The following is a 52672-nucleotide window of genomic DNA, read 5'->3' as shown; positions in this document are numbered from 1 at the left end:
AATAGACTCAGATATGTCGTTGCCTCTGGTTTCAGTTGTACTGCCATTATATAATGTTGAGCCATACGTGCAGGAGACAATACGTAGTTTGCTTAATCAATCTTTGCAAAATTTTGAAATTATAGTTATTGATGATTCTTCTATTGATAACACCGTAGAGAAAATCAAAGAACTGAAAGATGCGCGTATAAAACTGATTGTCAGTAACCACAACACAGGTCGTGCTGGCGCTGATAATAGAGCAGTGCTTGAAGCGCAAGGCAAGTATATAGCCAAGATGGATGGCGACGATATATGTCATCCCGACCGGTTAGCCCGCCAAGTTGCGATTTTGGAAAGTCAACCGGAAATCAATGTGGTAGGTAGCTGGATGCAAAATTTTGGAGCCAGCAACTACCTCAACCGATATTTGGAGCACCCCGCCGAAGCCAAGGTAACAACCTTATTTACCTTGCCGACGGGTAATCCTTCGGTGATGCTTAGGCGAGAGCTATTTAGTGAATCAGGAATGCACTATGATGCGACCCTGCGCCAAACGGAGGATTACGATTTTTTTGCCCGGTATATAAACGAGTTGCGTATCCACACCATTCAGGAGGCGCTGATTCAGTACCGGGTGCCACCCGACACGCGCAAAAAAGATATCTTAAGTGAACGAGCCACGGTAGCTGACGTAGTGCGTGAACAATTACTGGCCCGTTGGAATCTGCCTTTTACCAACCGGGAAATGCAGATTCACAATACGATTGCCATGCTCGACCATAAAGTTGAGATAGAACTGCAAGAGGCGGAAAACTGGCTTCTCAAGTTACTGGCTCATAACACTCGGGAAGCTTGGTTCGAACCCCAGGCATTGCAGCGGGTGTTGGCACAACGATGGTTCGAGGTGTGCTACACCTATCGCCGGCCACGCTTAGGCGGACTCCGGCATTTCTACCGTAGTCCATTAGCTGCCGGTTTTTCATTAGCGACACGACAACAGGCCAAATTTTTGCTGCAGGCTTTGCGAAGCTTCTAACTAGTTCCCAATGCCCTCACGCGTCAAAGAGTTATTGAAAAAAGCGTTTCCGCTGGTGTTGCTACGCAATGTTCAGTTGGAGGTGAATAAGTTGCGGATTAAAACAATTGACAAATGGTTGTTTCCCGAACAGCCGTTTCAGCAGAAGGACTTCACCATTCGGCATGATGCCTACCCATTCAGGTTGCATCCGGTACCCGCTTCTCATCTTGATGAGCGTTTACAACAGCAGATAGCTGATAATTATAACTGGACGCAGGATGAGTACCTGTTGATATACGAAGACCCTTGTATTATTGAACCGCAGTTTGGCTGGGCTTTGTCCCAGCAAAACAAGCTGATTTATCCTTCGCTGGGCTTTAGTCGGGTACCGTATTTACCTAAGCCCGATGCCCGTATAAAAAAGATGCGGAAAGACTCTCTGGAGGAGTATGATGAACTCGTATCCTTTCGGGATACTGGGGAGGAGAACTATTACCATTTCTACAATGATGTGTTGGTTAAGCTTTTTTTCCTGGAAGAAAAGCTTGGCTTAGACCCTTCCATCCCGATTCTGATTTCCGCGAAGCTGTATAACCGGGCGTTCTTTCAGTATTTTCTGCAGCACCCTTACCTGCGTAGCCGGCGCTGGATAGTGCAGGACCAGCAGTATATCCGTAGCAAAAAAACATATTTCTGCAAACCGCTTACTCATACACCACACTACTACCAGCGCATCCTGAAAATGGTACAGCCTGAGGATCGAGTGGGAGCAGGTGGGGAACGCCGCATTTTCATAACCCGTAGTCCTCAACGACTGCGTTATATTGAAAATAATGCGGAGGTCGAAGCTGTATGTCGGGAATTCGGCTTTGAAACAGTAGACTTTGATTTACTGACGTTACCCGAGCAAATTCGGGTAATGGGCCAAGCCCGATACGTAGTGGGAATTCATGGTGCCGGTCTGACTAACATGCTGTTCCGTAGTGGGTATTCGATGGGTTTGCTGGAAATTTATCCCCCTTCTACATATTTCCCTTTTCATTACATTTTGATGGCTGATCAGTTGGGTTATCAGTATGATGGTCTAATTGGTGAGGTTGGTACTAGTAAATATTCTGGAGGTTTCTATGCCAACCCAATGGAGTTACGGCAGCGAATTGAGAGCCTTATTAAGCGTTAGTACGCTTTGTTTCCTTTAGTATAGATAGAGTATGCCCCCTGCTTCGCACAACCTTCTCCTGCTAATTTCCAACCTAGGCCTGGGGGGCGCGCAGCGCGTATTTCACGACCATAGCGTGGAGCTCGCCAAGCATTACACCGTCACGGAAGCCGTGTTCAACCTGGATGGCGGCGACATGTACCCCAGCGGCAATGAGGTGCGGAGCCTGGAAGTGGCGGGGGGCGGCAGTCCGGTGGATAAAATCCGCAACTTTGGCCGGCGTATTGGGCGGCTGCGGGCGCTTAAGCGCCGCCTGCATACCGACGTATGCGTGAGCCACTTGGAAGGGGCTGATTACGTGAATTTGCTGAGCAAGGGTCCGGAAAAGGTGGTCCTCTGCATTCATGGTTCCAAGCTGCACGACGGCAATATTACGGGCTTGGTGGGCTGGCTGCGCAAAAAAGTGCTCATGCCGGGCCTTTATAACCGCGCTGATAAAATTGTAACGGTGAGTCGCGACATCAACCCCGAACTTATTGAAGGCTTCGGAGTGAAGCCGGAGAAGCTTATCACCATCAACAACTTCTTCGAAGTCGCCCAGATCGAGGAAAAGTCGCGGGAGGCGCTGACACCGCAGGAGCAGGCGGTATATGATTCGGCTCCGGTGCTCGTGACATCGGGCCGGCTGACCATTCAGAAAAATCAGGCGCCGCTCTTGGATTCTTTTGCCGCCCTTATCAAACGCTGCTCAGCCAAACTCGTGTTCGTAGGTGATGGGGAACTGCGCGACGACCTCATCCGTCATGCCATCCAGTTGGGCCTGCGAGTGTACGAGGCTTGGAGCGGGGCAATACTGACCACAGAGTACGACGTATATTTCCTGGGCCTCCAGCAGAACCCGTTCAAGTATATCCGGCCGGCTTCGCTGTTCGTGTTTCCCTCGGCTTGGGAGGGCTTCCCGATGGCCCTAGGTGAAGCCATGATTTGCGGCGTACCGGCCGTAACCACCGATTGCCCCACCGGCCCCCGCGAAATTTTGGCCCCCAGCACCGCTACGCCCCAAACCCCCATCCGGGCGGCCGAACGAGCCGAATTCGGGATGCTGATGCCCATGCTCAATCAGCCGGCCAGCTTGGCTGCTGACCAGCGGGTCTGGACGGAAACGCTCTACCAACTGCTCGGCGACACCGCTGAGCGGGAGCGGCTGGGCCAGCTGGCCAGCCAGCGCATGCAGGATTTCACCCGGGAGAAGATTTTCCGCCAGTGGGTATCTGTGCTCGAAGAAGTACTCGCCAAGTAATGCCTTATTCAACCAAGCCTGTCATTCTGATTGCCGATAACTCCACGGCCGTAACCGGGGCCCTGATGGCCATCCGCAACGCTACTGACCGGCTGCGGGGCCGCTATGAGTTCATATACGTGCTGCCAAGCGGGAGTAAGGGGCGCGCAGTGCTGGAAGCGGCCGGTTACCGGGTGCACGAGGCGCCCTTTGTGGAAATCAGCAAGCGGGTGCGCAACCTGCTGCTATATGGTCCCATGCTGCTGCTCAACGGCTGGCGGCTGGCGGCACTGGTGCGGCGGGAGCAGGCCGCGGCGGTGCACATGAATGACTTCTACAACCTGACGGGCGTGGTAGCGCGGCTGCTCACCGGGCGGCCCCTGGTGACGCACGTGCGGTTTCTGCCCCACACCCAGATGCAGCCGCTGGCCCGCACTTGGCGCTGGGTGGCCGAGCATTTGGCCCAGCGCGTGGTGTGTGTATCGCAGGCCGTTTACTTATACTTCGAGCCGTTGCCCCATATCAAGGTGATTTTTGACCCGATTCCGGAAGGCGAGAAATACCCGGCTACCGACTTGGCACCCCGAGCTGATGGTACCGTGCGGGTCCTGTTCCTGGGTAACTACATCCACGGGAAGGGGCAGAACTTTGCGGTGGAGTCATTCAAAACCGCTTACCAACAACAGTCAAATCTGCGGCTGCACTTTGCCGGCGGCGACATGGGCCTGGAAAAAAACCGCGACTACCGTCGGCAGCTCGAAGCTGCCGTAGCAGTAGCCGGCCTACAGGAAGTAGTGACCTTTGGGAGCTTCGTGCAGGATGTGGAAGCCGCCATCAAGCAAGCCGATATCGTGCTGAATTTCTCCGAATCGGAGTCCTTTTCCCTCACCTGCCTCGATGCGCTCTACTTTGGTACGCCCCTGATTGCCACCGACTGTGGCGGTCCCGCCGAACTGTTCGAATCGGGTCGTTCGGGCCTGTTGGTGCCCAACCGCGATGTGCCCGCCATGACCGAGGCGCTACTCCGGCTGGCCGCCAATGCTGACCTGCGCCGGGAATTTGCGGCGGCGGGCCGGAAGTTTGTGCGCCACAAGTTCCGGGCCGCCACCAGCTACGAGCAGCTGGGGCAACTCTACGACGAGTTGCTGGCTTAGCCAATAAGTGTTTGGTTGCCTCAACGGGTTTCGTAAAAAGTCCGGACTGCTTCAATCACCCGGTGCTGCTGTTCGGGTTGCAGGTCGTGGTAGAGGGGTAGCCGAAGCAGGGTCCAGCCGAAGCGGTCGGCGTGGGGCAGCGGGCGGCCATCGTGGCGGGCAGCGTAGTAGGGGCTACAGTGCAGGGGCAGGTAGTGGAAAACGGCCAGAATATGCTGTTGGCGCAGGTAAGCCAGCAGCGCGTCGCGCTCCGTTTCTGAAGTGCAGAGCAGCGCGAACAGGTGCCAGTTGGGCTGACTATCGGGTAGGGTGGGCAGCAGACTAATGGCCCCAGTAGCGGCCAGCGGAGCCAGAGCAGCGGCATACGTTTCCCAGAGGCGCTGCCGTTGCCGTTGAATTATACCTCGTGCTTCCACCTGAGCCCACAAGTAGGCCGCATTGAGTTCCGAGGGCAGGAAGGAGGAGCCTACGTCCACCCACTCGTAGCGGGCGGCTTCACCCCGGGCAAAGGCGGCGCGGTTGGTGCCCTTCTCCCAGATGATTTCGGCCCGCGCTGCCAGTTCCGGGTCATTTACGGCCAGCATGCCCCCCTCGCCGGCGCTCAGATTCTTGGTTTCGTGGAAGGAAAAAGCCGCCAGATGGCCGAGCGTACCCAGGGGGCGGTTCTGCAACCGGGCTTCAATGGCCTGGGCTGCGTCTTCCACCACCCAGACATTATGCTGGCGGGCTAGAGCCAGTAGGGCGGTCATGTCGCACGGCTGGCCGCCGTAGTGTACCGGCACAATAGCGCGGGTGCGCGGGGTGATAAGGGCCTCCAGACGCGTGACATCCAGGTTCGGGTGGTCGGGGCGGCTGTCGGCAAAAACGATGCGGGCCCCGCGCAACACAAAGGCGTTGGCCGTGGAGGTAAATGTGTAGCTGGGTACGATGACTTCGTCGCCGGGCCGGATGTTGAGCAGCAGGGCCGCCATTTCCAGCGCATCGGTCCCGCTGGTGGTCAGCAGCACTTTGGGAATGCCGTACTGCTGCTCGAAAAACTGTTGGCAGCGCTGGGTAAACATCCCGTTGCCCGAAAGCTTACCCGCCGCCACGGCCTGGCGGATATACTCCAGCTCCGGCCCGACAAGGTGGGGACGGTTGAAGGGAATGAAGTCGGGGGGCAGGGGCGAGGGAATCATGCCGGGTCGGGTATTTTGGCTGCTGTCACTATCCGATAGGGGAGCGTAGATGGGCCCGTTGCCGCGTGGGAGTACACGAGAATTTGGGGCGCCTGCTATTATGCTGGCAGGCAGCAACGGCAACGGAAGGCAGCAGCGTAGCAGTGAGCATAAGGCAGCAAGGCGAAGGTCAAATATAGCCACTTCGGTAGGGTAGAAGCGGCTGCCACGGCAAATGCCGCCAGAATAGTTTCGTACTTTTGCCCGGTCTCTGGTGCCGGCCCTTCGGTGCCTGTGCTGACCCGCCCGAAAAGCCGGTTGCCAGGCTGCTGTACTGACTCACTTTCAATGAAGATTCTTTTTCTGACCCCGTATCCAGCCGGGGAAGCTCCATCGCAACGTTTTCGGTTCGAGCAATATTTTCCGGCCCTACGCGAGCGGGGCATTGAATTCACTGAGCGCTCCTTTCTCAACCTCGATACCTGGCGCATTCTTTACAAGCCGGGCCATCAGGTAGCTAAAATCTGGGGCATTGTGCAGGGATTCGGTCGCCGCCTGAAACACTTGTTGGAAGTGCCGGGCTACGATTACGTGTTCATTCACCGCGAAGTCACGCCCATCGGGCCGCCCATTTTTGAGTGGCTCATTGCCAAGTTGCTGGGCAAGAAAATTATTTACGACTTCGACGATGCCATCTGGATGGCGCTGACGTCGAAGCACAACCAGATGGCGGCCATGGTGAAATGGCACAGCAAGGTGGCCTCTATCTGCGGGTGGAGCTACAAGGTTAGCTGCGGCAACGACTTTCTGTGCGAATACGCCCGCCAGTACAGCGCCAACGTGGTGCTCAACCCTACCACCATCGACACTGTGAATCTGCACAACCGCACCAATCCGCAAACCAGCGAGAGAGTGGTGCTGGGCTGGACGGGTACTCACTCCAACATGGTGTATCTGGCCTCGTTGCTGCCGGTGCTGCGCCGCTTGGAGTCTAGGTACAATTTCACGTTCCGGGTGATTTCCAACCAGGACCCCGAGCTGGACCTCAAGAGCTTCGATTACGTGCCCTGGAGTAAGGCTACCGAAATTGCCGATCTGGTAAAGTTCAACGCAGGCGTCATGCCCCTGGAGGAGAAGGTGAGTCCGCTGTCGTTGGGCAAATGCGGCTTCAAGGCGTTGCAGTACATGTCGCTGGGGATTCCGGCCGTGGCCTCGCCGGTGGGGGTGAATACCAAAATCGTGACCAACAACTTGGACGGCTTCCTCTGTGAAACAGAAGAAGACTGGTACCAGGCCCTGGCCCGGCTGATTGAGGACGCGGAGCTGCGGCGGCAACTGGGGGCCAACGCCCAGCGCACCGTGCGGGAGCGGTACTCAGTGCTTTCCAACAGGGAGAATTTCATCTGCCTGTTTTCCTGAACTAATCATCCATTGGCCCGGCTGGTAGTCGAGGCCCGGGCCGGTAGGGCAACTACCCATCGGCACCTGCGTAGGGGAGGGCAGTTACCGGGTGATGAATCCCCGGTAGCAGTCCGTACCTTGTTGCCTCATTAACTCCTGCTTCTATGCTAGAAATCGGCCAGAAAGCCCGGCTTTCCAAAACCATCACCGACGCCGACGTGCGCGCCTTCGCCCAGCTCTCCCTCGATACGAACCCGGTTCATCTGGACGACGAGTACGCCCAGGCCAGCCTGTTCGGGCAGCGCATCAGTCACGGTATGTTGTATGGTTCGCTGATCAGCGCCGTGCTGGGCACCCAGCTGCCCGGACCCGGCGCCATCTACATGGGTCAGACGTTCAAGTTCCTCAAGCCGGTGTTTCTCAACGACACCATCACAGCCGAAGTGGAAGTGCTGACGCTCAACGAGGAGAAGCACATTGCCACCCTGCAAACCACCTGCGTGAATCAGGACGGTAAGCTCGTGCTCACGGGTGAAGCCACCATGAAGTACGCCTGATTTTTTTCGCTTTACCCGCCGGCCGGCTCCTTCCGGGAGGCGGCCGTTTTCTGCCTTATGCGCAAAGTCATCATCAACGCCGACGATTTCGGGCTCTGTACCCCCGTCAACCGGGCCATTGTGGAAAGCTTCCGGGCCGGTAACCTCACCAGCACGACCATGATGGTGGCCATGCCCGGTACGGAGGAAGGCGCGCAGCTGGCAGCGGAAAACCCGGGACTGGCCATCGGGCTGCACTTCTGCCTGACGGAGGGTCGCCCGCTCACCAAATCCGCTTCCCTGGTGGATGCGGAGGGCAACTTTCTGGAACGCGGTGCCCTGATGAAAAAGCTGCTGCTGGGCCGCGTGGAGCAGGCCGAAGTAGCCGCCGAATTCGAGGCCCAGTACAACCGACTGGTGGCTCTGGGTATCCGGCCCACGCACACTGATTCTCACCAGCACACCCACATGAACCCAGTGGTGTTCGGGGCCATGCTGCCCCTGCTGAAACACGAAAAGCTACCCGTCCGGCTGGCCATTCCGGTACGCCCGAGTCTGAAGCTGCTGCTCACGCGCCCGCCCAAATTTGTGAAGCAGGGTATCCTCTACAATGCCAGCCAACGGTTCCGCCGCCAGATCAGCACCCGCACCGACGACCTGCTGGTTTCGGTGCACGACCTGAGTACGCCCCCAACCGACTACACCGCCGATACGCTCCGGGCACTGGTCCACGAGGCGCCGGCTTCGGCGGAGGTAATCGAGCTGATGGTGCATCCCTACATTCCGGGCCCGGAGCTGGACCAGCTCTACCCCACGGACCTGGCCCAGCGTCAGCCGTTTTTCGAGAAATGCTACGCGGAACACCGCATCCTGACCGGTCAGCCCCTGTTCGCCGCTGACCCCACCGTAACCCTGACTACTTATGGCCAACTCTGACGAAATCACGTTGCACCGCGCTACCGCTGCCGACCTGGCAGATGTAGTGGAGCTGAACCGCGTCGAAAACGACGACGACCGCATGACCACGGGCTACCTCGATTGGTGGTATTTCAATAACCCGTTCAATTCCTTCAGCTTTTTCCTCTCGCGCATTGGCGGCCGCGCCTGCGGGATGTGCTCCTCCAACGATGCCCAATTCGAAATTAACGGGCGGCCGTGGAAAGCAGGCTTCATTCAGAAGGTGCTTACCAGCAATGAGGTGCGCGGCAAAGGTCTGTTCGGCAAGCTCTACGTAAAAACCGATACCGACTTCCTGGAACGCGGCGGCGACTGTTTTCTAGCCTTCCCCAACGCCGTAGCTAAGCCCATTTACCTGGCTAAATACAGCTACAGCCACGGCATTTACCCCGATCTGACGCTACTCTTTACTAACCCCCTGCACATAGCCGCCGGGAGCCAGTATGAAGTGGTAGCCAAACTGGACCCCGCGTTTTTCCAGACGCCCACTTTCCAGTTTGAAAACGCCATGAAAAAGGACGAGAAGTTCTTGAACTGGCGCTACCTCACCTTCAAATCAGAACACTACAAGTATGTGACGCTGGCCATCAAGAAAAGCGGCAAGCTAATCGGGTACGCCTTCCTGAAGAAAATCCAGAAGAAAGGACTGCCCGTGTTCGTACTGATGGATGTGGCCTTTCACCAGCAAGCCGATCTGGCTCACCTCATCAAGCAGGCTCGGGTGTACGCCGCCAAGCAAGTGTCAGTTGGCTTGCTCTACATGGGCAACCCGCTCATTGACGAGGCCACCAAGGGCGTGGCCCGCAAAGTGTGGCGCAACCAGTTCGACTTCCTGGTGAAGGGTAAAAACCAAGATGAAACAGACGAGCTGGCGAAAGTGACGTTCAACTTTTTCTTTGGCGACTTGGACTTCGTGTAGAGCAGGCAACTACTGAAAAGAAGCTGATTAAAAAGTCAACAGAAGGTTATTGCTGAGCGAAGTTGAGGCATGACAGTGTAATTGATTCCCCGGGCACTAACAAACCCCATCTGGGGAGAATGAAGTGGGGGCGGCGCTTGCCCCGTCCGCCGCTGGCACGGGACGTTGCGGGCCCTTATCCGCCGGTCAATTGCACCTTGCAACGGCTGGCGGGGCTAGTCACTGCTCCGTCCTCCGAAATTCACTTCGCAACGTAGGTTTGCTAAACAGCTTTAAAAAAAGTACGGCCAGTTCTTACGCTATGTAAGAGTTGGCCATACTGTTTTTAAAGCTGTTACGAATTAGATGCCAGCCAATTGCCGATTTGCCGGCCGGGCAATAAAGCGTCGTCCTTTCTTCTTTTTTACCGGAATCCCATCCTGTAAAATGAATAAAGCTGTTACGTAGAAAGGCCACAATGGAATTCGGTAACGAACCAAATTCCCAAAGTTGCCAGAGGTAATAGCAGTACCAATGGCAAAAAGCACAGAAAAAACCATGCAAAACAGCACAAGGGGTGTGCTGCCAATTCGGCCAAATGTGCGCAATAAACCTGTCCTGCGAAATACCTGAATAGTTAAGTAGGTGATCCAAAGAATCTCTAACCCGGAAAGAAGCATTACCGGGTTATTCACCTCCCATAGAAACGGGCGAAAAAGACCGATGATAACAGCTTTAGGTGCCAATTTAGGGATATCAGCAGGGCCTGTAAAATTATCCATAGAATACCCCGAGTTGCCCATGCCACGTTCCTTATTGGCGTCAGCATGGCTAATACTGTTATGATAGGTAGAGGCAACGGTTGCTCTATCCTCAATTTTATCGAAGTCATAGTTTTTATTACCAGAGGCAACAGATTGGCTCACAGCTAATCCAACTACCGCTCCAAATACGATCATAATAGGCATAACCAATACTCGTAATGCGCCTGACTTAATGCGGGCACTATATTGTGTAGTGACCCATAACATAACTGGTGGAATAAAGCTTATCAAGATATAAATCTTGACTGATTTCAACACAAAACCCGCAATTAGCAATGCTAAAGCGGCATGAATAATTTTAGTACGAGCAACAAATAAGTTGTAGAAGGCAAAAAACATCCATCCTAAAGCACCCAAACAAAGAGCATCTTTAGAAATTCCGGAACCCCAGAAGAAAACGGAAGGAATAAAGAAAACTGCAATTGCTAGTTTCTTATAGAGACGGGGATACAGTCTTAAAAAGGTGTTATATAATGCCCATATACCAGTGAAGCTTATGAAGGCAAACATTAACGCTATAACTGAATAAGTGTGAAAACAAAATAGGCCTAAAAAGCCACATACTTTCACAATGAAATATTCTGTTTCGGCTGCAAACCAGTGCATTTGAGCGGCATACTTGGCGGTAGATCCATCCGGAATGCCATCGGCAGATAGCAGAAGCTTTATTCCTGTACTGGGAGAATCGAAAAATGCTTCGTGAATAATCTTGCTCTCATTAAAATAATTAAATGTGTCCCCACCTCCGTAATAGAATTGATAAATAATGCCTAACGAAATAGCCCCTATAAACTTAACCGATAGGGCTGGGATAAAGTACTTCTTTGTTAGGGGATTCGTGAACCGCTTGCGTACTGCAAAAGCTAGGCCATAGAATAGGGCCAGATAAAATGGGGTTAAGAAAAGGTCCTTTAAATCCATTGGTTGAGCTAATATTTAAGGAGGCCAAAGCGTGTGGATTGCATCAAAGGCAGCGAAGCTGTTTACAAAGTCAAAAGGCGGTCATGCTGAGCTTGTCGAAGCATCTCTACCGCTTCGTTGGATGACTGCGACGAAGCGGTAGAGATGCTTCGACAAGCTCAGCATGACAATTTCGTAACCATGGCCGACTTTGTAAACAGCTTCAGCATAAAAATATAATGCTAGACGCGGCCGAAGCACTTAGCTTATTACAATCTTGTGCTAATACCTCACTTAACACTCAGATATTCCCGGGCCTCCTTATATTGGTCGGATTTACGGTTGGATTTATCCAGTACAACAGCATAATAGCGGCGGGCAGTAACAGTTTCCTTGGCATCGGCGGCGAGGCGGGCCAGGGCTAGATTGGAAAACACGTAAAATCCGTAGTTGGTTTCGTTGTTTTGCTCGGCAAATACGATGCAGCGCTGATAATAGTCGCGGGCCTTGGCCAAGTCCTTATACTTGTGCTGCATGAAATATGCCAGGAAGTAGGTGGCGTAACGGCCGCCATTGGCCTCGTAGCCCGGCAGGCCGCGACCCAGCTTATCGAGTAGGTCGCGGCTGACCCGCTCGCACTCACGGTACTGTCCCTCACGGAAACAGGCGTTGGCGTAATGCCGCTGGAAATAGGCATTTTCGGGGTAGGTGGTAGCCAAATAACGGGCCACGGGCAATGCTTCAGCGGGCTTATCTTCCTCGATAAGCAGGATGCGCATGAGGTACGTGCGGGCCTCAGGACCCACGTAAAACCCGTTTTCGGCTACGTTGCGCAGTTGCTGCAGCCCTAGCTTCTTGTTGCCCTTCGGAAAGAACAGCAGCACGGGCTTGAGCAGTGGATAGTTTTCGGGTATCCAGACGGCGTAGTAGTTAAACAACGCTTGGCCGAACAGGAATTCAGGGCTCAGGCCGTTGGCCTCCTTGCTCTTCTCCAAGTATTCCAACGACCGCTTGGCGCTGACGGTGGCCTTGCGCCAGTCGCGCCGCTCGGCGTGCAGGCGGGCATCGAAACCGTGACCGGCGGCCAGGAAGAAGGCGGCCTCGTAGTTTTGGTTATCCTTCTTATACAGCGCTTCGGCCTTGGTAATGGTGGTATCCATGTAGGCGAAGAACTGCCGGTCGTAGAGCTTGGTCTGAATGTTAGTGGGTACAATTTTCCACCAAGTACTAAGCCCCAGTAGAAAGTAGGGCAGGGGGTGGCTGGGGTAACGGCGGCGTAGGCTCCGGAACTGCCGCTCGGCCTTATCGTATTTGAAGTTATAGAGGTTGTAAACGGCTCCTTCCAACTCGGTCTGAATGTCCTTGTCGAGCAATAGCCAGCCCGAAATATCAACGGCCGCCGGCGCAACATCAACGTTTTCCAGCTTCACCTGCCGGGTCGAGTCAGGCAACAGGTCGGGACGGGTCGGGTCGGGCCGCATGCTTTCCGAACGTGTGGCCTCCGAGGGCATTGGTTCGGGCGGCGTAACAACTGGTTGCTGGGCGCGGGCAGCCCAGGGAAGCAGTAGCAGCAGGAAAAATAATAATTGTAACAATTGATGCATACGCTCGGCAAGTCGCGGCGGTGGGCTGAAGTTGAAACGAGCCTGTTACTGCCCGCCGGGAAAGCTAAAGTATAACTTTTAGCGCTATTTTGGACAAAAAAAATACAATAGATGGACCTTTTACGCACTATGTGCCAGATTCCGGCCCCTGCCGGCCACGAAACACAACTCACTGAATTTGTGCTCCGCTATGTGCAGCAACATCAGGCGCAGTGGCAGTCTGCACCTGTCGTGGTAGCTGGTAAAGAGTTCCAGGATTGTATTATTCTGGTGTTCGGTAATCCGCGTACGGCAGTATTTGCGCACCTCGATAGCATTGGCTTCACCGTGCGCTACGGCCGGCAACTGGTCCGCATCGGCGGGCCGGTAGCCGAAACCGGTTACCGGCTGGTGGGGGAGGACTCGCAGGGGAAGATTGCCTGTAAGCTGGTCGTGAACGAAGACACCGGCGCGCTGAGCTACGACTACCACCGCGACATTGACCGGGGCACGGAGCTGACGTTCCACTGCGACTTCCGCCAGACCGCTGCCACCGTGCAGAGCTGCTACCTCGACAACCGCTTGGGCGTCTGGAATGCGCTGCGGTTGTGCGAAACCCTGGAACATGGCATCGTGGTTTTCTCGTGCTGGGAAGAGCATGGCGGCGGCTCGGTGGCCTACCTGGCCAAGTATATCTATGAAACCTATGGCGTACACCAGGCTCTGATTTCGGATATCACCTGGGTAACCGAAGGCGTCCAGCCCGGTCAGGGCGTGGCCATCAGCCTGCGCGACTCGCTGATTCCGCGCCGCACTTACGTGGACCGTATCCGCCGGATTGCCGAAGCCTCGAGTATTGCGCACCAGTTGGAGGTGGAAGGCAGCGGCGGCTCCGATGCCAAGGAGCTTCAGCACGGTGCTCAGCCCTGGGACTGGTGCTTCGTCGGCGCCCCCGAAGACAACGTGCATTCGCCCGACGAAATAGTGGATAAGCGGGACATTGAGAGCATGCTGGCCCTTTACCAGGTATTGATGCGGGAGCTGTAACTGTTGAGACGTTAGCTGAGAGTGGTTAGCCGTTGGCTTCCGCTCAAGTAGGAGTTATTGCCCTCAAGCGAGAAAGGACGTCATCCCAACTATGTGGCCCGGTGCCCGCATAGTTGGGATGACGTCCTTTTTAGGTGCCAGAAAGCCAACAGCCAACAGCTCTCAGCGAATAGCTTCGTATTGAGTATTAGCGAATAAACTCTACTTTACCCCACCAAAACACATCTTTAACCTCATCCCAATTTCCCACCGCTTATGCCGCTTGTTCTTTACGCTGTGCCCGTACTGGGCCTTTTTGCACTGTTGTATACCTGGGTGCGCTCGGGCTGGGTAAGCCGGCAGGACGCCGGCGACGAGCGGATGCGCACTATTGCCGGCTATATTGCCGACGGGGCCATTGCTTTTCTGAAGGCGGAATACCGGGTAATGGTCATTTTCGGCCTGATTGCTTCGGTTTTCCTGTTTTACCTGGGTAGTACCGGCGAAAAATCGAGCCCGGTGATTGTCATTGCCTTTATTATCGGGGCCTTTCTTTCGGCGCTGGCGGGGTATATCGGGATGAAGATTGCCACCAAGGCCAACGTGCGCACGGCCCAGGCAGCCCGCACCAGCCTGAGCAATGCGTTGAACGTGTCGTTTTCGGGCGGCTCGGTGATGGGCATGGGCGTGGCCGGACTAGCCGTGATGGGCTTGGGCTCGTTGTTCATCGTCTTCTACCAGCTGTTCGTGGTGAACAAGGGCGGCACGGCCAACGGCATCGAAATGGAAACGGCCCTGGAGGTGCTCACCGGCTTCTCGCTGGGAGCCGAAAGCATTGCCCTGTTTGCCCGCGTGGGCGGCGGTATTTACACCAAAGCTGCCGATGTGGGAGCTGACCTGGTAGGCAAAGTGGAAGCCGGCATCCCGGAGGACGACCCCCGCAACCCCGCCACCATTGCCGATAATGTGGGCGACAACGTGGGCGACGTGGCCGGCATGGGCGCCGATTTGTTCGGCTCCTACGTGGCCACTATTCTGGCCACCATGGTGCTGGGCCGCGAGGTAATTGCCCGCGGCGACCAGTTTCAGGGCCTCTCGCCCATTCTGCTGCCGATGGTCATTGCCGGCATGGGCATCGTGGCCTCGCTCATTGGAATTCTGCTGGTGCGGGTGAAGGAGGGCGGCAACGTACAGGGCGCGCTTAATTTCGGTAACTACGTATCGGTGGCCGTGTCGGCGGTGGCCTCGTTCTTCATCATCCGCTGGATGCTGCCCACCGAAGACCTGCTGATTCGGGGCGTTACGTTTAATGCCATGAGCGTATTCTGGGCCGTGATTGTGGGGTTGGTCGTGGGTACACTGATGAGCATCATCACCGAGTACTACACGGCCATGGGTCGGCGGCCGGTGCTGAGCATCGTGCGCCAAAGCTCCACGGGCCACGCCACCACCGTTATCGGCGGGCTGGCCGTGGGCATGGAAAGTACGGTGCTGCCCATTTTAGTGCTGGCGGCCGGCATCATTCTGAGCTACGAGTGCGCCGGCCTCTACGGTGTGGCTATCGCCGCGGCCGGCATGATGGCTACTACCGCCATGCAGCTGGCCATCGACGCCTTTGGCCCTATTGCCGACAACGCCGGCGGCATTGCCGAAATGAGCGACCTGCCCAAAGAAGTGCGCGAGCGGACCGACATTCTGGACGCTGTGGGCAACACCACCGCTGCCACCGGCAAGGGCTTCGCCATTGCCTCGGCCGCCCTCACTTCGCTGGCGCTGTTCGCCGCCTTCATGGGTACGGCCAACATCACGAGCATCGACATCAGCAACGCGCGGGTGCTGGCGGGGCTGTTCGTGGGGGCCATGATTCCGTTTATCTTCTCGGGCCTGGCTATTTCGGCCGTGGGGCGGGCGGCCATGGCCATGGTGCAGGAAGTGCGGCGGCAGTTCCGCGAAATTCCGGGTATTATGGAGGGCACCGGCCGGCCCGAGTACGAGAAGTGCGTCGCTATTTCCACCCAGGCCGCCATCCGGGAGATGATGCTGCCCGGCGCCATTGCCCTCGTGGTGCCGGTGCTGGTGGGCTTCACGTTTGGTCCCGAGGTGCTGGGCGGCACGCTGGCCGGCGTCACGGTCAGCGGTGTGCTGATGGCCATCTTCCAGAGCAACGCCGGCGGGGCCTGGGATAATGCCAAAAAGTCGTTTGAGAAAGGCGTGATGATTGACGGCGTGATGCAGTACAAAGGTTCCGACGCCCACAAGGCCTCCGTAACCGGCGACACGGTGGGCGACCCGTTCAAGGATACCTCCGGCCCCAGCATGAACATCCTCATCAAGTTGATGAGCATCGTTTCGCTCGTTATTGCCCCCCACATTGCCGCTCCCTCGCGCGGCGTGGTGCAGGCGCCCGAAGTGCCGGCCACCCATGTGCGGGTGGTGGCTCCGGTAGCCGTGGCAGTGGCGGTGGTGCGGTAGGCATTTAGTGTAATGAACGGTGTAGGGTGCGGGGCTTGTCCCCGCCCGCTGTTGAACGATGTGGGCACATACCGTTCAACAACGGGCGGGGACAAGCCCCGCACCCTACGCGTTCTACCGCTTCGTCAACCAACCAATCACTGACAACTAACCACTAAAAGCTACCTTTGACCTGCCTATTGACTTCGAGCCCAACCTCAAGCGGATGAATCCCGACCATATTACGCTGCACGACAAAGAGTTTAAACCTTATTTGTCGGCCCGGGAGCTGACGGCGGCCATTGCCGACGTGGCCGGCCGCCTCAACCAGGACTACGCCGGCCGGCAGCTGCTGTTTGTGGTAGTGCTCAATGGCTCGTTCATGTTTGCCGCCGATTTGCTCAAGCACATCAGCCTGACCTGCGAGGTGTGCTTTATCCGGGTCGCCTCGTATGCGGGCACCAGTAGCACCGGCGAAATCAAGGAAGTGCTGGGCCTGACCGAAGAGCTGAAGGGCCGCCATGTAGTGCTGGTAGAGGATATTGTGGATACGGGCCACACGATGCGCATGCTGCTCGACACGCTCGGGGCCCAGGCCCCGGCCTCGCTGGAAGTGGCCACGCTGTTTCTCAAGCCCGAGTGCCTCCAGCACGAGCTTGCGCTGCGCTACGTGGGCCTACCCATCCCCAACGACTTCATTGTAGGCTACGGCCTCGATTTCGACGGCCTGGGCCGCAATTATCCCGACGTGTATCAGGCCGTTAGCAGTGATTAGAGAATAGTGATGAGTGATTAGTGATGGTTCCTCACCGACCACTAATCACTCATCACTCATCGTTAATCACTAATCTGTGCTTATATTTCCCAAACCCGCCCCACTTATTCTTTCCGCGTAACTCCTCGCTACTCATGCTTAATCTGGTACTCTTCGGCCCTCCCGGGGCCGGTAAAGGCACGCAAAGTCAGAAGCTGATTGCCCGCTATAACCTCGTGCACCTCTCCACCGGCGACCTGCTACGGGCCCAGATTACCCGTGGCACCGAACTGGGCCTGAAAGCCAAAAAGCTCATGGATGAAGGCCTGCTGGTGCCCGATGAGGTGGTTATCGGCATGATTGGCTCGGCGCTCAAGGAGAACGGGCAGGCAGCAGGCTTCATTTTCGACGGCTTTCCGCGCACCGTACTCCAGGCTGAAAGCCTCGACCGGCTGCTGGCTGAACACGGTACCCACGTGTCGTGCATGGTGGCACTGGAAGTAAAGGAAGAAGAGCTGGTAAAGCGTCTGCTGGAGCGGGGCAAAACCTCGGGCCGCCCCGACGACCAGGACGAAGCTAAAATTACCCGCCGCGTAACGGTGTACAACACCGAAACGGCCCAGGTGGCCGGCTACTACGCTACCCAGAAAAAATTTCACGCTCTGAACGGCATTGGAGAAATCGAGGAAATTTTCGGCCAGATATGCGCCATCCTCGACCAGCATCAGCCCGCCACGCCCGGAGGCAGCCAGCAGGCTACCAAGGAAGTAAAAGCGTAACTTTGCCGCTGCGGCCCGCTCGGGCTGCGGCAGAACCCTTCTTCTGTCATCCTGAGCGAAGCGAAGGACCTTTTATCACCATTACGTAGGTGGTAAAAGGTCCTTCGCTTCGCTCGGGATGACAGGTTTTTTTAGTGATGACCGGGCTACTATCTCCTGTCTTCCAACTTCTAGCTCCTTCAAAATTGGCTTCTAATAACTTCATCGACTACGTCAAAATCAATTGTCGCTCGGGCCGGGGCGGCGCGGGCTCGCACCACTTCTTCCGGGCGAAGGGCCTGCCCAACGGTGGTCCCGACGGCGGCGACGGCGGCCGCGGTGGCCACATCATTCTCGAAGGCAGCTCCCAACTCTGGACGCTGCTGCACCTGCAGTACAGGAAGCACCTGATTGCCCAGGCCGGCGAAGGCGGCGGCGAAAACCTGCGTTCCGGTAAGCAGGGCGAGGATATTATCATTCAGGTGCCCCTCGGTACAGTGGCCCGCGACGCCGAAACCGGCGAGAAAAAACTCGAAATTACGGAGGCTGGCCAGCGCCTGATTCTGACGCCCGGCGGCCGCGGTGGCCTCGGCAACGACCACTTCAAATCGGCTACCAACCAGGCGCCCAGCTACGCCCAGCCCGGCGAGGAGGGCATTGACGAGTGGGTGATTCTGGAGCTCAAGCTGCTGGCCGATGTGGGCCTGGTGGGCTTCCCGAACGCGGGCAAAAGCACGCTGCTTTCGGTGGTATCGGCCGCCACGCCCAAAATTGCCGATTACGCCTTCACCACCCTCACGCCCAACCTCGGCGTAGTGGCCTACCGCGACTACAAGTCGTTTGTGATGGCCGATATTCCGGGTATTATCGAGGGCGCGGCCGAGGGCAAAGGCCTGGGGCACCGCTTCCTGCGCCACGTCGAGCGCAACTCGATTCTGCTTTTCATGATCAGTTGCGACTCGCCTGATATCAACGCCGAGTACCAGGTGCTGCTCAGCGAATTGGAGCAGTTCAACCCCGAGCTGCTGGACAAGCAGCGGCTGCTGGCCATCAGCAAGTCGGATATGCTGGATGAGGAGTTGGAAGCCGAAATCAAGGCTACGCTGCCCACGGAGCTGCCCACCGTTTTCATTTCCAGCCTCACCAACAAAAATATTCAGCCCCTGAAGGACATGATCTGGACGGCGCTCCACGCCGAGTAGAACATGAGTTGAACGGGTAGGGTGCGGAAATTTGTTTCCGCACCCTACCCGTTTCTGTGCCAAACTGACAGCTAAATGGGCTTTGGCTTGCTGCTTGCACCCGGTCTCCTGCCTTTAGGCCAATCCAGTGAAAAACCCTTTCCGCCGATATTTTACGACTATGGCTGACGACCAGAACCTGCCCCAGGACGACAATATGACCGACCCCGCTGCCACTGCGGCTGGCGAAATGACCGACGAGGCGACGCCCGAAGCCGACGCATCTGCGGCCGGCAACGAGTTGGCCGACCTCAAGGATAAGTACCTGCGCTTGGCGGCCGAGTTTGAGAACTACAAGCGTCGCACTTCCAAGGAGCGCATCGACTTGTTCAAAACGGCCGGCCAGGAACTGATGGTAGCCCTGCTGCCCATACTCGACGACTTCGAGCGGGCCCGCCACCATACCCAGGCTACGGACGACGCCAACGCCGTGCGCGAAGCCGTGGATATTATCCAGAACAAGCTGCAGAAAACCCTGCAGCAGAAAGGGCTGGTCGCAATGGAGGCGAAAGGCACCGCCTTCGACTCTGAGCTACACGAAGCCATTACCCAGATTCCGGCTCCTTCCGAAGACCTGAAGGGAAAGATTGTGGACGAGGTGGAGAAGGGCTATTACTTGGGCGACAAGGTGTTGCGCCACGCTAAAGTGGTGCTGGGCCAGTAGAACCTGAGCTGCCAGCCACTAGCTGTCAGCTTTCGGGCTGTTTGACCGAGGACCGCGCATAAGCGCAACACTAGTGAGTATTCGCTCACGGATAGATACCTACCGCTTTCGATCTAATCATCAGGCGAAAATGAGAAGCAGACCAAAAGCTAACAGCTAGTAGCTGGCAGCTAACAGCTTAACAAATATGGCAACCAAGCGAGACTATTACGAAGTGCTGAGCGTGGCCAAAAACGCGGCGGGCGACGAGATTAAGAAGGCCTACCGTAAAGTGGCCATCAAGTACCACCCCGACAAAAACCCCGACGACCCCACGGCCGAGGATAAATTCAAGGAGGCGGCCGAGGCCTACGAGGTGCTCAGCAACGAGCAGAAGCGCGCCCGCTACGACCAGTACGGCCACCAGGGCATGGGCGGCAACGGCGGCGGCAGCCCCAACATGGAGGATATCTTCAGTCAGTTCGGCGACATTTTCGGCGGCGGTGGCTTCGAGAGCTTCTTCGGGGGGGGCCGGGGCCAGCAGGGCGGGCGGCGTGTGCGTAAGGGCTCCAACCTGCGCATCAAGCTCAAGCTCGACCTGGAGGAAGTGGCCAACGGCGTTGAGAAGAAGATCAAGGTGAAGCGTTACGTGGCCTGCGAGCCGTGCTCGGGTACCGGCGCCAAAAACGGTACCGACCTGAAAACCTGTGGCACCTGTAACGGCCAGGGCCAAGTGAAGCGCGTGGTAAACACCATGCTCGGCCAGATGGTAAGCGCCAGCACCTGCCCCACCTGCGAGGGCGAGGGCAAAGTGGTTACCAGCACCTGCGACGTGTGTAAGGGCGACGGCCGCCAGCTGCACGAGGAGGTTATTCCCATCAACATTCCGGCCGGCGTGGCCGAGGGCATGCAGCTGAGCATGACCGGTAAGGGCAACTACCCCGAGCGCGGCGGCGTACCCGGCGACCTGCTCATTCAGATTGAGGAGGAGGCCCACGAACTGCTGCGCCGCGACGGCAACAATATTATGTTCGAGCAGTACATTTCGTTCGTCGATGCTGCTTTAGGTTCGAGTGTTGAAGTGCCTACCATTGAGGGTAAGGTGAAGATCAAAGTCGAGCCAGGCACCCAGCCGGGCAAAATCCTGCGCCTGCGCGGCAAGGGCATCAAGGACATCAACGGCTACGGCCGCGGCGACCAGCTTATCCACCTCAACGTCTGGACGCCCAAAAATGTGAGCAACGAGGAGCGCGAGCTACTCGAAAAGCTGCGCGACTCGCGCAATTTCATGCCCAGCCCCGGTAAAAACGATAAGGGCTTCTTCGAGAAAGTGAAGGAGTACTTTCAGTAAATAACTGTGGATTGGCGCTGACTTTCGTGCTGATTTAATAGTAGCCAACAACGCCTGCCTCTTTTGGGGTGGGCGTTTTGCGTTTTCTCGCAGAGGTTCGCGCATCCCTGCGCGAACCTCTGCGAGAATTTTTTTGACCCGACTTGTAATGCGTGTCGAAAACGGCCGATATATACTGCAAATATCCTCCCGATGGTATCTGCCCCGTTTGCGCCGGAATTTCTGGAAATGCTGAACGACCACCAGCCCCGGCTGCGGCGGGTGGCCCGCCTGTACTGCGCCGATGCCGACGACCGGCAGGACCTGTACCAGGAAATGGTGCTGCAGCTGTGGCGGGCGTGGCCGCACTACGAGGCCCGCCCCGAGGTGCAGGTGGGCACCTGGCTGTACCGGGTAGCGCTGAACGTGGCTATATCGGACCTGCGCCGCCGCAGCCGCCACCCGGCCGCCGCCAGCCTCAATGGCCCCGATTTGCCCGACCTCGCCGCGCCCCCGCCCGAAGGCCCCGACCCCGATGACCTGGCCCAGCTTTACCGGGCCATTGAGCGGCTCTCCAACGTGGAAAAGGCCTTCGTGCTGCTCTACCTCGAAGAGCGCTCCTACGCCGAAATGGCCGACATCCTCGGCATTACCCAAAACAACGTGCGCGTGAAAATGCACCGCGTGCAGGATAAGCTCCGCCAACTCCTAACCCAACCCGCCTGATGGAACTCGATGATTTACGTCGCCAGTGGCGGGCGCAGCCCGCTGGTCCTGCCACTGATTCTCTAACCTCTGAACAAGCTCTCCGCGCCATGCTTACTTCCCACACCTCCTCCAACCCGCTGATTAGATTGAAAAAAAATGCTTCCCGGGAGTTGCAATTGGTGCTTGCCGGTTTGGCACTGATCATTTTAGATGTGCTGGTATTCTTTCGCCACGTGGCTATAATGTACCTGTTTGGGGCCGGTATATTTCTGGTGCTGTGCGTTATCGGGCTGATTGTGTACCAGCGGCTAAAGCTCATCCGCCAAATGGAGCAGCAGCAGGCCAATCTCTACCACTTTTTGAAAACCCGCATTACCAGATTTCGGCAGCTGATGCGCCTGCACGATTATGTGGGCGTCGGGACCCTGTTCTTTTTGGCGGTGTTCGTCGTGGCATTCCGGTGGGATTACGTGTGGGCCTACCTGCAGCCGGGCCAACCCGACCGGGGCTGGCACCTGAGCGTGGCTGGGGGCGGGCTGGTCGTTTTGCTGGCTCTGATATATGCCGCGTACCTGACGGGCCGCCAGGAGCACCAGCGCCGCTATGGCCGCTACCTCGACCAGCTGGAAGCGGCCCTGCGCGAGTTGCGGGACTGAGGCGGCCTGTTGGTTGAAAATCGCCCAATTAAGAATTCAGAAAACGCTACATTTAGAACGCCTAACCTTCCTTATTCCACTGTGCAACCTGTCCTTGAAGCCCTGAACGTGCGCAAAACCTACGGCGAGCACGTCGCCCTGAACGATGTAAGTCTGGAAATTCCGGACCGGAGTATTTATGGACTGCTCGGGCCCAACGGTGCCGGCAAAACCTCGCTCATCCGCATCATCACCCAGATAACCGGGGCCGACGCGGGCGAAATCCGCATCCGGGGCGAGAAGCTGGCCCCCCGGCACATTGCCGAAATCGGCTATCTGCCCGAGGAGCGCGGCCTGTATAAGAAGATGAAAGTAGGCGAGCAGCTGCTGTACCTGGCCCGCCTCAAGGGCCTGAGCCGCACCGATGCCACCCAGCGCATCAAGGCCTGGGTGCAGCGCTTCGATTTGACGCCTTGGGTGGAGAAGAACGTGGAGGACCTGAGCAAAGGCATGCAGCAGAAGGTGCAGTTTATTGCCACCGTGCTCCACGAGCCCAGCATTATCATTCTCGACGAGCCGTTTTCGGGCTTCGACCCCATCAACGCCAACCTCATCAAGGACGAAATTCTGGCCCTGCGCGACAAGGGCGCGACCATCATCCTGGCCACCCACCGCATGGAATCGGTGGAGGAAATGTGCGACAACATCGCCCTCATCAACCGCTCGCGCAAGGTGCTCGACGGGCCGGTAAGCACCGTGAAAGACACCTTCCGGACCCAGACCTACTCGGTAGAGGGCAAAGGCCGGCTGATGGTGGTACACCCAGATTTTGAGGTACTGGAGCATCATGAGCGCGAAAACGGCCATTTCCACGATATCATCCGTCTGCATGCCGGCGCCACGCCCAACGACTTGCTGCGCTACCTCATCGGCAACGTGGAGGTGCAGGCTTTCCGCGAGCTGATTCCGAGCATCAACGAAATTTTCATCCGCCGGGTGCGCGAAACCATGCCCGAAACGCTGGTAGAAGAAGTGCCCGTAGCATAAGGGATGGGCTGTTGGCCACTAGCTGACAGCTGGTAGCTGGCAGCTTTTTTCTACAGGCATTTGCAAGAAACCACACCGGAGCAGCTGTGCGCGAAGAGTTACGCACTACATGTTGCTTTTAGCATAATTGACTATCAACCAAAACGAAAGCGAATAGCCATCAGCTACTAGCTAACAGCTCAAAAAACTATGCCTTCCAACTTCTGGCTTATTGCGCAGCGTGAATACCTGACCCGGGTAAAAAAACGCAGCTTCCTGATTATGACGCTGCTTGTGCCGCTGATTGTGGCCGCGTTCGGCTTTTTCATCGTTAAGATTGCGACTTCCGACAACGACACGCAGGACGTGGTGCAGGTACTCGATATGAGCGGGCAGAATTTAGGAGCCCGGCTGATATCGACCAAGCAGATGCAGTTTAAGCCCGTGCAGGGCCCGCTGGAAACGGTAAAGAAGGACTACCTCAAATCGGAGGACGACGGGCTGCTGTACCTGCCGGCCGGCCTGAGCCTGGAGGCCCCGCGCGGCGTGCAGCTCTACGCCAAGGGCAACGTGAGCATCCGCAAGCAGCAGGCCGTGGAAAATGCCCTCGATAAGCTGTTTTCGGAAGATAAGATGCGGGCCTCGGGTCTGTCGCAGGAAAAGCTCGACGCGCTGAAAACCAATATCGACGTAGCCAGCATCAACCTCGACGAAACCGGCAAGGAAAAGAACAGCAATGCCCTGGCCACTTCGGGCATTGCCTACGCGCTGGCTATACTAATTTACTTGTTCATCTTCATGTACGGGGTCCAGATTATGCGCGGCGTGGGCGAGGAGAAATCGAGCCGGATTATGGAGGTGATGCTCTCGTCGGTGAAGCCATTTGACTTGATGATGGGCAAAATTGTGGGTATCGCGGGCGTGGGGCTCACCCAGTTTCTGCTCTGGGGAATTCTATCGTTGGGCGCTACCACGGCCGTAACTGCCCTGTTTGCCGATAAGCTGGCCGCCACGGCCAAAACTGAAGCCGCCGCCAACCCCAGTGGGACCGAACGAGCGGCCAATGTGATGGGCGGTGCCAAAGTAGCGTCGGCCGATGCTACGGCTGCCCCCGACCCGGCCGCCGCCGTATCGGAGCGTTTCAGCGTGTTTAAGGCCCTGCGCGGGTTGCCGCTGGGCAAGATTGTGTTCGGCTTCTTGGTGTACTTTTTAGGCGGCTACCTGCTTTACGGGGCGCTATTCGGGGCCATTGGGGCGGCCGTGGATGACCAGACCGATACCCAGCAATTCATGTTCCCGATTACCATGCCCCTGCTTCTGAGCTATCTTATTGGGTTGAGTGTGATTCTGCGCAACCCCGACGGGCCGGTGGCTTTCTGGATGTCGATGATTCCGTTTACCTCACCCGTTGCGATGGTTATCCGGCTGCCGTTCGGGGTGCCGGTGTGGCAGCTGGCCCTCTCCATCGTGCTGCTGATTGCGGGCTTTATCTTCACTGTCTGGATTGCAGCCCGCATTTACCGGGTGGGCGTGCTCATGTACGGCAAGAAAGTCACGTACAAAGAGCTGTCGAAGTGGCTGTTTTATAAAGGTTAGTAGAACCTCTGCGGACCTCCGCGGTTACCTCTGCGCCCCTCTGCGGGAACCCGACGTACGCAACGATTGGGTTCCCGCAGAGGACGCAGTGTTTTCGCAGAAGGCGCAGTGGCAGGTGTATCTTTGATTTATGCGCATTCTCCTCCTCCTGCTACTGCTCATCGGGCCTGTAATGGTAAAGGCCCAGGACCGGCCGGCCTACCGCCTGTTTGCCGCCGGTAAGCCGGTGGGCTACGAGGCTATGCTGAAGAAGCTGGCCGCCGCCGACGTGGTTTTCTTTGGCGAGCAGCACAACGACCCCATTGCGCACTGGCTGCAGCTGCAGCTTACCAAGGACCTGCTCCGCCTGAAACAGGGCCAGCTGGTGCTGGGCCTCGAAATGTTTGAGCGCGACGTGCAGCCGCTCGTGGATCAGTACACCACCGGCGAGCTGGACGACCAGGCCTTCGAGGCTGCCAGTCGGCCCTGGCCCAATTACGGCACCGACTACAAGCCACTGCTGCAGCTGGCCCGAAAGCAGAAATTTCGGGTGGTGGGCACCAATGTGCCGCGGCGCTACGCCTCGCTGGTGGCCAAAGGCAGCCTCGCCGCCCTCGATACGCTCAGCGCCGCCACCAAAACCTGGTTGCCCCCGTTGCCGCTAACCGTTGATTACGAGTTGCCCGGCTACAAGAACATGGTGGCCATGTTTGGGGCCGACGCGGCCCACGCGGCCGGGGTGCAGAACATCATCCAGGCCCAGGCCCTCAAAGATGCCACGATGGCCTACTTCCTGAACCAGGCCCGCCCCGCCGGCCACCTGCTGCTCCACCTCAACGGCAGCTACCACTCCGACAACCACGACGGTATTCTGGCCTATCTGCGCCAGCAAAACCCGCTGCTACAGGTGTTTACCATCAGTACTGTTTCGCAGGAGCAGCTGGCCAAACTGGAGAAGGATAATCAGCCAAAAGCCGATTTCATACTGGTCGTGCCAGCCGATATGACCAAGACGTATTAAGTGAATAGTGAATAGTGAATAGTGAATAGTGAATAGTGAATAGTGAATAGTGAATAGTGAATAGTGAATGAGCGTTCTGGATGATATTTTTCACTATTCACTATTCACTATTCACTATTCACTACGCCAGCTTGCGGCCGCCCAGGCAGGCTTCGTCGTGGAGTTGGATGAGGGGTTGCAGGGCTGGTAGGACTGAGCCGCTGCCGTACTCGCCCAGCAGTTCGCAGACCGAGAAATCCTTGCGGCGGGCATCGTACTCCTGCTGCCAGACTTGCTGCTGCTGTTCCTGCGCAGGTGTATCGGAGGGGAAGGGATGGGGCGGACGGTGCCAGCCGATTCGCCAGGGTTTGGGCGTGAGGCGGGCCCGGTAGCACTGCTGCTGCCGGCACAGGCGCACGTAGGTAGCGTCGGTACGCATGGCGGCAAATACCTCCTGAGCCGCCGCCGAATCGGGGGCCAGCAGCGCGTGGGTTACGAGCAGGCGGAAACCCATGCGGGTGCGGTAGAGCCGGAAATTCCACTCCGGATACAGCTGCAGCCAGGCTGCCATTCGCATTTCCAGCAATTGCTGCGGCGACAATGGCGGCGGAGAGGGGGGCGCGGGCCGGAACAGGCTCCGAAATAAATCCACGAAATCCTGCCACTTCAACCCGGGTACCAGGGGGTGCAGATCAATTGCATCCACATCGAGCACCATAAAGCAAGCCGTGTTAAGCACGAGGCTGCCGTAGTGGTTGCGCGTAATGGCCGCCAACTGGCCGCCCCCGCTGTCGGGCAGGCGGCGCACTATGTGCTCGCGCAGGGGCACGCCCCCGGCCGGGTAGTCATCGGTGTAGCTGACCACTGGCTGGCCAAGGAGCAGCCGGGCGGCCCGCTCATTGGCCAGCTGTTCGGCCTGGGTGTGGGCATCGGCCGGGCTGCTGTTGCTGCCGGCGTAGGCAATGAGGCTGGATGGGGTGCCATCGGTGTTTGGCGTGGTGGCGGTGGCGCGGGCCCAGTAGGAGTAAAGTTGCATTGACGGGGGGAAGCAGCCAATATAGAAACTGGCAGTCTATCTTCGGCGCTTCATCCGGCGCTTACTGCCCTTTCTTATCCCGCTGCCATGTTCTCTACCCTCGACCTCACTGGCCTGCCGCCCGCCGCCGACCTGCAACGCCTGGGCCAGGCGCTGGCCATGCTCGACGCCATCAACTCGCCCGACCCCGAGTACCGCTACTACACCTACGACCCGCACTGGGACACCGACGAGCAGCTGCTGGAGATGAACGACGGCGAAGGCGACCAGTTATTTGTGCTGTTCCGGCCCGAGGGTTGCTGCATCAACGGTTACTTGTCGGGCCACGAAGCCCCGGCCAAAGACCAGCTTACGCGGGGGCTGCCGGCGGCTTTCGAGGAGTTTATGTTTGGCGAGCCGGTGGCCTCCATTGGCACCAGCTTCTGCCTGTGGTACACGCCCGCCCACGGCTGGCAGACCGGCGTAGTCGACAAGGATGAGGACGACGGCTCGGAGGATCTGCTGGCCATCTTCGACCTGAACCCCGAAACCTACACCGACTGGGCCAACGGTTACTACCTCGACGAAACCGAGCGCGAACCCCTCGACGAGGCCGACGTGGCCCGGTTCTACCAGCACGAGCCACTCACTAAAGCCACCGCCCAGGCCCTGAACGCCGACCTGACCGACTGGGCCCAGCTGGCTGCCGAAGCCGAAATTATCGGCTACCCGCACGCGTTGGATTAGCGGGCGGCACTGCTGCTGCCGGATGCTAGAGCACGTAGCCCCGCGCCAATTCCGTAAATTCCGTCACCTGCTGCTGCTGCCAGGCCGCATCGTGGCCGAGCTCCTGGGCCAGCAGCTCGGCCACAACCGGCGCGGCACGGCTAGCAGCCCGGGCATCCAGAAACAGCAGCCGCACCCGGCGGGCCAGCACATCTTCCACGGTGCGAGCCAACTCGTAGCGGGCGGCCCATACCACTTCGGCCCGCGTGAAGGCAAACTCCGGTACGAGGTTTTCGGCCAGGGCCGGCTGCTCGCGCATAAGCTGACGCAGGGCCGGCGCATCGGTGCCGTAGGCGGCCAGGGGAGCGTGGTGGTCGGGGGTGGTTTGGGCCCCGTGGATGGGCAGGTGGGCGGTGCGGCTGGGCATGGGCGGCAGCCCGCCCAACTCAATGGCGCGGTCCACCACGTCCTCGCCCATGCGGCGGTAAGTCGTCCACTTGCCCCCCACAATGGTAAGCAGGCCGCTTTCGGAAACGATGATTTTGTGGCTGCGCGAGATTTCCTTGGTGCTGGTGCTGGTGCTGGCATCAGTAGGTGCGGCCAGGGGGCGCAGGCCGGCGTACACGCTTAGCACGTCGGACCGGCCGGGTACGCGAACGAGGTAGCGGCCGGCCGTGCGCAGGATAAAGTCGATTTCTGCCGCCTGGGCTCGGGGTTCGGGGCTGGCGGCGGGCAGGGGCGTGTCGGTGGTGCCCAGCAGCACCCGGCCCTGCCAGGGCACGGCGAACAGCACCCGGCCGTCGTCGGTTTTGGGAATCATGAGGGCGCAGTGGCCGGGCAGAAAGTCGGCGCTTACCACCAAGTGTACGCCCTGGCTGGGCTGCACCAGGGGGCGGGCCGTGGGCTCATCGAGGTGCAACACCTCATCAACGAACACGCCGGTGGCATTTACTACCACTTTGGCCCGCAGCTCGTAGGTACGGCCGGTTTCCTGGTCGCGGGCCTGCACGCCATTCAGGTGGCCGGCCGCATTCTGGCGCAGGCCGGTTACGGCGCAGTGGTTGAGCGCCGTGCCGCCGGTTTCGAGGATGGTCTGGGCCAGGTTCACGGCTAGGCGGGCATCATCGAACTGGCCGTCGTGGTAGAGTACGCCCCCGCGCAACCCGGCGCGGCGCAGGTTGCCCAGGCGGTGCAGCGTTTCGGCGCGGCTCAGATGCCGCGAGTTGCCGAAGCTGCGGCGGCCCGCCAGCCAGTCGTAGAGCTTCAGGCCAATGGTATAAAATGGGCCACCCCACCAGCGGTAGTTAGGAATAACAAACTCCTGGTTGCTGACGAGATGAGGTGCGTTCTGCAGTAGCAGGCCCCGTTCGTGCAGGGCTTCGCGCACCAACGCTATGTCCCCCTGGGCCAGGTAGCGCACGCCCCCGTGCACGAGCTTAGTACTGCGGCTGCTGGTGCCCTTGGCAAAATCGTCGCGCTCCAGCAGCAGCGTGCGGTAGCCCCGGCTCAGGGCATCCAGCGCCACGCCCAGCCCCGTCGCTCCGCCCCCGATAACGAGCAAGTCCCATTCGGGCTGGCTGGTGAGCTGCGCCAGTAGGGTAGGGCGGGGGAAGTGGGACATGGAGGAGGTGGTGGAGTACGGCGTTGAAAAGAACGTCATGCTGAGCGCAGCCGAAGCATCTCTATCGCCAAAGTAAACATATGCCACTGCGGTAGAGATGCTTCGGCTGCGCTCAGCATGACGTTCTTTTTGCTCCGTCCCATTCCGGCCCACAGCCATCCAACCCTACCCCTACTGCCCCGGTGAGTAGGTGCGCTTGGCGTGCTGCTTGATGTCTTCGGGGTAGAACCAGATGTCTTTGAACTGCTGCTGCACATACAAGGGGGCCTGGTCGGTGAAGTGGGGCGAATCGGGGTGGCCACTGACGCCGCCGGCCAGCACCGAGCGGGCCTTCACGCGGGGGCCAAACTCCACTACGGCCACGAAGCTGTTGCCCACGTCGCCGTAGCGCTTCTGGGTGCCGGGGCGCGCCCGCGAGCCGAAGGCCGCCAACGAGCCCCAGGCCGAAGACGTGAAGGCCACCGGCAGGCTGGGCTTTTTATCATCGTATACCTCATCGATGCGGCCGGTGAGGCGCTGGAAGCGGTTGATTTCGCCCCAGGGCTGCCGCCAGTTGCCGAAGGAGGCCGTCAGCTCGTCGAGGGTTTCCTGCAGTGCGTTTACTTTTTCGGGGGCCGTGGTGCTGGTAATGGCGAAGCGAATCATGGCCATCTGATCGAGGGGCTGACCGGGCTTGGCCCGGGGCCGGGCCAGGCGTTGCAGGCGCTCGGCCCAGTAGGTGGCTACGGTCTGGGCCACCGAGGTGGCCGCATAGTTGTGGTTCCAGGCTTTCAGCAGCGCCGTTGCCTCCCGGATGTCGCCCTGGGGCGCGTCGGGGCCGTCGGCTACGGTTTGATAAGCTTCAGCCAGGGCCGGCAGCAGCTCGTCGAAGGCCGTCAGGTGCGGGTCGCGGGCGGCGGCCAGCAGCGTATCGAGCGTGAATTTCGACTTCGCTTTTTGGCTCAGCACGCGCACGGCGTTCAGGCCGCGGTAGTTCTCGGCATCGGGGGCCATGTAGGCGGGGTAGGCGGCGGGGGCGGGCGAGCTGCCGGGGCCGGCCACCGTGAAGGGCGTGGCGTTGCAGTTCTGCAGCCAGCCGCTGGCCGGATTCTTCACCTGCACAATGTCTTCTACCTGATGCAGCCCCTGCCATTCGGTTTTCGGGTTGCTGCCATCTACCGGCCGGTTCCAGTCGAACTGCGGGTCGCGCCGGGGCATGAAGTTGCCGTGCCAGTAAGCAATGGTGCCCTTGCTGTCGGCAAACACGGTGTTGTTCGAGGCGTTGCCGTTCAGGCGCATCACCTCCTGAAAGCTGGCGTAGTCGGTGGCCTTGGTGCGCAGGTACGACTGCTCCAGGGCCGCTACCGGCGTGTCCATCATGCGCACCGTCAGCCATTTGCCGTCGGGCTGCTGGCCCACTACCGGGCCGTGGTGGGTGTAGTAGGTCGTGAACTCGCGGAACTTGGTGCTGCCATCGGCGGCGCGGTAGGCCACGCGCACGCGCTGCTGGCGCACCGGCCGCTGTTCGGTACCGTAGCGGTAGGCAAAGGTGCCGTCGGGCTGCCGGGCCACGGTTTCGAGGTACTCGTCCATCGAGTCGGCGTAGCTGGAGGTGTGCATCCAGCCGCAGTGCTCATTGAAGCCCTGGTAGATGAAGAACTGCCCCCAGGTAACGGCCCCGTAGGCGTTGAGGCCGGCCCGGCTGGTCATCTGCACCTCGGGCCGGAAGTAGAACGAGGTATGCGGGTTGATGAGCAGCAGCGGGTGGCCGCTGGCACTCCGCTGGGGCCCAATGGCAAAACCGTTGGAGCCCAGCGAGGAACGGTCGAGCAGGTCTTCCCTGGCGGGCAGCTGCGGGGGCTGCCAGCCAGTGCCGGGAGCTATCTGGGGGCTGTAAAAGGCCTTCAGGCGCTCTACCGGCACCACACTGATATTGCCACCGATGCTGCCCTCCGAGAACAGCAGCGGCATCCAAGGCTGAAAGCGGCGCAGCAGCTGCGGCTTGGTCTGGGGGTGGGTGTGCAGGTAGTAGTTGGTGCCGTCGGCGAAGGCCATCAGTAACTGTCGCAACCAGCCGGGGCTTTTCTGGTAGAGCGCAATGGCCTGGGTGCTGTCCATGAACAGGCGGGCGCGCAGGTCGTGGTAAAGGGCGCCTTCGCCTTCTACCTCGGCCCGGCGGCCCAGCGCGTCGAGGTAGTTGGCTTCCACGCGCGCAAAATCATCTTCGCACTGCGCATACAGCAGGCCAAACACGGCATCGGCATCCGTCGGGCCGCTTACGTGGGGCACGCCCCAGGTGTCGCGGGTGATGGTGACCTGCCGGGCCTGCCGCTGCCAGCGGGCAATTTCGGTGGGCTGAAAGGCCTGGGACTGCGCCCCGAAGGCGCTCAGCAGCAGGAAGGAAACGAGGAGAGGAAGGCGCATAGACGCAAATTAGTGGTTAGTTACCAGTTGCGGGTTATCGGTTGTTGCACGGACTGATAACCAACAACCGGTAATTGGCAACCGACAACTGACAACGGACACCCCCGTACAAACAGAACTGTTCACTCAATCCCGCTACCCATATGTTCGACGATTTCAGCCAAGTGCTTCACGGTTACTGGGAGCAGTTCCTCTATATGCTGCCCCGGCTGCTGATTGCGGCCTTGGTAATGGGCGTAGTTTGGATAGGAGCCAGCCGCTTGCGCACTTGGTTGGCCGCCAAGCTCAGCGCCCACTCCGACGATCCGCTGCTAACTGACTTTCTGACCCAGGTGGGTCGCTGGGTGCTGGTCCTGACGGGGTTGGTGCTGGCGCTCAATATTCTGGGCTTCTCGGGCGTGGTGGGCGGCATTCTGGGCGCCGCCGGCCTGTCGGCTTTCGTGGTGGGCTTTGCCTTCAAGGATATTGCCGAGAACTTCCTGGCCGGTATCATTCTGGCCTTCAACCGCCCCTTTGGTGTGAATGACACGGTGAAGATCCAGGATATGTTTGGGCAGATTACCAAACTCAACCTGCGGACCACTGAAATGGGCACCTTCGACGGCCGCGACATCTCCATTCCCAACGCCATCGTGCTCAAGGAACCCCTCATCAACTACACCCGCGACGGATTTATCCGCCAGGATTTTGTGGTGGGTGTTGATTACGATGATGATGTAGCTGCTGCCATTGCCCTGATTCTGGAGCAGGTGCGCAAGGAGCCGGAAGTGCTGATCGAGCGCGAGCCGTTTGCCGTGGTCGATGAGCTGGCCGCCAGCACCGTGAACCTGAAAGTGTTTTTCTGGACCAACACCGAGGATTACCGCCGGGCCACGCTGGAGCTGCGCAGCCGGGTGATGAACCGGGTGAAAAAGGCCCTCATGGCTGGTGGCTACGCCCTGCCGCCCGATATTCTGGAGCTACGGCTGCCAACCAAAATGCCGGCCGTACCCATTCAGGTGGCCATGGCCGAGCCCGGCACCCTCGCCGACCCGCCCGAAGACCCCAAGCGGCCCACCAAGCCGGCGGTTAACCCAAGTGGTACCAGCCTGGGGCCTGGCTAGCCGAATACCTGCAATCAACTGCTTATGGAACATACTTTTTTTACTAGCTGGGCCAGCCTGGCTCGAATTGTCGTGACTGGCGTGCTGGCCTACGTGGGCCTTATTTTACTGCTACGCACCTCAGGCAAGCGTACGCTCTCGAAGATGAACGCCTTCGACCTCATTGTGACAGTGGCTTTGGGTTCCACGCTGGCTTCCACGGTGCTGAACAAAAGCGTGGCCCTGGCCGATGGCTTGTTAGGTATGGGTCTGCTCATTGGTCTGCAATATGGCATTACCTGGTTGTCGGTGCGCTACTCGGCCGTGGATAAGCTGGTAAAGGCCGAACCCACCTTGCTCGTGTACCAGGGCCGGTTTCTGCACGCTGTGATGAAGGCCGAGCGGGTAACGGAGGGTGAAATCCTGACCAGCCTGCGCGAGCGGGGCATTGCTTCGCTGGCCGATGCCGCCGCCGTAGTACTCGAAAACGATGGTACGCTCAACGCCCTCCAGCACGAAGCCCCCGACGCCTCGCACTCGGCCCTAAGCGACGTGCCTAAACCGTAGCAACGCGAAGCGCCACCTATAGATTACCTCATCCACCGCCCATTATTCCTTCATTTCGTTCATGAACAAAATCAAGAGTTGGTGGCTCAACATCAACGCGAGCCTGTGGTTTGTGCCCACGCTGATGGTCATCTCATCGATGATACTGGCCTACGGGCTGGTGCTGCTGGATAACAGCACCAGCAACAAATGGACCTCTGACTATCCGCTGCTGTTTGGGGCCGGGTCCAGTGGGGCCCGGGGGATGCTCTCGTCGATTTCCGGCTCGGCCATTACGGTCGCGGCCCTTATTTTCTCGCTCACGCTCTCCACGCTGGCTACCGTATCGGGGCAGTATACCTCGCGCATCCTGCGCAATTTCATGCGCGACCGGCCCAACCAAGTGGTGATGGGCTTTTTCGTGAGCATTTTTGTGTACTCCCTGATTGTGCTGCGCACTATCCGCGACAGCAGCGACCATGATTCGGGGTTCGTGCCACCGCTGGCCGTGTCGTTTGCCTTGCTGATGGCCTTGGTCAGTATCGGGATGCTAATTTTCTTCATTCATCACATTGCTACATCTATTCAGGCGGCCAACATTATTGCCGAAGCGGCCAACGAAACCATTAGTAGCATGACCAAAATCTTCCCTAAGCAGGTAGGGGAGGAGGCCGACAAAGAAGAGGAGGAAACGCTACGCACCACCGACCAGAACTGGCATCTGGTGCCTGCCGCCGCTACCGGCTACATGCAGGGGGTAGCCAGTAAGGAGCTGCTGGAGTTCGCCACCAAAAACGACGCCGTAATACGGCTCGAACACCGCCTCGGCGACTTCGTAACCCTCGACACGCCCTTGGTGGCGGTGGCCTATTACGCTGCCGACCGCCTGCCCACCGACGAAGAGCAAGAGCAGCTGAACGGCTATTTCACCATCGACAACCAACGCAGCATCGACCAGCAGGATGTGGCTTTCGGCTTTCGCCAGATTGTTGATATTGCCCTCAAGGCGCTGTCGCCCGGTATCAACGATACTACCACGGCCGTTATATGCATCGATCGGTTGGGGGCCATGCTGACCTTTTTGGCCAGCCGCGAGCTGCACCAGCCCCTGCGCGCCGCCGACGGCCAGGTACGCCTGATTGCCCATACCCGTAACTTCGAAGATTTCGTCAAGCTGGCCTTCGACCAGATCCGCAGCAGCGGCGACGATAACGTGGCCGTGTTGCTACGCCAGCTCAAAGCTCTCCAAACGATTGGCCGCCGCACGGGCTCCTACAAGCGCCGGCAAGCGCTGCGCCGCCAGTGCGACCTGATCGAGCGCACCACGGAAACTACGCTTACCCGCGAATACGAGCAGAATCAGGTCCGCCACCGGCTGGGGATGGTGCGGGCATTTCTGGCCAAGGCGCTGCTGCCAGCCGTACCGCAGGTTTCATAGCGCGCCGGTGGTTAGGTAAGTTACCGTCTGATGTTACGGTATGCCGGAGAAAGCAAAAGCCTCCCCCAATACGCTGGGGGAGGCTTTTAGAAGTGGTAAGGTAACGTTCAGGGCTAAGCCGGCAGCTAATAGCTGTCAGCCAGAAACATGGATTACGACGAGAACGAGGAGCCGCAGCCGCAGGTGCTTTTGGCCTGGGGGTTGCTGAAGATGAAGCCGCGGGCGTTTAGGCCGTCCTGGAAGTCAACCTCCATGCCCAGCACGTACATGGCGTGTTTTTTATCCATGATGAGCAGCACCCCGTCAAGGTCGAAGGTTTCGTCCTGCTCCTTGGGCTTGTCGAAGCCCAGTAGGTAGCTCATGCCCGAGCAGCCGCCGCCCTGCACGCCCACACGCAGGCCATACTCGCCGGGTACGGCCTTTTCAATGAGAATATTGCGAACCTCCTCCAGCGCGCGGGGGGTGAGGCTGATAGGAGCAAGTTTGGTAGAGACGGCCGTTGCCATAGTAAGTTCGGTTTGAAGTAGGGGGCAAAGATACAACGCCAGCGGTAGCCGGGGCCCGGCCCCGTCAACGGCAGCCCGGCACACTACATGGTGGGCCGGCGGCGTTTGAGGCTACAACAACGGCTTGGCCCCGGCGGTTCACGCCCTATCTTTACCCCCGCAACAAGCCGCCCCCAGTACCGTTCAAAGGCGCTTGTTCTTCTACTTACCCGCCCGCATGGACACTACTGCGTATATTTTCGACCTGCTCAAAATCATTCTGCCGGCCCTTATTGTGGCCGGCGCCATTTACTTCCTGTTTCAGCAGTTTCTGGAGCGCGAGCAGCAGCGGCGCCTGATTGAGATGCGCCTGGAGGCCAGCAAAACCACGTTGCCGCTGCGCCTGCAGGCTCTGGAGCGCGTTACGCTGCTACTCGAACGCCTCAGTCCCCAGAACCTGCTGATACGCATAAGCAGCGCCAACCTCTCGGCCGCCGACTACCACCGGCTGCTGCTCCAGGAAATCAGGGCCGAGGTGGAGCACAACCTCAGCCAGCAGCTCTATATGCAGCCCGAAACCTGGGCGGCGGTGCGGCAGGCCCAGAACAGCGTCAGCAACCTCATCAGCAGCCAGTTTCAGAAGTTGGCCAACCCCATCGAGGCCCGCGGCCCCGAGCTGGCCCGCCGCATCCTCGAAATGCTGATGACCGACGAGCTGCCCGACCCCACCGCCGCCGCCATTATGGCCGTGAAGCGCGAGGCTGTAGCTATGTTTTAAATGAGGGGACTTATAGGACTAAAAAATCATGTCATTCTGAGCGGAGCGAAGAATCTCGCGTGCCATAGTAACCCTGATAGCAGGAATTACTATGGCACGCGAGATTCTTCGCTCCGCTCAGAATGACATGATTTTCCCCTTTACACACCTACCGCCACCGTCTCAATGGCGCGGCGGTAGCAGGCTTCGTAGAGGGGCACCACGGTATCGAGCGCGAAGGTTTCGGCGCGGGCGTGGGCGGCGGCTTTGAAACGGGGCAGGTTTTCGTCGGCCAGCACGTAGAGGGCGTTTTTCACCATATCGGCCACGTCGCCAACGTTGCTGACCATGCCCGTGACGCCGTGCTCGTTGAGCTCGGGAATGCCGCCGGCGTTGGTGCTGATAACCGGCACCTCGCAGGCCATGGCCTCCAGGGCCGCCAAGCCGAAGCTTTCCTTCTCGGAAGGCATCAGGAACAAATCAGCAATGCTGAGCACCTCCTCCACGGCTTCGAGCTTGCCCAGAAACCGGATGTCCTGGCACAGGCCAATGTCGCGGCAGAGCTTTTCGATACGCGGGCGGTCGGGCCCGTCGCCGACCAGCAGCAGCTTGGCAGGCATTTGGGCGCGCACGCCGGCAAAAATGTGTACCACGTCATCCACCCGCTTCACCGAGCGGAAGTTGCTGGTGTGCACCAGCAGCTTTTCGCCCTCGGGGGCAATGGCGGCCTTGAAATGGTTTTTGGCCTGCTTCTGAAAGCGCTCCAGATTGATGAAGTTCGGAATGACCTCAATTTCCTTCTCGATGGCGAAGTACTCGTAGGTTTCGCGTCGCAAATCGGCCGACACGGCCGTCACACCGTCGCTCTGGTTGATACTGAAGGTAACGACGGGCTCGTAGCTGGCATCCTTGCCTACCAGCGTGATATCGGTGCCGTGCAGGGTAGTAACCACCGGAATGCGGATGCCACGGGTGAGCAGAATCTGCTTGGCCATGAACGCGGCCGAGGCGTGCGGAATGGCATAGTGCACGTGCAGCACGTCGAGCTTCTCGTTCTGGGCAATATCGACCATCTTACTAGCCAGGGCCAGCTCGTAGGGCGGAAACTGGAACAGCGGGTAGGGCGGAATATAGACTTCGTGGTAGAACAGGTTCTCGTTGAAGAAATCCAGGCGCACCGGCTGGCTGTAGGTGATGAAGTGGACGCGGTGTCCGCGCTGCGCCAGGGCTTTACCCAACTCGGTGGCCACGACGCCCGAGCCGCCGAAAGTGGGATAACAAACGATACCGATGTTCATGGGGAAGAGGGCAAGGGAGGCGTAATGCTACGCAAAGGACTAAAAAAACCGGCGGCGAGTTGCTCCCAGTTGGAACGTCTCACCGCCGGTCGCGGAATCAAAGAAACGGAAAAGCCGGGCAACAGATCATGTTTTTTGCAGGGCTTTGTAAATCACATCGTGGATGCGGGTGCGGATGTTGTACTGCACCAACTTCTTATTGCCGGCGTCGGGGTACACGCGGTTAGAAAGAAAGATGTAGAGGATTTTGTTTTCTGGGTCCATCCAGACGCAGGTGCCGGTGAAGCCGGTGTGGCCAAAGGTGCTGGCCGGCGAGAGGTTGCTGGTAGGGCCCTCGGGCTTGCTTGGGTCGCCCCGGTCCCAGCCTAAGCCGCGGCGACTGCCGGCTTCGGTGCCGCGGGCAAACTCAGTTACTATAGGCGTCTGGAAGAAGCGCTGCCCGCCGTAGCGGCCGTTCTGCAGGTTCATCTGCATGAGCACGGCCAGGTCGTTGGCGTTGGCAAACAGGCCGGCGTGCCCGCCCACGCCGCCTACCAGGGCCGCAGCTTGGTCGTGCACGCTGCCCTGCAACAGGCTGCGGCGGTAGAACGTGTCGTTTTCGGTAGGCGCGATGCACGACTTCGGAAACTTGTCGAGCGGGTTGTAGAGCATGGTGTTCAGGCCCAGCGGACGGTAGAACTGCCGGGCCAGAAATTGCTCGATGGGTTGGTTGAGCAGCTTTTCGGCCAGCCGCTTCATCACCATAAAACTCAGGTCGGAATACTCGACCGGGTATTTGCCCTTCACCTTGGGCAGTAGCGCCGACTCCTGAATCCAGCCCCACACCGTATCGTCGGAGGTGCTGGCGCTGAAAATAGTGGGCGTTACCTCGCGCGAGAACTGGGGCGACTCGGTGCTGGCGTAGAACTCGGGCTTGAGGCCGGTGCCGGTGATGGTACGCTCCCAGGTGGGGATGCCGGGCTTGAGGCCGGCGTGGTGCATGAGCACCTCGCGCACCGTCATGTCCTTTTTATTGGTCGATTTCAGCTCGGTCAGGTAGCTGGAAACCTTTTCGTCGAGGTTGAGGCGGCCTTCATCCTTGAGCCACATAATGGCCTGCAGCGTACCGGCTACTTTGGTTACCGAGGCCAGGTCGTAGAGCGTACCGTTGTTAACGGCCTGGGTTTTATCGTAGGTGTAGAAGCCGTAGCTTTTGTCGAATACCACCATGCCGTCTTTGGCCACCAGCACCTGGCAGCCGGGGGCGGCGGCGTAGGCCACGGCCTCGAGGGCCACGTTATCAATCTGGGCTAGAATGCGGGAGTCGAGGCCCACTTCTTCGGGCGTGCCGTAGCGCAGGCGGCGAAAATCGGGCGTGGGCAGGCCCTGGCCGGCTTTCAGGTTTTCCGATACCGTAACCGGCAGGCGGCCCCGGGCCGGCAGCGCCCCGAACAGCACCTGCGGTACCACCAGTTGCGAGGCGTAATTGTCTTCGTAGCTGCAAACCAGGTTGCGGCTGGTTTCCACGTTTTTAAGGGCGTAGGCGTTGCCCAGCATCACCACCACCGTTTTCAGGCGCGGGTTGGCCTGCAGCGTTTTCAGAAACTTCAGTGCCCCGTCGCCGAGCCCATAATTATGGGTGGGCGTGTTGTTCATGTTGTGCAGGCTTACCACCACTACGTTGTAGGGCGCCAGCTGCCGGCTGATGCGGTTGAAGGTAGAGTCGGGGGCGTAGCGGTTGGGCACCGAGTACACCGGCCCACTCTGGTACTTGTTCATGGTCTGCCGGTAGACGTCGGCTTCCGAACCAATGGTAATGGAGGCAATCCGCAGCGTATCGAGGCGCTGGAAGGGCAGAATATCGTCGTCGTTCTTAACTACCGTTACGGCATGCTCGTAAATCTGCTGCTGCACCATGCGGCTCAGGGGCCGGTTCAGGTTCTGCATCAGATGCGGCACATCGATGGGACGGTAACGGTTGAGGCCGGCCCAGAACTTGGCGCGCAGCATTTTGCGGACCCGCGAATCCACATCGGCCTGCGCGATTTTACCTTCTGCAATAGCCTCCTTTATCTTCTGCACGGCCATCGGCACATCCTCCGAAAACAGCAGCACGTCGTTGCCGGCCAGCAAAGCCAGTGCGTCCAGCTCGCCGCCCTTATACAGGTTCGACACGCTCTTCATGTTGAGCGCGTCGGTGAACACCAGTCCCCGGAAGCCCATTTTTTCCTTGAGCAGCCCGGTTACTAGGTTGGGCGAGATAGTGGCCGAAAGCGTGCGACTCGTATCGAGCAGCGGCACGTAGAGGTGGCCCACCATCACGCCCATCACGCCCTCATCAATGGCCTTGCGGAAGGGGTAAAGGTCGACGTTGATGAGCCGGGCCAGGTCGGAATTGATAACCGGCAGGGCCACGTGCGAGTCCACGTCGGTGTCGCCGTGGCCGGGAAAATGTTTGACGACGGCCATTACGCCGTGGTCCTGCAGCCCGCGGATGTAGCGCACCCCGCGGGTGGCTACCTGCTCCTTGTCTTCGCCGAACGAGCGGTTGCCGATAACCGGGTTGCTGGGGTTGGAGTTGACGTCGATAACGGGCGAGAAGCTCACGTGCACGCCCAGCGTTTTGAGGTTGAGCGCAATTTCGCGGCCCATCTGGTACACGTACTCGTCGTCGTCCATGGCGCCCAGGGTCATGCCCTTGGCGAAGTGCAGGCTCGAATCGAGACGCATATCGAGGCCCCATTCGGCATCCATGGCAATGAGCAGAGGCACCTTGGAGGCGGCCTGGTAGCGGTTGGTCAGGCTGGCCTGCCGGCGCGGACCGCCCTGCAGAAACATCAGCCCGCCAATGCCATAGTTCTTCACCAGAAACTCGGTGTACTGAACGTGCTTACGGTCTTTGTTGGAGTAGGCAGCCACCATAAACAGCTGGCCCAGGCGCTGTTCGGGCGTGAGGCCCGTGAACACGCTATCAACCCACTGCTGCTCGGCGGCAGTCATCGGCCGGCCCATATCGGCCGGCGGCGGGGCGGAGGAGGAAACAAACAGGCCGGTGAGGGCCAGGACCAGCAAAAAAAGCCCAATCCTAAATTCTTTGCGCATCGGCCCCGGTGATTCTGACTAAATTGGTACTAGCGGATGACGAGCCGAAAAAAAGTAATTTTGCTCCTTCAACCAAGGTCTGGACAGTAGTTGGCCGCCTGTTACGCAACCGCTACCGCCTTTACAACCCGGCCGCTCACCCCGCCCAACGCCGAAGCTAGCCGATTGGTGTCGGCGCGGCCTGCCAAAGTTGGCTACAAACTTACGGAGAAATTCCCGACGCCGGTTGTTATCAGGCCGATAGAATCAAAATGACAACTGTAAAAAGAAGGAAAAAAACGTGTCATGCTGAGCGTGGCGGAGCGCAGCCGAAGCATCTCTGCCACCTTGTTGAAGCTGATGGGGTTGGCATGGTGGTGGAGATGCTCCGACTATGCGTACGCCAGATGAGGCAAGACGTTTCTTCTACCTGACAGTTCCCAACTCCTCGCTTCTCCCCGACAAAATGCCCGATATTATTCAACTGCTGCCCGAGTACCTGGCCAACCAGATTGCGGCCGGCGAAGTGGTGCAGCGCCCGGCTTCGGCCGTGAAGGAGCTGCTCGAAAATGCCGTGGACGCCGGCGCTACCCAGGTGCAGCTTATTGTGAAGGACGCCGGTAAGCAGCTGGTGCAGGTAGTAGACAACGGCGCCGGCATGAGCCCCACCGATGCCCGCATGAGCCTGGAGCGCCACGCCACGAGTAAAATCCGCACCACCGACGACCTGTTCCGCATCCGGACGCTGGGGTTCCGGGGGGAGGCGCTGGCTTCCATTGCCGCTGTGGCCCAGGTGGAGCTGCGCACCAAAACCCGCGACCAGGACACCGGCACGCTGCTGCTGGTGGAAGGCTCGCAGATTACGAGCCAGCAGCCCGTGGCCTGCCCCGACGGCACGAGCATCAGCATGAAAAACCTGTTTTTCAATGTGCCGGCCCGCCGCAACTTCCTCAAAAGCAACGCCGTGGAGATGCGGCATATTCTGGACGAGTTTCAGCACGTGGCGCTGGCGAATCCGCAGATTGCGTTTTCGCTGTTTCAGAATGATTTGGAGGTGTTCAACCTGCCGGCCGGCAAGCTCGGCCAGCGCATTGTGGCCCTGCTGGGCAACGGCTACAAAGAGCAGCTGGCGCAGGTAGAGGAAGAAACGCCGTTTCTGACAGTGCGCGGCTTTATCGGCAAGCCCGAATCGGCCAAGAAAAGCCGGGGCGACCAGTTCTTCTTTGTCAACAACCGCTTCATCCGCTCGGCCTACCTTAATCATGCGGTGCTCACGGCTTACGAAGGCCTGCTGCCCAAGGACACCCACCCGTTCTACGTGCTGTTTCTGGACCTCGATCCGAAGAGCATCGATATCAACGTGCATCCCACCAAGACCGAAATCAAGTTTGAGGACGAGAAAACGGTGTACGCCATTGTTCGTTCGGCCCTGAAGCAGAGCCTGGGCCTGCACAACATGGCGCCTTCGCTCGATTTTGCGGGCGACGTGAATTTCGGCGCCATCCGGCCGCTGCAGCGCTCGGGCAGCGAGAAAAACCCCTTCGACGACGGCCCCGGCAGTGGCCGCCCTGATGCGCTGGCCGCCGCCGCCAGTGCCGCCAACCAGCTGGCCAACCCGCGTTCTGCGAGCCGTAGCAGCAGCGCCAGCGCCTTCGAGCGGCCCCTCACGCCCCGGCCCACCGAGCAGGCCAAGCAGGAGCTGGAAGATTTTTACCGCAGCCTGAGCCGTGTGAACCTGCCCGACGTGGAGCACGAGGCCACTGCCGCCGGCGTGGCCGTGCCCAAGGTGCCCGTGACCCCGCTGCCGGCCGCTGCCCCCGCTGCCACCCCGCCCGCCGCCGCCGAAACCGTGGACCCCGAAACCGGCGAAGTGCTGCCCGCCAGGCCGCCCGAAAATGCCTTGGAAGATCAGGAAACCGCTTCGCAGCAGGTAGCCATCCTGCCCGGTACGGCCGCGGCGCCCGAGCTGCCGCTGCGCGAGTCGAGCACCGGGCCGGGCAACAAGGTGCTGCAGCTGCACCAGCAGTATTTGCTGGTGCCCGTGAAATCGGGCGTGATGCTGATTGACCAGGTGGCGGCCCGCGAGCGAATCCTGTTCGAGCAGTACGCCCAGGCCCTGGAGCGCGACGTGAGTGCTTCCCAGACGCTGCTGTTCCCGCGCACCATCACCTTCACGCCCCAGGATTTTGCCATTCTGCGCGAGGTGGAGGACGCGCTGCGGGCCCTGGGTTTCCGCTTCACCGATTTCGGCCGGAACACCATTGCCGTGGAAGGCATTCCGGCCGATGTGCCGGCCCGCGACGAAAAGGAGTTGCTGGAGGGCCTGATTGAGCAGTTCCGCACCGGCGGCTCTATGAAGCTCGACCGGCGCGAGCAGATGGCCCGGGCCCTGGCCCGCCGGGTGGCGGCCAGCGCCGCCGGGGCCCGCCTCTCGGAGCGCGAAATGACGACCATCGTCGACAAGCTCTTCGCCTGCACCGTGCCCAACTACACCCCCGACGGCCGCCGCACCATCGTGATGCTGGAGCTGGGCCAGCTGCGCGAGCTGTTTGGATAAGGAAGATACGATAAAGGGGTACGCTTGTCATCCTGAGCGGAGCGAAGGACCCTATCCCGTCGGCGTAACGTATCAACGGCTCATACCGGTGGGATAAGGTCCTTCGCTCTGCTCAGGATGACAGACGTTTTCCAACCAATAAACTTTCCAACTTGCACTTCCTTACACCTACTCACTAGCTCCTGATCTATGTTTCAACTCACGCCGACGGTTCGCAACCTGCTCATCGCCAACGTGGTATTTTTTCTGCTAGCCAACGCCCTGCCGGGTGGACTAGGCTTATTGGCGCTGTATCCGGTTGGTTCCGAGTTCTTTCAGCCCTGGCAGTTCCTGACATACATGTTCATGCATGCCGGCATCGGGCATATTTTTTCCAACATGTTTGGCCTGATGGTGTTCGGGCCGCTGCTGGAGCAGCGTTGGGGCGGGCAACGATTTCTCGTTTTCTGGCTTATCTGCGGGCTGGGGTCGGGCATGCTTTACTCGGGCCTGCGCTACTACGAGCTGAATAAAATGCGCCACGACATCGAAGTCTTCCAGCAGGACCCGTCGGACGTGCATTTGCAGGACTTCGTGGAGAACCACGCCAAGGAGTACGAGCCCGCCTTTGCGCCGGTGGTGCGCCAGCTGCACGCCACACCCGACAACTCCGGTTTGGTACAAAGTGCGCTGAACTCGATGCAGGACCTGTACAACCGCAGCCTTAACGGGCCGATGGTGGGAGCGTCGGGGGCGCTGTTCGGAGTGCTGTTCGCCTTCGCCTACCTGTTTCCGAACACCACGCTCTTTATTTTCCCGCTGCCTGTACCCATCAAGGCCAAATACCTGGTGCCGCTCTACGGCCTCTACGAGCTGTACAGCGGTATTCACCAGGCCCCCGGCGACAATGTGGCTCACTTCGCCCATGTGGCCGGCCTGTTGGTAGGCTTCGTGCTGGTGATGCTCTGGGAACGGAACCGCACCCAATTCTATTAGTTGTTTGTTTTTATTGCTCGTGGCTGGACAGCAACAGTGGTTGGGCCGGACCTGGAAACGAGCACCGAAAAACGAATAACGAGCAACGAAAAACGAACTCCTGATGAGTGTTATCCATGATATCCGCACCGCGTTCAGCCGCCGCGACAACGCGCTCAACCAGCTGCTACTTATCAATGTGCTGGTGTTCGTGTTCCTGGTGCTCACCGAGGCCATTATGCGCCTCACCGGCACCTACGCGCAGTATTACCCCAACCTCATCCGCCAGTTCCAACTGCCCTCCGACCTGCCCGGGCTGCTGCGCCACCCCTGGACGGTGCTCACCTACGCCTTCACCCACGAAGGTTTTCTGCACATCCTGTTCAACCTGATAAACCTGTACTGGTTCGGGGCCCTGGTGCGCGAGTACCTCGGCGACCGGCGCCTGGTGAGCGTGTACATTCTGGGGGCGCTGGCCGGGGCGCTGTTTTTCGTGCTTTCCTATAACCTGATTCCGGCGCTCCGGCCGGCCCTCGGCATTCCGCTGCTGGGTGCTTCGGCGGGCGTTACGGCCATTATTATGGCCGCTGCCACGCTCATGCCCGAGTACCAGTTCAACCTGATCTTGCTCGGGCCGGTGCGCATCAAGTACATTGCCGCCGTCGTGATTGTGTTGTCGGTGCTGGCCATCAACCAAGGCAATCCGGGTGGCGGCATTGCCCACATTGGCGGGGCGCTGCTGGGCTACCTGTTCATCCGGCAGCTGCAGGCCGGCCGCGACCTGGGCCGGCCGGTGCAGGCCGTAGGCGACTGGGTAGGGCGGGTGTTTTCGGGCCGCTCCAACCTCCGCGTTACGCACCGCAGCCCCGCCGCGGCGCCCGTGGCTTCCTCCACCGGGTCGTCGGCCACCGCCAGCCGCAAGGCCAGCGCCAGCCACCCCGGCGAAGACGAAATCGACCTCATCCTCGACAAAATTTCTCACTCCGGCTACGAGAGCCTTTCCAAGGAAGAAAAGCAGAAGCTGTTCAAGGCCAGCCAACAATAAATCACCGATGTTGCAGACGGTATAGATAGCACATATCCGTTCTGGAGGTTGATTTGAGCTGATTGGTTGCTGTTTTACTGATTTTCGGGGCTGGTGGAAGGGTAAGCATTTTAAGCGTTTAGTTGAAAACGATTTCAACCGGCCCACACTGCCCTGCCAATGCAAACGGCCGCCCTGCATCGTGCAGGGCGGCCGTTTGGCTTTGTAAGGATTCTAGAACGAAAGCTAATAGCTATAAGCTCTCAGCTAACAGCTCCAAAAAAGCTATCCATTCATCTTGTCCAGTGCTTCCATTACCTCCTTCACGTGGCCGCGGGAGGTTTCGAGCAGGGCTTTCTCGTCGTCGTTGAGCTGGAGCTCGATAACCTTCTCGATGCCGTTTTTGCCCAGGATGACGGGTGCACCGAGGTATACGCCGTCCATGCCGTACTCGCCTTCGAGCTTCACGCACACGGGGAACACGCGGCGCTGGTCGCGCACAATGGCTTCCACCATCTGGGCCGCGGCCGCACCGGGAGCGTACCAGGCCGAGGTGCCCATCAGTTTCACCAGTTCGCCGCCGCCTACGGCCGTGCGCTGCACGATGGCGTCAAGAGCCTCTTTGCCGATGAGCTCGGTTACGGGAATGCCGCCCACGGTGGTGTAGCGGGGCAGGGGCACCATGGTGTCGCCGTGGCCACCCATGAGCACTGCCTGAATGTCTTTGGGGCTCACGTTGAGGGCCTCAGCGAGGAAGGCGCGGTAGCGGGCCGTGTCGAGGATGCCGGCCATGCCGAATACCTTGGTGCGGTCGAGGCCGGAGGTGAGGTGGGCCTGGTAGGTCATCACGTCGAGCGGGTTGCTAACGATGATGATGATGGCGTTGGGCGAGTGCTTCACCACCTGCTCGGTCACCGATTTCACGATGCCGGCGTTGGTCGAAATCAGGTCGTCGCGGCTCATGCCGGGCTTGCGAGGCAGGCCCGAGGTAATCACCACCACTTCTGAGCCAGCTGTGCGGCTGTAGTCGTTGGTTACGCCCACGGTGCGCGAGTCGTAGCCGATAATGGGGGCTTTCTGCCAGATATCGAGGGCTTTGCCTTCGGCGAAGCCTTCCTTAATGTCAACCAGAACAATCTCGTTGGCAATTTCGCGGGTGGCCAGTACATCGGCGCAGGTCGCGCCTACATTGCCAGCTCCAACTACGGTAACTTTCATTGAGCGGTGGAATTTGGGTGTGAATATGGGGATGCGCGTAAAGTTACGGCGTAGAGTTTAGAAGTTAGCACAGCGAAGTGAGAGGTGAACGAACTGTCATGTTGAGCGCAGCGGTGCGCAGTCGAAGCATCTCTACCGCTTCGTTGTAGCCGACAGGGTTAGCACTGCGGTAGAGATGCTTCGACTACGCTCCGCTTCGCTCAGAATGACGGTGCTTTTGTTGCTCGGTTCCCGTACCGTCTCTCACCTCTCACCTCTCACCTCTCACCTCTCACCTCTAATTCCCAAGCTCAAAACGACGCCCGCACCGACACCAGGGCCTGCCGGGGGCGGAGGCGGTAGTCGTTCTGCACCAGAATGAAGCTGCTGAAGTAGGTAGTCTGGTAGCGGCGGGTGTCGAGCAGGTTGGTGGCTTTCAGCTCCACGTCGATTTTGCGGGCCGTGGGCAGGGTGTGGCGGTAGGTCGCATCGGCAAATACGTTTTGCACGGCCGGTCCCAGGCCCTGGCTGCGGTAGTAATCGGTGGCCAGCTGCAGCAGGTGCCGCTCGGCCGGGTACCACGACAGGGCCAGGTGCTGCTGCTGCTGGCTGGTGCCGGGGCCGTAGCCGTCGGCCTCGGGGCCCACCCGGCCGCGCAGGGCCGTGAGAGTACCCGTGTATTCCAGGTTGCCCCAATCAAAGGCGCTGAGGTTGGCCTTGAGGACCGCCGTGCCGTTCTGGTTGCGGGCCGTGGTGAGCTGGCCGTTGAGCAGCAGCGGCTGGCGGCTGAGCCCGGCGTTGAGCTGTAAGCCCAAGCTCAGCTTCCAGTCGCTGACAAACTTGCTGGCGCTGGCCGAAACCGACTGGTTCTGGCCCCTGTTGAAGTCGGCCACGGCCACCGTGGTCTGGGTGCCATCGGGGCGCACCCGGGTTTGGGCGAGCTGGTTGCGGGCCGAGGTGCTGAAGCTGTAGCTGGCGCGGTAGAACCAGGCGGTGAGCGGGTTTTCGTACACCAGCCCGCCGTTTAGGCTCCAGCTGCGGGTTTGGGTGAGCGGGGCGGCATTGCGCTCCAGGGTGCGGTAGTCGCGCAGCAGGTAGCCGTAGGCCAACTGCTCGGGGCCGGCCAGCTCGTTGCGGAAGCCCGCCCCGGCCGTGGCGTGCCACAGCCCGCTCAGCTCGTAGCGGCCCGATAGCCGGGGCTCGGGCGTGAGGTAGCGCCGCTGCTGGCGGGCCCCCAGGGGGGCATCGGTGGCCGAAAAGGTGCGGTAGCTCAGCGGGGCTTCCAGCTCCAGGTGCCAGCGGTCGGTTTTGTAGTCGATGCCGGCCTGGGCGTAGTAACGGCCCTGAGTAGCCCGCAGACGGTTGCGCAGCGTGTCGGCCCCCGCGGGCGCGGGGCCGGCCAGTAGCGGCGTAAGCTCCGAGCTTAGGCGCTGAGTTTGCAGGCTGAACCCGGCCGAGTAGGTGTAGTGCCAGTGCTGGCGGCCCGTGATGTAGGCCACCGAGTTGGCCGTGTAGAAGCTTTCGGCGCGGGCCTGCTGGCGGGCTTGGTCGTAGGAGGCGAGCCCGCCGGGGGCCAGCAGGGCCGGCAGCGGGCCCGGACTCACGCTCAGCTGCTGCGGCGTGGCCGCGAGGGTGAGCACCGAATTCACCTGCACCACCCGCTGGCCCCCGGCGGGCCGCACCAGCCCCAGCCGGTTCGAGAGGGTGTAGTAGGGGTTGGTGGCCCGCTGCGTTACGGTGGCCGTTTCGGCGGGGCCGTTGCGGGCAAGCAGGCCGTCCTGGGCCTCCCAGCTGCCGGCCGCGCTGAGCGTGTTTTTGAGGTAGTAGCGCTGCACGTTGCGCACGTAGGCCAGGTCGGTAGTGAACTGGTTGATGTAGCGGGTGTTGTCCTTGGTTTCGAGCAGCGTAACGGGCGGGCCGTCGGGCAGCGTGAAGCGGGTGCGGGTGCTGCCGGTGTAGGTCTGGCGGTCGTGCAGGAACGAGGCATTTATGCGCAGCTGGGCCTCCTTACTGAAGGGCAGCAGGTGGTTGGCGCTCAGCAGGTGGGCCCGGTTGAATAGGTAGCGGCTGGTGGCCAGGGGCGGGGCCCCCAGGCCCTGGATGCCGGTGAGGTCGGGCTTGAAGCCGCCCGGCTCCCGCAGCCGCTGGAAGTCGCCGAGGCCCAGCGGCTTCAGCTCGGCGGCTACGTCCTGGCCGGTGTTGTTGGTCTGGTAGGAGTCGAGCAGCTGCTGGCGGGGCGTGAAGAGCATGGGCGTGAGGTTGGCGTTCCACAGCGCCGGGGTGCCGCCCGCCCCCAGCCGGCCCTGGCCGGTGGCGGTTACCTTGTTCTTGAGCTGCAGATTGAGGGAGGCCTGTTCGGTGGGCTGCACGCCCCGCAGGGCCTTCACGGGCTGGTGGCGCTTGAACACCTGCACATCCTGCACGGCATCGGCGGGTAGGTTGCTGCTAGCCAGGTTGTAGCGGCTTTCCAGCAGGTCGGCCCCGTTGATGTAGAACTTCTGGATGGGCCGGCCCTCGTAGAGAATGCGCCCGTCGGCCTCGACCTCCACGCCGGGCAGCTTGCGCAGCACGTCGGCAATCACGCGGTCCTTTTTGTCGGTGAAAGCTGACACGCGGTAGCTGAGCGTGTCACCCTCGCGGCGGATGGGCGGGGCCTTGATGGTGACCTCCTTGAGCGGCGTCAGGCTCACGGCCAGCGTCAGGCGCAGGCTCTGGCTGCGGTTGGCCAGCCGCCGCACCTGCTCGCTAAAGCCCAGGGCGCGGGCGCTGAGCACGAGCGAGTCGCCGGCCCAGCGCACCTGCAGCGTGAAGCGCCCGGTTTCATCGGTGGTCGTCACGGCCGTCAGCTCGGAGTTGCTGGGGCTTTGCAGCTCAACGAGGGCTCCAGGTAGCGCCTGCTTTTGCTCCGTGAGCAGTTGGCCCGTAAGCGTGGTTTGGGCCAGGACTGTGTAAACGGGTAACAGGATGGATAATAGGATAAGGTGACATCGCTTGAACATCTATAGAATGTTTAATAATTTTCTTGGCTTGTCAGCCGAGCGCTAGGCTCATTTGAGTTCTATTGGGTTATTCTTTTTTAGCTGTTTTTTCTTATAATTTTCTATCAATTGGCGCGCTACTTCAGGAGGGTTTCCGTTATTTGCTACTTTTATTACACCTTGGAGATAATAGGCACTATTTGCTTCATTAAAAGCAACTTGATTAGTTTTAATAGCATTTAAAGGAACCTTTATTACTTCTTGATAAGTAACCTTTTTTAACTCGTTTAATAAAAAATGATAGTCATCATCAGTATCATATATTTCAATAATCAGGCCTGGCAGACCCATAAATTTGTATGGCCCATCTGATATTGGAATAGCTTTAGTAAACCATCCTACCCATTTTCTTCCTGCAAAATTCGTAGTAGCTTTTTGACAATTATAATTATTAATTTTTTTATACATGTCAGTAATCACCCAATTTATTTTATCATTATTCTGTTCTATATTGTAAGATTTTGTAATTATTTTGTCATAATAATATATATTTTTGTTATGATAATTCTTATAAATCTTGTATTTAAAATTAGTTTTAAGATATGGCATAATCGCGTTCATAGAAGATTGATTGACAAGAGGCTGGTCAAGCACTTGGCTTCCAATTATTGAATCAGCCTTGTATGAATACATGCTTTCAAATGATGATATATTTTTTCCAATAGTAAGAATCATTCTTTCATTCTTTCTTTCATTACTTAGGGAATCTGGTTGATAAGAAAGGTTATAGATACCAATCAGGATAGGTTTCTCAGGTTCAAAAATTTTAGATTGTGCTAATATATAATTAGGCAAAATCAAGAGGAAAAAGAATAAGTGAGCAGCTTTCATAATTAGTTGAATTTGATGTTATATGATTAAAAAAAAGGCACTCAACCTAAAAGATAAGTTGAGTGCCTTTAAAATCAAGGTATATTAACTAACAGTATGTAGCTGTTAGAAAGGCACCATATTCAACAGCTCCGCCAAAAGTGAGACAACATACATATTCCTGATGACCACATACATCGAAAAGCATATTAAACAAAGGTTTTTTAACCAATGCTTCATTATGTTCTGCAAGGAGGCTATCTTGTTGAACAATTAATACTTGCTCAACGGGTTGTTTCACCATTTTCTCTATCTGCGCTTTGCCATCAGCAGCCATACTGCCAAACGATACGCCACACACGAATGTGGCCAATAATACAAGCTTTTTCATGATAAATGGGTTTTGGTGGATGAATGAACTAAAACTAAGGGGGGGGGGGCGACAAAAGCAAACCCTTGCTCACAAATTTTCTACAATAACAAAATTATATACTTCAAAGGTTTAGCTTCACATCCGGCGCACCAGCAGCACCCGTTCCGTCTCCTCCGTCACTTTAAACCGCTCGTCGGGGCGGTGGCCGACAACCCAGGCAATTTTGCCGTCGGCGGTGGCCAGCACCCACACGCTGTCTTTGAGGTTGAGTGGCACTTTCTGGTCGATGAGGAAGTCGGAAAGCAGCTTTTTGCCCTTCATGCCGATGGGCATAAACCAGTCGCCCTCCTGCCAGGGGCGCACTGTGAGCGGGAAGCGCAGCTTGTCGGCGTCGAGGGCGGCCAGGGCCTTGCCGCGGGGCGGCTCGTAGCCGGTGGGCACTTCAAGCAGCTCGGTGCGCAGGTGCAGCCCGTCAATTTTGAGTGCCTCCTGGCCCGCCTGGAGCTGGTGGGTGCCGAACTGCGCCAGCCGCCGCGGGGTAATGACGAGCTGCTCCCGGTCCTTCACCAGCAGGTGCGTCGGCGACTCGAAGCGGCGGCCCGGCTCGGCCCCAAAGCTTCGCACGATGTCCTTGACCACCGGGTAGGCGAAGCCGAAGGGCCGCAGCAGCTCGTGCAGCACCAGGGCCGTGGCGGCGGTTTTCTGCAGCAGCCGGATATCGAGGTAGGTGGCTTCGGGTTCGGTGCGCTGGGCCTGGGCGGCGGTGTCGGCCACGTAGCGGCGCACGATTTCCTCGGCCCCGCCCACCCGCTCGGCCGTGGTGCTCATGGTGTGGTCGAGGTTGGGGTTGATGTCGCGCAGCACCGGCAGCACCTCCAGGCGCAGGCGGTTGCGCTGGTACACCGGCGAGTCGTTGCTGGCATCCTCACGCCACACGAGGCGGTTTTCCACCACGTAGTCGAACAAATCGGGCTTGCTCACGGCCAGCAAAGGCCGCACGAGGTGGCCGGTTCTGGCCCGGATGCCGTGCAAACCCGCCAGGCCAGTGCCGTGGGTGAGGTTGAGCAGCATGGTTTCGGCCGCGTCGCGCTGGTGGTGGGCGGTGGCAATGGCGGCGTAGCCCTGCTGCTGGCGTACCCGCTCGAACCACTCGTAGCGCAATGCCCGGGCCGCCATCTGGGTTGAAATGCCTTCCTGGTCGGCAAATTTTTTGGTCTGGAAAAACTCGACGAAGTAGGGCACTTTGTACTGCTGGGCCAGCTTGCGCACGAACTCCTCGTCGGCGTCGGCCTCCTCGCCGCGCAGCCCGAAGTGGCAGTGGGCCACGGCAAACGGCTGCTCCAGCCGGTGCAGCACGTCGGCCAGCACCACCGAATCGAGGCCGCCACTGACGGCTACCAGCAGGGTATCGGTGGAGGAGAAGAGGGTGTATTCTTGAATGTAGGCTTGAATCTGGTCGAGCATGGAAGCGGTAGCCAAGGCTAGAAACTAGTCCCCCTCCTTGGAAAGGAGGGGTTAGAGGTGGTTGATGGTAGCAGAACGACTCTGGTGGATTAGGATTGGGTAGTCGTTCTGACGAATCAACCACCCCTAGCCCCTCCTTTCCAAGGAGGGGAACTAGCTTTCTAGCCTTGGCTTTAAAATTCTCTCTTCCCGTCTAATCGTACTATTCCACAAAGAAACGCGTTAGCAGCACCTCTTCCGTACCTTTGCGCCGAAATGTCGCTTTCCAAGTCTGTTTTTCTTGTTTTACTGCTGGCACTGCCGCTGCTGGGGTGGTCGCAGGCAAAGCCTGCTGCCAAGCCCGGTAGCGGCCAGCCGATTGAGCTGCTGACCGCCAACTCGCTGGAGGGTGGTAGTTTTAATGGTGTCGAAATTCGCAAGCTGCTGGGCAACGTGAGCCTGCGCCAGGGCACCACGCTGCTCTACGCCGACTCGATGTACCAGTATCTGGAGCGCAACGCCATCGAGGCGTTCAGCAATGTGCGCATTATCCAGAACGACACCATCACGATAACCGGCAACCGCGGCACCTACGACGGCGACACCCGCAAGGCCCGCATAACGGGCAACGTAACGCTGCGCGATCCGCGCATGACCCTCACCACCCAGCTGCTCGACTACGACCTGGCCAACAACCTGGCCTATTACAGCACCGGCGGCCATCTGCAGGACCCCAAAAACACGCTCGACAGCCAGTTCGGCTACTACAACACCGTCAGCAAAGTATTCAGCTTCAAGCGCAATGTGAAGCTGGTAACGCCCGAAAACGTTATCACGACCGATACGCTGC

The 52672-nt window shown here is 58.8% G+C and carries 43 protein-coding genes (1 of these 43 only partly in view); 29 read left to right on the top strand and 14 right to left on the bottom strand.

Annotated features, from left to right (window positions below; all coding sequences use genetic code 11):
- From BLW21_RS09960 to BLW21_RS09945, 4 genes are all read left to right on the top strand, one after another.
- The coding region (locus tag BLW21_RS09960; RefSeq protein ID WP_217633852.1) for a glycosyltransferase family 2 protein at window positions 1-1018 on the top strand (1018 nt) is incomplete at its 5' end.
- A gap of 10 nt (window positions 1019-1028) precedes the next feature.
- The gene (locus tag BLW21_RS09955) at window positions 1029-2180 is read left to right on the top strand and encodes a glycosyltransferase family 61 protein (protein ID WP_092739516.1); all 1152 of its coding nucleotides are present in this window, start codon (window positions 1029-1031) and stop codon (window positions 2178-2180) included.
- Window positions 2181-2211: 31 nt separating this feature from the next.
- Complete coding sequence (locus BLW21_RS09950) at window positions 2212-3459, top strand: glycosyltransferase (RefSeq protein WP_092739514.1); 1248 nt, start codon at window positions 2212-2214, stop codon at window positions 3457-3459.
- Entirely contained in the window at window positions 3459-4592 is a 1134-nt protein-coding gene (locus BLW21_RS09945; protein WP_092739512.1) for a glycosyltransferase family 4 protein, read from the top strand. Before BLW21_RS09950 ends, BLW21_RS09945 begins: the two co-directional genes overlap by 1 nt.
- A 20-nt stretch (window positions 4593-4612) precedes the next feature.
- Here BLW21_RS09945 and rffA read toward each other — a convergent pair whose 3' ends face one another.
- Window positions 4613-5770 (bottom strand): dTDP-4-amino-4,6-dideoxygalactose transaminase, encoded by a 1158-nt coding sequence (gene rffA, locus BLW21_RS09940; RefSeq protein ID WP_092739510.1) that lies wholly within the window; start codon window positions 5768-5770, stop codon window positions 4613-4615.
- 327 nt (window positions 5771-6097) lie between these two features.
- Between rffA and BLW21_RS09935 the strand changes: the two genes are divergently transcribed.
- The 4 genes from BLW21_RS09935 to BLW21_RS09920 all read left to right on the top strand — a co-directional run bounded on the left by BLW21_RS09935 (window position 6098) and on the right by BLW21_RS09920 (window position 9562).
- Entirely contained in the window at window positions 6098-7168 is a 1071-nt protein-coding gene (locus tag BLW21_RS09935) for a glycosyltransferase family 4 protein (RefSeq protein ID WP_092739508.1), read from the top strand.
- Window positions 7169-7314: 146 nt separating this feature from the next.
- Entirely contained in the window at window positions 7315-7707 is a 393-nt protein-coding gene (locus tag BLW21_RS09930; RefSeq protein WP_092739506.1) for a MaoC family dehydratase, read from the top strand.
- A 57-nt stretch (window positions 7708-7764) separates the two neighbouring features.
- Complete coding sequence (locus BLW21_RS09925; protein WP_092739504.1) at window positions 7765-8622, top strand: carbohydrate deacetylase; 858 nt, start codon at window positions 7765-7767, stop codon at window positions 8620-8622.
- Window positions 8609-9562: a GNAT family N-acetyltransferase gene (locus BLW21_RS09920; RefSeq protein WP_092739501.1), complete on the top strand. Its 954-nt coding sequence runs from the start codon at window positions 8609-8611 to the stop codon at window positions 9560-9562. The genes BLW21_RS09925 and BLW21_RS09920 overlap by 14 nt, the downstream gene beginning before the upstream one ends.
- A gap of 341 nt (window positions 9563-9903) precedes the next feature.
- Here the strand turns inward: BLW21_RS09920 and BLW21_RS09915 are convergent, their stop codons facing one another.
- Both BLW21_RS09915 and BLW21_RS09910 read right to left on the bottom strand, forming a co-directional pair.
- Window positions 9904-11286: a hypothetical protein gene (locus BLW21_RS09915; RefSeq protein WP_092739499.1), complete on the bottom strand. Its 1383-nt coding sequence runs from the start codon at window positions 11284-11286 to the stop codon at window positions 9904-9906.
- A gap of 269 nt (window positions 11287-11555) precedes the next feature.
- The gene (locus BLW21_RS09910; protein ID WP_092739497.1) at window positions 11556-12869 is read right to left on the bottom strand and encodes a tetratricopeptide repeat protein; all 1314 of its coding nucleotides are present in this window, start codon (window positions 12867-12869) and stop codon (window positions 11556-11558) included.
- A 111-nt stretch (window positions 12870-12980) separates the two neighbouring features.
- Here BLW21_RS09910 and BLW21_RS09905 point away from each other — a divergent pair, with 111 nt between their 5' ends.
- The 12 genes from BLW21_RS09905 (at window position 12981) to BLW21_RS09850 (ending at window position 26016) form a co-directional block, all read left to right on the top strand.
- Window positions 12981-13895, top strand: a complete 915-nt coding sequence (locus tag BLW21_RS09905) for a M20/M25/M40 family metallo-hydrolase (RefSeq protein WP_175470918.1) — start codon at window positions 12981-12983, stop codon at window positions 13893-13895.
- Between the two features lie 255 nt (window positions 13896-14150).
- The gene (locus BLW21_RS09900) at window positions 14151-16346 is read left to right on the top strand and encodes a sodium-translocating pyrophosphatase (RefSeq protein ID WP_092739493.1); all 2196 of its coding nucleotides are present in this window, start codon (window positions 14151-14153) and stop codon (window positions 16344-16346) included.
- Window positions 16347-16551: 205 nt separating this feature from the next.
- Window positions 16552-17100, top strand: coding sequence for a hypoxanthine phosphoribosyltransferase (gene hpt / locus BLW21_RS09895; RefSeq protein WP_092739491.1), 549 nt, complete (start codon window positions 16552-16554; stop codon window positions 17098-17100).
- Window positions 17101-17234: 134 nt separating this feature from the next.
- Entirely contained in the window at window positions 17235-17858 is a 624-nt protein-coding gene (locus BLW21_RS09890; protein WP_092739489.1) for an adenylate kinase, read from the top strand.
- Between the two features lie 185 nt (window positions 17859-18043).
- Window positions 18044-19039, top strand: coding sequence for a GTPase ObgE (obgE, locus tag BLW21_RS09885; RefSeq protein ID WP_092739487.1), 996 nt, complete (start codon window positions 18044-18046; stop codon window positions 19037-19039).
- Between the two features lie 160 nt (window positions 19040-19199).
- Window positions 19200-19742, top strand: coding sequence for a nucleotide exchange factor GrpE (locus tag BLW21_RS09880; protein WP_092739484.1), 543 nt, complete (start codon window positions 19200-19202; stop codon window positions 19740-19742).
- Window positions 19743-19929: 187 nt separating this feature from the next.
- Window positions 19930-21072 carry a molecular chaperone DnaJ gene (gene dnaJ / locus BLW21_RS09875; protein WP_092739482.1) on the top strand — a complete coding sequence of 381 codons (1143 nt, stop codon included), beginning with the start codon at window positions 19930-19932 and terminating at the stop codon, window positions 21070-21072.
- 192 nt (window positions 21073-21264) lie between these two features.
- Window positions 21265-21777 (top strand): RNA polymerase sigma factor, encoded by a 513-nt coding sequence (locus tag BLW21_RS09870; RefSeq protein ID WP_092739480.1) that lies wholly within the window; start codon window positions 21265-21267, stop codon window positions 21775-21777.
- Window positions 21778-21950: 173 nt separating this feature from the next.
- On the top strand, window positions 21951-22415 hold the full coding sequence (locus tag BLW21_RS09865; RefSeq protein ID WP_175470917.1) for a hypothetical protein: 465 nt from the start codon (window positions 21951-21953) through the stop codon (window positions 22413-22415).
- Between the two features lie 81 nt (window positions 22416-22496).
- Window positions 22497-23441: an ABC transporter ATP-binding protein gene (locus tag BLW21_RS09860; protein ID WP_092739476.1), complete on the top strand. Its 945-nt coding sequence runs from the start codon at window positions 22497-22499 to the stop codon at window positions 23439-23441.
- Between the two features lie 189 nt (window positions 23442-23630).
- Window positions 23631-25016 carry an ABC transporter permease gene (locus BLW21_RS09855; protein WP_092739474.1) on the top strand — a complete coding sequence of 462 codons (1386 nt, stop codon included), beginning with the start codon at window positions 23631-23633 and terminating at the stop codon, window positions 25014-25016.
- 130 nt (window positions 25017-25146) lie between these two features.
- On the top strand, window positions 25147-26016 hold the full coding sequence (locus BLW21_RS09850; RefSeq protein ID WP_092739472.1) for a ChaN family lipoprotein: 870 nt from the start codon (window positions 25147-25149) through the stop codon (window positions 26014-26016).
- 121 nt (window positions 26017-26137) lie between these two features.
- On the opposite strand, the gene BLW21_RS09840 is transcribed toward BLW21_RS09850, so the two are convergent.
- Window positions 26138-27031, bottom strand: a complete 894-nt coding sequence (locus BLW21_RS09840; protein ID WP_092739470.1) for a hypothetical protein — start codon at window positions 27029-27031, stop codon at window positions 26138-26140.
- An 87-nt stretch (window positions 27032-27118) separates the two neighbouring features.
- Between BLW21_RS09840 and BLW21_RS09835 the strand changes: the two genes are divergently transcribed.
- Window positions 27119-27757, top strand: a complete 639-nt coding sequence (locus tag BLW21_RS09835; RefSeq protein WP_092739468.1) for a hypothetical protein — start codon at window positions 27119-27121, stop codon at window positions 27755-27757.
- Between the two features lie 25 nt (window positions 27758-27782).
- Here the strand turns inward: BLW21_RS09835 and BLW21_RS09830 are convergent, their stop codons facing one another.
- Together BLW21_RS09830 and BLW21_RS09825 are read right to left on the bottom strand one after the other, a co-directional pair.
- Entirely contained in the window at window positions 27783-29357 is a 1575-nt protein-coding gene (locus BLW21_RS09830) for a glycerol-3-phosphate dehydrogenase/oxidase (RefSeq protein WP_092739557.1), read from the bottom strand.
- A gap of 171 nt (window positions 29358-29528) precedes the next feature.
- Window positions 29529-31760, bottom strand: coding sequence for a penicillin acylase family protein (locus BLW21_RS09825; protein WP_092739466.1), 2232 nt, complete (start codon window positions 31758-31760; stop codon window positions 29529-29531).
- 143 nt (window positions 31761-31903) lie between these two features.
- Here BLW21_RS09825 and BLW21_RS09820 point away from each other — a divergent pair, with 143 nt between their 5' ends.
- The 3 genes from BLW21_RS09820 (at window position 31904) to BLW21_RS09810 (ending at window position 34826) form a co-directional block, all read left to right on the top strand.
- Window positions 31904-32863, top strand: a complete 960-nt coding sequence (locus BLW21_RS09820; protein WP_092739464.1) for a mechanosensitive ion channel family protein — start codon at window positions 31904-31906, stop codon at window positions 32861-32863.
- Window positions 32864-32887: 24 nt separating this feature from the next.
- Window positions 32888-33409 carry a DUF421 domain-containing protein gene (locus tag BLW21_RS09815; protein WP_092739462.1) on the top strand — a complete coding sequence of 174 codons (522 nt, stop codon included), beginning with the start codon at window positions 32888-32890 and terminating at the stop codon, window positions 33407-33409.
- Window positions 33410-33470: 61 nt separating this feature from the next.
- Window positions 33471-34826 carry a DUF2254 domain-containing protein gene (locus BLW21_RS09810; protein WP_092739460.1) on the top strand — a complete coding sequence of 452 codons (1356 nt, stop codon included), beginning with the start codon at window positions 33471-33473 and terminating at the stop codon, window positions 34824-34826.
- 152 nt (window positions 34827-34978) lie between these two features.
- On the opposite strand, the gene BLW21_RS09805 is transcribed toward BLW21_RS09810, so the two are convergent.
- Window positions 34979-35332, bottom strand: a complete 354-nt coding sequence (locus tag BLW21_RS09805) for a HesB/IscA family protein (RefSeq protein ID WP_092739458.1) — start codon at window positions 35330-35332, stop codon at window positions 34979-34981.
- Window positions 35333-35549: 217 nt separating this feature from the next.
- Here BLW21_RS09805 and BLW21_RS09800 point away from each other — a divergent pair, with 217 nt between their 5' ends.
- On the top strand, window positions 35550-36089 hold the full coding sequence (locus tag BLW21_RS09800; RefSeq protein ID WP_092739456.1) for a DUF7935 family protein: 540 nt from the start codon (window positions 35550-35552) through the stop codon (window positions 36087-36089).
- 140 nt (window positions 36090-36229) lie between these two features.
- On the opposite strand, the gene bshA is transcribed toward BLW21_RS09800, so the two are convergent.
- Window positions 36230-37366 (bottom strand): N-acetyl-alpha-D-glucosaminyl L-malate synthase BshA, encoded by a 1137-nt coding sequence (bshA, locus tag BLW21_RS09795; RefSeq protein ID WP_092739454.1) that lies wholly within the window; start codon window positions 37364-37366, stop codon window positions 36230-36232.
- 126 nt (window positions 37367-37492) lie between these two features.
- Complete coding sequence (locus BLW21_RS09790; RefSeq protein ID WP_245711863.1) at window positions 37493-40417, bottom strand: serine hydrolase domain-containing protein; 2925 nt, start codon at window positions 40415-40417, stop codon at window positions 37493-37495.
- A 475-nt stretch (window positions 40418-40892) separates the two neighbouring features.
- On the opposite strand from BLW21_RS09790, the gene mutL reads away from it, so the two are divergent.
- The 3 genes from mutL to BLW21_RS09775 all read left to right on the top strand — a co-directional run bounded on the left by mutL (window position 40893) and on the right by BLW21_RS09775 (window position 44982).
- The gene (mutL, locus tag BLW21_RS09785) at window positions 40893-42983 is read left to right on the top strand and encodes a DNA mismatch repair endonuclease MutL (RefSeq protein WP_092739450.1); all 2091 of its coding nucleotides are present in this window, start codon (window positions 40893-40895) and stop codon (window positions 42981-42983) included.
- Window positions 42984-43172: 189 nt separating this feature from the next.
- Window positions 43173-43958: a rhomboid family intramembrane serine protease gene (locus BLW21_RS09780; RefSeq protein ID WP_092739448.1), complete on the top strand. Its 786-nt coding sequence runs from the start codon at window positions 43173-43175 to the stop codon at window positions 43956-43958.
- 103 nt (window positions 43959-44061) lie between these two features.
- The gene (locus BLW21_RS09775; RefSeq protein WP_092739446.1) at window positions 44062-44982 is read left to right on the top strand and encodes a rhomboid family intramembrane serine protease; all 921 of its coding nucleotides are present in this window, start codon (window positions 44062-44064) and stop codon (window positions 44980-44982) included.
- Window positions 44983-45246: 264 nt separating this feature from the next.
- On the opposite strand, the gene mdh is transcribed toward BLW21_RS09775, so the two are convergent.
- The 5 genes from mdh to tilS all read right to left on the bottom strand — a co-directional run bounded on the left by mdh (window position 45247) and on the right by tilS (window position 51858).
- Window positions 45247-46179: a malate dehydrogenase gene (gene mdh / locus BLW21_RS09770; protein ID WP_092739444.1), complete on the bottom strand. Its 933-nt coding sequence runs from the start codon at window positions 46177-46179 to the stop codon at window positions 45247-45249.
- Between the two features lie 290 nt (window positions 46180-46469).
- Window positions 46470-49157 (bottom strand): TonB-dependent receptor, encoded by a 2688-nt coding sequence (locus BLW21_RS09765; protein WP_092739442.1) that lies wholly within the window; start codon window positions 49155-49157, stop codon window positions 46470-46472.
- Between the two features lie 48 nt (window positions 49158-49205).
- A complete protein-coding gene (locus BLW21_RS09760) occupies window positions 49206-50027 on the bottom strand; it encodes a GLPGLI family protein (RefSeq protein WP_092739440.1) in 822 nt (273 codons plus the stop codon).
- An 88-nt stretch (window positions 50028-50115) separates the two neighbouring features.
- Complete coding sequence (locus tag BLW21_RS21140) at window positions 50116-50397, bottom strand: hypothetical protein (protein WP_139255153.1); 282 nt, start codon at window positions 50395-50397, stop codon at window positions 50116-50118.
- A gap of 117 nt (window positions 50398-50514) precedes the next feature.
- Window positions 50515-51858 carry a tRNA lysidine(34) synthetase TilS gene (tilS, locus tag BLW21_RS09755; RefSeq protein WP_245711862.1) on the bottom strand — a complete coding sequence of 448 codons (1344 nt, stop codon included), beginning with the start codon at window positions 51856-51858 and terminating at the stop codon, window positions 50515-50517.
- Window positions 51859-52098: 240 nt separating this feature from the next.
- On the opposite strand from tilS, the gene BLW21_RS09750 reads away from it, so the two are divergent.
- On the top strand, window positions 52099-52672 hold the 5' portion of the coding sequence (locus tag BLW21_RS09750; protein WP_092739436.1) for an OstA-like protein. 1055 nt of this gene lie beyond the right edge of the window; only the first 574 of its 1629 coding nucleotides appear in the window; its start codon is at window positions 52099-52101; its stop codon lies beyond the right edge, outside the window.

The organism is Hymenobacter psychrophilus (assembly GCF_900107135.1).
GTDB lineage: Bacteria > Bacteroidota > Bacteroidia > Cytophagales > Hymenobacteraceae > Hymenobacter > Hymenobacter psychrophilus.
This window is presented reverse-complemented; position numbering and strand designations above follow the sequence as displayed.

What these genes read in the sequence shown, in the direction of transcription:
- BLW21_RS09955 (WP_092739516.1), top strand. Translation starts at nt 1,029, where the DNA reads ATGCCCTCACGCGTCAAAGAGTTATTGAAAAAAGCGTTTCCGCTGGTG.
- BLW21_RS09950 (WP_092739514.1), top strand. Translation starts at nt 2,212, where the DNA reads ATGCCCCCTGCTTCGCACAACCTTCTCCTGCTAATTTCCAACCTAGGC.
- BLW21_RS09945 (WP_092739512.1), top strand. Translation starts at nt 3,459, where the DNA reads ATGCCTTATTCAACCAAGCCTGTCATTCTGATTGCCGATAACTCCACG.
- rffA (WP_092739510.1), bottom strand. Translation starts at nt 5,770, where the DNA reads ATGATTCCCTCGCCCCTGCCCCCCGACTTCATTCCCTTCAACCGTCCC.
- BLW21_RS09935 (WP_092739508.1), top strand. Translation starts at nt 6,098, where the DNA reads ATGAAGATTCTTTTTCTGACCCCGTATCCAGCCGGGGAAGCTCCATCG.
- BLW21_RS09930 (WP_092739506.1), top strand. Translation starts at nt 7,315, where the DNA reads ATGCTAGAAATCGGCCAGAAAGCCCGGCTTTCCAAAACCATCACCGAC.
- BLW21_RS09925 (WP_092739504.1), top strand. Translation starts at nt 7,765, where the DNA reads ATGCGCAAAGTCATCATCAACGCCGACGATTTCGGGCTCTGTACCCCC.
- BLW21_RS09920 (WP_092739501.1), top strand. Translation starts at nt 8,609, where the DNA reads ATGGCCAACTCTGACGAAATCACGTTGCACCGCGCTACCGCTGCCGAC.
- BLW21_RS09915 (WP_092739499.1), bottom strand. Translation starts at nt 11,286, where the DNA reads ATGGATTTAAAGGACCTTTTCTTAACCCCATTTTATCTGGCCCTATTC.
- BLW21_RS09910 (WP_092739497.1), bottom strand. Translation starts at nt 12,869, where the DNA reads ATGCATCAATTGTTACAATTATTATTTTTCCTGCTGCTACTGCTTCCC.
- BLW21_RS09905 (WP_175470918.1), top strand. Translation starts at nt 12,981, where the DNA reads ATGGACCTTTTACGCACTATGTGCCAGATTCCGGCCCCTGCCGGCCAC.
- BLW21_RS09900 (WP_092739493.1), top strand. Translation starts at nt 14,151, where the DNA reads ATGCCGCTTGTTCTTTACGCTGTGCCCGTACTGGGCCTTTTTGCACTG.
- hpt (WP_092739491.1), top strand. Translation starts at nt 16,552, where the DNA reads ATGAATCCCGACCATATTACGCTGCACGACAAAGAGTTTAAACCTTAT.
- BLW21_RS09890 (WP_092739489.1), top strand. Translation starts at nt 17,235, where the DNA reads ATGCTTAATCTGGTACTCTTCGGCCCTCCCGGGGCCGGTAAAGGCACG.
- BLW21_RS09880 (WP_092739484.1), top strand. Translation starts at nt 19,200, where the DNA reads ATGGCTGACGACCAGAACCTGCCCCAGGACGACAATATGACCGACCCC.
- dnaJ (WP_092739482.1), top strand. Translation starts at nt 19,930, where the DNA reads ATGGCAACCAAGCGAGACTATTACGAAGTGCTGAGCGTGGCCAAAAAC.
- BLW21_RS09870 (WP_092739480.1), top strand. Translation starts at nt 21,265, where the DNA reads ATGGTATCTGCCCCGTTTGCGCCGGAATTTCTGGAAATGCTGAACGAC.
- BLW21_RS09855 (WP_092739474.1), top strand. Translation starts at nt 23,631, where the DNA reads ATGCCTTCCAACTTCTGGCTTATTGCGCAGCGTGAATACCTGACCCGG.
- BLW21_RS09850 (WP_092739472.1), top strand. Translation starts at nt 25,147, where the DNA reads ATGCGCATTCTCCTCCTCCTGCTACTGCTCATCGGGCCTGTAATGGTA.
- BLW21_RS09840 (WP_092739470.1), bottom strand. Translation starts at nt 27,031, where the DNA reads ATGCAACTTTACTCCTACTGGGCCCGCGCCACCGCCACCACGCCAAAC.
- BLW21_RS09835 (WP_092739468.1), top strand. Translation starts at nt 27,119, where the DNA reads ATGTTCTCTACCCTCGACCTCACTGGCCTGCCGCCCGCCGCCGACCTG.
- BLW21_RS09830 (WP_092739557.1), bottom strand. Translation starts at nt 29,357, where the DNA reads ATGTCCCACTTCCCCCGCCCTACCCTACTGGCGCAGCTCACCAGCCAG.
- BLW21_RS09825 (WP_092739466.1), bottom strand. Translation starts at nt 31,760, where the DNA reads ATGCGCCTTCCTCTCCTCGTTTCCTTCCTGCTGCTGAGCGCCTTCGGG.
- BLW21_RS09820 (WP_092739464.1), top strand. Translation starts at nt 31,904, where the DNA reads ATGTTCGACGATTTCAGCCAAGTGCTTCACGGTTACTGGGAGCAGTTC.
- BLW21_RS09815 (WP_092739462.1), top strand. Translation starts at nt 32,888, where the DNA reads ATGGAACATACTTTTTTTACTAGCTGGGCCAGCCTGGCTCGAATTGTC.
- BLW21_RS09810 (WP_092739460.1), top strand. Translation starts at nt 33,471, where the DNA reads ATGAACAAAATCAAGAGTTGGTGGCTCAACATCAACGCGAGCCTGTGG.
- BLW21_RS09805 (WP_092739458.1), bottom strand. Translation starts at nt 35,332, where the DNA reads ATGGCAACGGCCGTCTCTACCAAACTTGCTCCTATCAGCCTCACCCCC.
- BLW21_RS09800 (WP_092739456.1), top strand. Translation starts at nt 35,550, where the DNA reads ATGGACACTACTGCGTATATTTTCGACCTGCTCAAAATCATTCTGCCG.
- bshA (WP_092739454.1), bottom strand. Translation starts at nt 37,366, where the DNA reads ATGAACATCGGTATCGTTTGTTATCCCACTTTCGGCGGCTCGGGCGTC.
- mutL (WP_092739450.1), top strand. Translation starts at nt 40,893, where the DNA reads ATGCCCGATATTATTCAACTGCTGCCCGAGTACCTGGCCAACCAGATT.
- BLW21_RS09780 (WP_092739448.1), top strand. Translation starts at nt 43,173, where the DNA reads ATGTTTCAACTCACGCCGACGGTTCGCAACCTGCTCATCGCCAACGTG.
- BLW21_RS09775 (WP_092739446.1), top strand. Translation starts at nt 44,062, where the DNA reads ATGAGTGTTATCCATGATATCCGCACCGCGTTCAGCCGCCGCGACAAC.
- mdh (WP_092739444.1), bottom strand. Translation starts at nt 46,179, where the DNA reads ATGAAAGTTACCGTAGTTGGAGCTGGCAATGTAGGCGCGACCTGCGCC.
- BLW21_RS09765 (WP_092739442.1), bottom strand. Translation starts at nt 49,157, where the DNA reads ATGTTCAAGCGATGTCACCTTATCCTATTATCCATCCTGTTACCCGTT.
- BLW21_RS09760 (WP_092739440.1), bottom strand. Translation starts at nt 50,027, where the DNA reads ATGAAAGCTGCTCACTTATTCTTTTTCCTCTTGATTTTGCCTAATTAT.
- BLW21_RS21140 (WP_139255153.1), bottom strand. Translation starts at nt 50,397, where the DNA reads ATGAAAAAGCTTGTATTATTGGCCACATTCGTGTGTGGCGTATCGTTT.